Raw genomic sequence first — 56,682 nt, 5'->3', positions numbered from 1 at the left:
TCGGCCTGTTCCTCGGCGCGTTCGCCGTACGGTCGGCGCTGCGGCTGAGCCGCGTGCTGAGCCTCGTACGGCACGGGGAGCGGGCCGAGGGGCGGTGTGCGGAGCGCCGGGTCGTGGACCGGGGGGCGGACCGGGAGCGGAGCTATGCGACGGAGTACGTGTTCGCGTTCCGCACACTCGACGGCCGCGAGGTCGAGTTCGTCGACCATGCGCCGGGCCCCTTCGGCTTCGAGGTCGGGGCGCCGGTCCGGGTCTCGTACGATCCGGCGGACCCGGAGAAGCGCGCCACCGTCGCCGGACCCCGGGCCTGGGGTCCGGTAGTGATGCCGGCGGTGTTCGCGGTGGTCCTGGGCCTGTTCGCGGCGGGGCTGCTGGTCGGGTTCGCGGCGATGCGGGGCTGGCTCTGACAGCCGCCGTCCGGGCGGGCCGTCCGGGCTCACGTGGATGAGCCTGTTCCCCGGTTACTCCTCGTCGTCCTCGTCGAAGTCGCCCAGCACGTCGGAGAGGTGTTGCTCGACGGGGTTGCCCAGCTCGTCCTCGGTGCAGAACAGTCCGTGCACGGCGCCCATCGGATAGACGGCCTCCTCCATGTCCTCGCCCGGCATCGCCACGCAGGGGTCGTCGACGACCCCCGAAGGATCCGCCTCCCCGAACAGGGAGGGCAGTTCGGCGCCCTTCACGGCGAACGGCTCGAACTTCCACACCGCCCCCCGCGTGCGGCAGACCACTTCCCCGATGTACCAGCAGGCCCCTTGAAGGAATGCGTCGCGGCGCGCTCCGAGAGTCTCCGCGGCGCTGTCGTACCGGCTGCGGATGAGGGCCTCCAGCCCGTCCAGGGACCGGGGGGAGAAGTCCCATGTCCCGGGGACGCCGGTGGCCGCGGCCCAGTCCTCGAAGCTCCGGGCGCGTTCGGCCAGCCACGCCGGAAGGTCGGGGTGGGTCTGCGGGTCGATGCCGTGGTCCGTGCGGTCAGCCATGCCGCCCACTGTAGACATGCTTCCGGACCGTACGGGCGAACTGTCCGCCGTATCGCGCCAGTTGACACGCCGCGCCTCAACAACCCGTTGTATCGGCCGACGCATGAGGCTCTAGGGTGTGGGGCTGGACGGTGGCAAGCACGGGGGCCCGCACCGTCCAACTCCGTGTCCCATGAGCCCCCCACAGGGACAGACACTTGAGTACCTCCATACGATCACGCATACGATTCCGGCTGGCCGCCTGCTTCGCCACCGCTGCCGCAGCCGGACTCGTCGTCACCGGCCTGCCCGCCTTCCAGGGCACCGCCGACGCCGCACCGGGCAAGATCCGCTGCGATGAGAAGTTCCTCGGCCGCAAATACAACATGGACGAGGCCCGCGGCATCCAGGGCAAGAACACCCCCTACAGCCAGAACCCCGAAGACACCTGGGGCGACTACTTCTTCGACAACCCCTCCCATGCCTTCGACGGGATGCCCACGCCGAACCAGGCGAAGCTGGACGCCGCCGGCAAGACCGAGGACGACGTCCAGAAGTGGAAGAAGAAGTACGGCCGGACCGGTGACCCGCAGTACCGGGCGCTGGAGATCTACGCCCGCTACAACAAGCAGCTCGTCGGCGACGGCCCTCGGAAGATGACGGACTTCCGCCTCTGGCTCGATCAGAGGGTCATCGGCAACGAGGCCAACCAGCGCAAGGGCGACGGCTTCGAATCCCGCATCGTCAAGCAGTTCAAGCTCGTCGGACCGGACTGGATCTGCCAGAAGGAAGTGCCGGTCTTCGACAAGAACGGCAAGGCGGTCATCAACCCCAAGACCGGCGAGCAGGCGGTCCGCAAGTACGACGCCTACAACGCCAGGACCAAAGAGTTCGTCGAGTTCAAGTCCAACGGCAAGCACATCGCCGAACAGCTCCGCTGGGACAAGCACATCCTGCGCAACAAGGAGTACACCGACCACAAGCTCCGCCTGATCACCGGCGACGAGACCACGGGCAACACCAAGCGCCAGTACGCGACCCTGAACCGGCAGCTCCAGAGCGAACGCGGCACGAGCCTGCCCCAGGCCACCATCCGCGAGCAGCGCGCCAACGGCCACGCCCGCTGGACACCGAACAGGTACACCCGCTACGACAAGGTCTTCAACCCCGATCCGCGCCGCGTCGGCTCCTACGGCCCGCTGCACGACGACGTGTGGCGCTCGGCGAAGACCCCTGAGCAGGCACGCAAGCTCCAGCACCAGTACAACCAGGTCAACACCCGTGGCGGCTTCGGGCGGCCCGGAGGCATCGACTTCTCCACCCTGGAGCTTCAGTACGTCGGCAACCCGACCAAGGGCAAGGGTCTCGACTACTCCTTCAAGGCCGACATGGTCGAGGACGAGGACACGAACCCCGGCTGGGGCGGTGAGCAGCGCCTTCAGCTCTCCTCCGATGCGATGTTCGCCTGGCTGGCGCTGACCCCGGACAAGTTCTGGGTCAACCTCAACCCGGACCAGCCCGACAAGATCATGGACAAGACGTTCGGGAAGACCGACGCCGGACGTGTTCTGCTTCAGGCCGACCTGGAGATGAAGCACGACTACGCGCGTGACATGGACCCCCGCAGCGGCGTCGGCAAGCAGTACTGGGATGCCATGACGGCCGCGAACATCCCCTGCGGGCACCAGATCCGGCTGTGGATCGTCCCCAGGACCGCCAAGGTCCGCGCCGACGACAACGGGCTGTACATCCTGGATGCGCCGCTGAAGGTCAACGCCGAGCCGCAGAAGGTCGACTTCCCCAGCCCCAACGGCAAGTGCGACCTGACCGAGGCCCAGATCAACACCTCACAGCGCCTGGTCGAGCAGTACGTCATCCCCGACGTCGAGGAGAAGGTCAACAGCGGGAGCGCGTACGCCGACCTGCGCCGCGTCTACAACGCCCGCGTCGCGGCCGAGTACATCCGCACCCAGGACAAGGACCACGTCACCGACTTCCGGCCTCTCATCAACAGCAACAACGTGGCTCGGTGGCCACTGCGGGGCAAGGCCGGGACCTGGACCCCGAAGCAGACGTGGGACGAGTACATGAAGTCCTACACGCAGGGCGACTACAGCTACCCCTGCCAGGTCGACGGCCAGAACAAGACCTGCATCATGGGCGGCGTCGACTTCTCCAAGGCCCCGAAGCGCAACATCTCCAAGACGGAGTTCGCCGTCCAGCACCCCAGGACGGACACCACCACCAAGACGTCCAGGACCACCACGGTCACCTACCGCAACAGCAACACCGTCATGTTCGGCGGCTCCAGCTCCGGCCAGGTCTACAACGGCGGCGGGAACGAAACCCCGGGCCCGAAGCCGACCGGCACGGCCGAGCCCACCGGCAAGCCGACCCACCAGCCCACCACCCCGGCACCGGACCCGTCCGACAGCCGCACTCCCGCACCCACGGGCTCCCCGAAGGACCCGGACGGCAACCTCGCCCACACCGGCTCCGACACCCCCGTCGGTCTGATCGCCTCCGTCGCCGCGGCACTCGCCGTCGGCGGAGCGGGTCTGACCTGGTGGATGCGCCGCCGTAAGGCCGCCGCGAGCTAGGGTTTTTCGACGCTCACAGCGAAGGCCCCGCCCCCTCCATCCAGGAAGGGGTGGGGCCTTCCTCCTGACCGGCCCGGCAGTGCTGTGACGGCTGTCCGTTCAGGGGTGGTGGCCGGCAGTCCTGCGGCAGGACGTGCCGAGCACTACTGGAACGTGGCCCGGTCGAACGGGACCGTCAGCGGCTCCAGCGCTCCGGCCGCCAGCAGCTGCCTGTTCACCTCGGTGATCGTGTCGATTCCGGGCAGCTCCGTGCCACCGCGCGTGAGATCGACGACCAGGCCGCCGTCTGCCGTACGGGTGTAGGTCCCCGGCAGCCCCTCCGGTACGCGGTCCGCCCGGCCCGGCGACAGATACACCGACCGGCCGGCGCGCGGGGCGCCGGCCCGGAGCCCGAACTCCGTCTTCACCGCGCGGAACTCCTCCCTGCTGTACGCCTCGCCCCAGTCCGGGCCCCAGCAGGAGACGAGCGCCTCCAGAACGGCCGTGGAGCGGCGCACCAGTTCCGGCGCGTCGTCCGCGGCCGAGACGAGCCCCACCACGCACGAGTCGGGCGCCCGGTTCGCCGATCCTCCCGCGGTGACGGAGACGGTCACCTTCACCGTGTCCGGCTGTCCCGACCACACGGACGAGGTGTAGCCGATGTACGGGGCGTCCGAGTCCGGGTTGGTGAGCAGGAGGTACTCCGTCAGGGCGGGCACACCGAGCTCCACCGCCGGCGCGGTCGGGTCGCCCTCCGCCTCCGCCGGCCGCCAGGTCCCGCAGGCATCGGCATCGATGTCTCCGAGGGCACGGAGCAGGTGCCCCCAGCGCTCGGCGATTTCCTGCGGGTCCTCCTTCCGGACACCCCACAGCCCGTGGACCGTGACATTCAGCAACGGGGTCTCCTCTCACGCTGCCCGGTCAGGGCTTCACCGGGGTGTGCACCACAGTAATGTCGAGGCCCCTGTCGTCGAACATCTCCTGCGTGGCCCTGGCCACGTCCGGGTCCGACATGTGCCAGACCACGGGCTTTCCGCGCGCGGCGTCGAGCTGACGTGTCGCCTGCTGCACCCAGCGGTTGGTCGCCAGACTGGTGAGCTGGCCCGTCGCCTCGTCGTAGAACCGGGTTCCGCGGTAGCCCCACTTCGTCTCGATGTACGTCTGGTTCGCGGAGTCCCAGCCGTCGAACTCGACGGGCTTGCCGTCCATCTTGTCGAGCGGGACCTCGTACTCCTTGCCACGCTTCACGCCGGAGACCTGCTCCTGGTAGCGGGCGCCCATCTCCTGCGGGTACGCGTACGTGTCGGCGCTCTTCGACTTCCACTTGCCGTCGCCGAGGTCCTTGGTGCCCGCCCGCGGGTTCTTGAGCTGGTCGTACCAGGACGGCTTCTCCATCTTCGCGAGCCGCTTCCGCTCGGCCTCGCGCTTGGCGGCCTTGGCCGCCTTGTCGGCGTCGTCCGCGTCCTTCTTCGCCTGCTTGGCCGCCTCGACCTCTTCCGGTGAGGCCTCGCAGCCCTCGGCACGGAAGCCGGTGGGGAAGGTGGCGTATCCGGCGTAGGCGGTCCGTGTCACGCCGGATGTCGTCGTACGTGTCGTCGTGGCTGTCGTGCCCGCCGTCGTGCGTACGGAAGCCGTGGTGACCGTGGTGACACCCGGCCGGATTCCCGTACGGCCGAGGGGGCCCGCGCCGATCGGGCAGCCCTTGCTCTCGACCTTCTTCTCCAGGTCGTCGGCGTGCTGACGCGCCTCCTTCGCCGCCTTCTCCGCGCCGCCCACATCGCCGGCCTTGGCGAGCTTCTTGGCCTTGGAGGCGGCCTCCGAGACCTTCTGGGCCAGCTCACCGACCTTGCCGAGCTTCCCGAGCTTGCCCAGCTTTCCGACCTTGCCGATCAGCTTGGCTTCGCCGTAGCCGGGGATGAAGAGCGAGCCGATGTTCCAGAGACCGGTGCCGATCGCCTGGCCCTCGTTGCCGTTCTTCCACATGTCACGGACTTCGTCGCCGATGAACATGTCGTCGAGGACCTTCAGGCCCGTGCCGCCGGACGCCTTGGTCCAGTCCCAGACGGCGCCTAGGTAGTCACCCTTGGACCACTTGTCGCCCGCGCCCTTGGAGTCCTCGACCCACTTGTCGCCGAGGCTCTTGCCGTAGTCCATCAGGCCGTTCCACGCCTTGATGGGGTGAATGATCGTGTCGAAGGTGCCGGTGATATCGCCCCACAGGCCGTCGCCAACCAGGCCCTTGAAGAAGCCGCCGGTCTGGTGGGCGGCGCACGAGAAGAACGCTCCGACACCGGAGGTGCAGCTCTCGTCGTCCTTCTTGTCCTGGGTGCCGTCGTAGTCGCCGTAGTCGGCTTCCGGACCCTCGGTGGGGTCCATGTCGTCGCCGCCCTCGTCGACGTCGCCGTCCTGGGTGGTGGTGTCGGTGCCGCCCGAGCCGGTGGTCCCGCCGTTCCCGCCGGTGCTGTCGGATCCGCCCGAGGCGCCGGAGCCCTCGGTGGAGCCGCCCGCGCCGTCGGTTCCGCCCGACGCGTCGGAGCCTCCCGAGTCCGAGCCGCCGGAGTCCGAGCCCCCGGACCCGGCCGATCCCCCGGAGTCCGTGCCCCCGCCCGCGACCGCGCCGCCCGAGTCCGTGCCCCCGCCGGATGCCGTGCCCCCGCCGTCCGTCCCGCCCCCGGCCTCCACGTCGCCGCCGCCCGGCGCCGGGCACGCGCTGCCGGTCAGCTGGCAGATCGCGCTCCGGATCTCCCCGGTCAGCTGGGCGCCGATCCCCGTCGCCACGAGGCCGCCGATGAGGGCCACGACCACCAGGACCATGCCCAGGTACTCCATGGCGGTCTGGCCGCCGTCCCGGCGCCACTTGATCATCCGCGCGATGCTGAACGGCCGGTGCGGCTGCCGCTGCTCCAGGGGGAGTTCGAACCAGTCGCGGGAGGACGGACGGAACAGCAGTACAACGATCACGACCGGCATCACCAGCTGCGTCGCCCCGCGCCCGCCGCCCGCGCCCAGCGTCGCCAGCGCACCGAGGGTGAGCCAGACGTGGACGGCGAGGAGCCCGCGCCAGATCCAGATGCCGCCGGTACGCAGGTACAGCGAGAGGACGAAGGCGGAGACGCTCGGCAGTGCCGCGTACAGCAGCAGTCCGATCAGCTTTCCGTCGACCTCGTTGATCGACGACGCCACCGTGAGCACACCGATGCCGCCCAGGACCGCGAAGACGAACAGCGTCCGGACGAGAATCAGCACCGCCTGCAGCGGGCGCGGCAGCGACTGCCTGCCGGAACGGGTCAGGGAGACGCCGCCGCCGCCCGGAACTGCTATTCCGCCTGTGCCAGACACGACGAGTCCCCCAACTGGTCGGCAGGTGACCAGACTTGGGCCACTTCATTTATCCGACCACATCGCCCCGTCCAGGGCATGGGCCCCAGGGCCCAAACCCGGCCCCGAGCTCCCGACCTACCTGCTGGGCACTTCGCTCCCGAACAGCATCCACGGCGACTGTTCGAAGGACGTCGCACCGGACAGCTGCGGCTGCATGTCCGCGACCTCATGCCGCACGGCGAGTGTGTCGGGCCAACTGTCGAAGCACGTCGTACCGTTGACGATGACCGCCCGCCAGTCGGTCGCCGCCGACGCACCATCCCGATCGACCACGAAGCCGATGCAGAGCAGGGAAGCTCTGCCGATCGCCTCCCTGATCGCGCGTACGGCCAGTTCCCGCTCGTCCCGGGACAGCCGGCACAGCCCGAATTCGAGGGAGACGATGCCGTCCCGGGTGCGGCGGATGCGCACATGGATCTCCGCGCCGCGCTTCACCCAGAGCAGGAACCCGATCTCGTCGAGCCGTTGCAGGCTCGCCAGGAGCACGAGCTGCTCCCTGGTCACCCACGACTGGGTCATCGCCGGCTCGGGTCCCGGGGTGATGAGAGTGATGCGTCGGGTGGTGGGGTGGGTGATCCGCAGTCCGGCCGCATCGAGATCGCCGAGCAGCGACTCGGCATCGGGGCGGTTCCAGCCAAGGTGGTACGAGTAGAAGAATCCGTCACTCATCGACGCTTCACCTCATCGGTGTGGGGGCACCTCGCCAGTACGAATGGAGCGTGAAGTTCTCCGTGCGCGCGGGCATGCCGGACTGCCGCTTCGGGGCGGCGTCGTCACATGCCTCACGGTTGGTCGTGCACGAGCGTAATGAGCGCACCGGAGCAGGGCTTGGGCCCACGGACCCAAGTCGCCCCCCGGACGGAAAGCTGAGGTCCCGGGCGGACGACGGCGTTCCGGTCGGCAGGCCGGTGGTTCTCGCCAATGTGCCGACACCCGGAACACCACCTCGACCGGTACCTGACCGGCGGGCGACATCACCGGGCAGCAGGGCTACGACCACCGCACCCATGGGGCGCTGACCAGCTCGGCGAGCCGGCGGACGGGAAGCTCAAGGGCTGGGGCGCACCGCGCCATCGCCGACCTGCCGTCGCGGCCGGCAACCTTGCCCGGCCGCGCATCTGCCGGCCTCGTACCTCAGGACGCCTCACGCGACAACGCCGACGTAGCCGCCATCACCCGAATCGCAGGCAACCCGGAAGACATGGAGGTTCTGGACGCCTACTGCGCCACCGGCTGCCTACGCCGAGCCGCCGACCTTCTCCACCTGCATCAAGGCGGCGTCGCCGGCCGACTCGAACCGATCGCAATGACCCTGGGCATCGAACTGACCGAGCCCACCGCGCTGTTGGGGGCCAGGCTCGCCCTCACCGCGTGGCGGCCGCTCGACGACTGAGGCAGATGAGTCCGGGCTCTGGCTCCACGTGTGTCCGGAAATCACTCTACTCAGCAGAACTTACCTTCTCTTTACTGTTGTGCACACGTCACCCGGGACTTACCCGAACGACGCCTATGAACCCCTGTAACCCAAACCCCCCACGTGGTCTGAGACATCCCTAGTTTGCCTCGGCAAGGAGGACATGTCCCATGCGACGTACACGACGAAGAACCCTACGAGCGGGACTGGTGGCATTCCTGGCCATGTTGGCCCTGCTCGTCGGTGGCCTACCGGCCACGGCGAAGCCCGCCGACACGGCGCCCGCCGCACCCGAAGCCAAGCCGGCCGCGAAGGCGCAGGTACGCGACGCGGTCCAACACGACCTCTCTCCGAAGCTTCGTGACATCTCCGCGAAGCCTGGTGCCACCAAGCGCAGCAGCGGCAAGCCCTCCGTGCAGCCGGCCCATTCGCTGGAGCGCGCCGCCGTCAACCCGTCCGCGAAGGAGGGAAGCAGCCAGGTCCAGCGTGGCTTCACCTCCAGCCAGGTACCCGAGTTCAAGGCCAACTTCGAGGGCGTCGGCAACGTCGACGGGGTGCTTCCGCCGGACACCAACGGCGATGTCGGCCCCAACCACTACGTCCAGATGGTCAACCTCCACTACGCCGTGTTCGACAAGAGCGGCAACAAGTTGCTCGGGCCGCTGCCGGGCAATGCGGTCTTCGCCGGCTTCGGCGGACCGTGCGAGACCAGGAACGACGGCGACCCGGTGGTCCTCTACGACGAGACCGCCGATCGTTGGATGATCACCCAGTTCGCCCTGCCGGGCGGATCCGCCGGCAACCACCAGTGCATGGCGATCTCGCAGACCTCGGACCCGACCGGGGCCTTCTACCGGTACGACTTCCTCTACCACCAGACCCGGATGAACGACTACCCGAAGTACGGGATCTGGCCGGACGCCTACTACATGACCACCAACGAGTTCGCGCCGTCCTTCGTCGGCGCCGGAGCGGTGGCCTTCGAGCGGGAGAAGATGCTCGCCGGCGAGCCGGCCCGGATGGTGTACTTCCACCTCGGTCCGGACTTCGGCGGCCTGCTGCCCGCCGACGCAGAGGGGCAGGCGCCGCCGGCCGGGGCACCCAACCCGTTCTCCATGTTCGACGACGACGCGTGGGGCACCTCGCCCACCGACCGGCTGCTGATGTGGGACTTCCACGTCGACTGGACCAACCCGGCGAACTCCACCTTCGGCAACAACCTGGCGCCGAACCGGTCCCTGGAGACCGCACCGTTCGACTCGAACATGTGCAACGGTGCCCGGTCCTGCATCCCGCAGCAGGGCACCTCGGCGCGACTGGACGCGATCGCCGACCGGTTGATGTACCGGGCGGCCTACCGCAACTTCGGCGACCACGCCTCCATGGTGCTCAACCACACCGTGGATGTCGGCGGCGACCACGCCGGCGTACGGTGGTACGAACTGCGCAGCAACGCGCCCACCGATTGGGCTATCCATCAGCAGGGCACCTATGCGCCGGACGGTGAGAGCCGGTGGATGGCCAGCGCGGCCATGGACGTCACCGGCAACATGGCCATCGGCTACACGTCATCGGGCAGCACGTCCTTCCCGTCGATCCGGATGGCCGGGCGACTCTCCGGTGACCCGCTGGGCGAACTGGGGCAGAGCGAGCGGACCCTGATCGCCGGGACCGGCGCACAGACCCACTCGGCGGCCCGCTGGGGCGACTACAGCTCGATGTCGGTGGACCCGACGGACGGCTGTACGTTCTGGTTCACCTCCGAGTACCTGTCCCAGACCAGCTCCGCCAACTGGCAGACCCGTATCGGTGCGATGAAGTTCCCCAACTGCGTGAACGGCCCGCGCGGTGAGGTGAACGGCAAGGTCACCCAGTCCGGTGGCGGAGCGATCGCCGGTGCGACGGTACGCGTCGGCGGTAGCGGCACCGTCACCAACGACCAGGGCGAGTACAAGCTGACCCTGCCGGCCGGTCAGCACGAGGTGACCGCTTCGGCATTCGGCTACGCGTCGAAGTCCGAGACGGTGACCGTGCCCGACAGTGGCACGGTGACGGCGAACTTCGCGCTCGACCCGGTTCCGCTGCGCAAGGTCAGCGGCGTGGTGAAGGACAACTCCGGGCATGGCTGGCCGCTCTACGCGCGCATCGACGTGGCCGGCAAGCCAGGCGGCCCGGTCTTCACCGACCCGGCGACCGGCGCGTACAGCGTCGATCTGCCGCAGGGGGCCGAGTACGGCCTGACGGTCAAGGCGGTGTACCCGTCTTACCAGCAAGGCACGGCACAGGTCACCGTCAGTGAGAGCGACCTGGTGCGGAACTTCGACCTGGCGGTCGAGACCTCCTGCACCGCCACCGGGTACAAGATCGGTTACGGCGAACCGGTCGTCACCGAGCAGTTCGAGTCCGGGGACACGCCGGCCGGCTGGAGCGTGGTGAACACCACCCCCAACGGCGGCTGGAACTTCGCCGATCCGAGGAACCGGGGCAACCTCACCGGTGGCAGCGGCAAGTACGCCATCGCCGACAGCGACAACGCCGGTTCCGGCAAGCCGATGGACACCGCGCTGATCACCCCGGCGATGGACCTGTCCGGCGTACCGACACCGGTGCTGCGGTTCAACAGCGACTACCGGGCGCTCGGCGGGTTCGCCGACGTCGACGTGAGCGTTGACGACGGCACGACCTGGAAGAACGTGTCGCGCTGGACCAGCACCAGCCGGCGTGGTCCGGTGCTGGAGGAGATCCCGGTGCCACAGGCGGCCGGGAAGTCCGACGTGCGGATCCGGTTCCACTACCAGGCCACCTTCGCATGGTGGTGGGAGCTGGACAACATGTCGATCGTCAACCGGACCTGCGACCCGATCCCGGGTGGTCTGGTGGTCGGCCGGGTGCTGGACGGCAACACCGGCGCCGGGCTCAACGATGCGACAGTGATCAGTGAGGACAAGCCGGCGGAGAAGGCGGTGACCGGACCGACTCCGGACGACGCCAAACTCGGCGACGGCTTCTACTGGATGTTCTCGACCCTGACCGGAAAGCACCCGTTCACCGGGGCGAAGAACCAGTACAAATCGGTTACATCCACGGTGGATGTGGCGGCCGACACGGCCACGCGGGAGGACTTCACGCTCAAGGCGGGTCGGCTGACCGTCACCCCGCCATCGGTGGAGAGCAGCCTGACGCTGGGCCAGACCAAGACGGCGACGACAACAATCCGCAACGACGGCACCGCACCGGCCACGTTCGAGCTGTCCGAGCGGGCCGGCAACTTCGACAAGCTCGGTACGCGTGGCGCGCGCCTGCAGAACCTCCGGGTCAAGGGGGGCGGCGTATCGCCCGCCTGGCGGGGCGACAGCAAGCCCGGCGACGTCCTGGAGCCGACCCCGTACGCGCCGCCGTGGATCAACACGGCCAACTACCCGATCAAGGTCATGGACAACGCCGTGGCCGCCCACGACGGAAAGGTGTATTCGGTCGGCGGAACCGACGGCGCCGCCAACCTCGCCAACGGCTATGTGTACGACCCGGCGGCGAACACCTGGACGAAGATCGCCGACATGCCGGCGGCCCTGGAGAAGCCGGCAGCGACGTTCGTCGACGGCAAGCTCTACGTCTTCGGTGGCTGGAACACGGCGGGCAACACGTCGGCAAAGGTCTATGCCTACGACCCCGGTACCAACGCGTGGGAGACCCGGGCCAGCACCAACCCGGCCCCGCGTGCCGCGCCCGGCATCGGGGTGATCGACGGCCAGATCTATCTGGTCGGCGGCTGCGTGGACGGAAACTGCAGCAAGTCCAATGTGACCGTCCGGTACAACCCGGGGGCCGACACGTTCACCACGGTCGCCGCGTACCCGGTCGCGGTGGCGTGGCAGGGCTGCGGCGGGATCGACGGCACGCTCTACTGCGCCGGCGGCAACGGGCCGACGACGCTGAAGAGCACGTACGCCTACAACCCGGGCGCGAACACCTGGACCCAGATGGCCGACCTGCCGGTCGACTTCTGGGGGGTGTCCGCGGACACCGCGAACGGCCTGCTGCTGGTCTCCACCGGTGTCATCAACAACTCCACCACGGTCACCAACCAGGGCTGGGCGTACGACCCGGCGGCCAACTCCTGGTCGGCGCTGCCCAACGCCAACTTCGCCCGCTACCGGGCGGGTGCGGCGTGCGGCTTCGTCAAGGTCGGTGGCTCGACCGGCGGCTTCACCCCGACGCCTGACAGCGAACTGCTGCCCGGTTTCGACCAGTGCGCCACTGTCACCGACGTACCTTGGCTGTCCGCGTCCCCGACCTCGGCGACGCTGGAGCCCGGGCAGAGCATCACGGTGAACGTGAAGCTTGAGGCCTCCACGGCGGCGGGCGTGCAGCAGCCCGGCAAGTACACCGCCCAGCTCGGTATCAAGTCGGACACCCCGCCCGTGGCACCGATCGACGTGACGATGACCGTGCAGCCGCCCAAGGACTGGGGCAAGGCGACGGGCGTCATCACCGGCGTCGACTGCCGTGACAACAGCACCGCGCTGCGCGGGGCGACCGTCCAGATCAACGGCAAGAAGGGCTGGACCCACACCCTGAAGACCGATGCGGATGGCCGGTACTCCATCTGGGCTCCGAGGGACAACCCGGTCGAGATCATCGCGGCTCAGGACGGCTGGAAGCCGCAGTCCCGGCTGGTGAACCTCAAGGCGGCCGAGGCGGTGACCACGGACTTCGCCCTCCGCCCCACCACTTGCTGAGAGGAGTCTGATCCACGGGCCCGCGCCGTTCACCGGCGCGGGCCCTTCCCGTCTCCATCGAAAGCGGCCGCACGACGCCGAATCGCCCCTGCTACGCGACGTCGACACCAGCTCGGTCACACGCCGGCCGCCCGGTCGGTATTCCCCTCGGATTCGCACCGGTAATCACCACACCCCCATCAATACAGTGCGCTTATTCGGCATTACCGTGAGCGAATAGGGCGCCCTTTATATGACGCAGACCACGTGACCCGCGCCACTCTTATGACGATTTGAGGCATTTGCCGTGTGGGGTGGGCCACGTGACGGCCGTCACTCCGTAGCCGGATAGTAGACCCACGGGGACCCTGCCCGCAGCCTCGACGGCACTTCTCCCGGTCATTTCCGGCACCCAGTACGAATCCTTTTAGTAAAAGGGGGGCATTGACCCGGGATTTCCCCTCGATTAACAATTCTTGGCATCACCCCCCGACGGAAGAGGAATTACCGAATGCAGTTCACCGCGATGTCCACGAAGTTCGCCCGCATGACCAAGACCAAGAAGCTCTCGATGGGCATGCTCGCCGCCGGCGCCGCAGTCGTGGCCGGCACCGTCGCAGGCGCCCCGGCCGCCTCGGCCGCCACCCCCACCCAGTCCGGCGGCGGCAACGTCGACACCTGGATCAACGAGTCGCTCAAGGTCATGCGCGCGAAGGGCATCCCGGGAACCTACGACGGCATCAAGCGCAACCTGATGCGCGAGTCCTCCGGCAACCCCAACGCCATCAACAACTGGGACTCCAACGCCACCAAGGGCATCCCGTCCAAGGGCCTGCTCCAGGTCATCGACCCCACGTTCAACACGTACCACGTCAACGGCACCTCCAAGAACATCTACGACCCGGTCGCCAACATCACCGCCGCAGCCAACTACGCCGCCCACCGCTACGGCTCGATCGACAACGTCAACTCGGCCTACTGACCATCGGCCCACTGACACGACGTGCCGACCGCACAGCCGAACCCGGTCAGGACCTGCCCGGGCCCGGCCATACGAACCCGCCCCAGCCTGCCGAGTCGGACCTGGAACCGGTGATCCCGTGGCCGGCCGCGTAACGGGGCTCTACTGACCGATCGTGGCGAGCCTGGGAACGATGCGCGCGACGACCTGCTCGGCGAAGCTGACCGGGTGCCGGTCCGGCAGCACCTGGACCGCGCTGATGCCGAGCTCCGCGTACGCCTCGACGTCGGCGAGAAACGCATCGGTCTCGTCCAGGACCGGCCTGCTGAACATCAGGGTCTTCTCGATGGCGTCGTAGTCACGCCCCACCGCCGCACAGTGCTCCCGCAGGACGTCGAGCTTGTGGGCCACCTCGTCGACGTCGGTGGCGAACAGGTTGCACGCGTCCCCGTACCGGGCGACCAGCCGCAGCGTCTTCTTCTCGCCCCCGCCGCCGATCATGATCGGCGGCCGCTCCCCGATCGGCTCCGGCACGCAGAGTGTCTCGGCCAGCTTGTAGTGCCGCCCCTCGTACGGGCCGTCCTCCTCGCTCCACATCTGCAGGCAGATCTGGAGCGTCTCCTCCAGCCGCTCGAACCGCTCAGCCACCGGGACGACCGGCACCCCGAGCCCGCGCTGCTCCCGCTCGTACCAGGAGGCGCCGAGCCCGAGCACCGCCCGGCCGCCGGACAGCACATCGAGACTGGTGACGATCTTCGCGAGCAGGCCCGGGTAGCGGTACATCACGCCCGTGACCATCAGCCCGAGCGTCATCCGTTGGGTCAGCGCGGCCACGTACCCGAGGGTCGTGTATCCCTCCAGCATCGGCTCGTCGGCCGCGCTCTGCGGGGTCTCCATCTGGAAGTAGTGGTCCATCACCGTGAACGACGCGACTCCGCCCTGGTCGGCGATCCGCGCCGACTCGGCGAGCGTGGGTGCAATGAGCGCAGGGTCGGCCGGCTGCGAGTAGTTCCAGTAGTGCAGACCGAGCTTCACGTCCACTCCTCCACGCCGGACACCTTCGGCAACCCTGTGCAGTCCTCGTCATGTTAGGCGCATCCGGCCGTAACAGGCATGGCCTGTACGGCCGGACGGGTGCCGAGGCCAAGGTGATCGCCGACGACGGCCTTGCCGAACCGGGTGCGGCTCCATGGCGGCACGAGCGACTCCCGCGGCCTGCGGACCTCGGGGGCTCGACCCTCACCCGTTCGGGGCCGCCGACGGTGCGAATGGATCCCTCCGTATGCGTGCCCCTCGGGGTTGCACAGGCTGGAAGGTGCTGCAGCCGGTGATCCACGATGAGGGACGATGATCGTATCGGTGGTGTCGATGCCGGAAGGGGTCGTTGCCCGTACACACGTGTCGGAGGCACGTGAGCGTCTCGCGGCATCCCGTTTTCTGCTCGTGGACATCGAGCTGCCCGAGGAGACATCGCCCGACGAGGAGCCGGTCGCCCATCAGCTCGGTCTGGAGGCCGAGGACTTGACGTGGCTCGGCAAAGAAGGCGAATCCGTGCGGGCCGAGTTCCTCGGAGACAGCGCCGCATTCGTCGTGCCCCTCGTCGAAGAAGGCCAGGTCGCTCATGTCCATGTCTTCGTGACCGAGCGGTACCTGGTCACAGTGCACCGAGGACCGATCGGAGCAATCAAGACCTTTGTCGCCCGGTTGCCGCGCGAGAGGCCCGCCGACACTGTGGCCACGCTGTTCCTGTTGCTGCAAGAGGCCCTGGAGACCTATCGCCGGTCCGCTGTGCAGGCTCTGCTGGAGGTGGAGGACCTCGAGGACGACATGTTCCAGCAACGCCGTCCTCAGCAGGTCTACCGTCTGGCACGACTGCGACGGCGCGCGGCCCTCCTGCACCACTCGCTCCTGCCGTACCTGGAGGCGACGGACGAGACCTTGACCCGAAGGATGATGAGCGGCAGTTTCCCCGAGTCGCGGGAGAGGCTCGCTCGCTCGTACCAACGCGCCGCCAAGTCGGTGCTCACGGACATCGCGTCTCTCCAGGATGCCTCCCGGCGAGCCTTCGTCAGCTACTCCTCCCTCGTGTCCGGCGAGCAGAACGGCGTGATCAACCGGCTGGCCATCGTGTCGACGATCTTCCTCCCGCTGACGTTCCTCACCGGATTCTTCGGCATGAACTTCACCTACATGACCGACGAACTGGAAAGCCGGGCTGTTTTCTGGCTGCTCGCTGTGGGGGTGCAAGTGATCGTCCTGCTCATCGCCCTCTACGTGCTGCACCGCACCCGCCTCTGGCGGAAGCTGCATGACGACAATGGTTCCGATGACCGATGACGCGGCGCACCCGCGTCGGCACCGGACGACAGTTCAAGAACTCCAGCCGGGAGAGAAGATCCGTCCGGCGCGACCGGCTCTTCGAAGTCCGCTTCCGGCCGGCCGACGCCGCGTAGGAGGCCACGGGCTTCCCGTCCGTGGTCCCTGCGGTGCTCGTTCTCCCGCCCCTCGCACCTGGTCAGCGCGGCAGCGCCACCCAGGACTTGGTACCCGCGTGCGGCGGCATCGCGTCGCAGACGTCCCATTCCCCGCCCCAGTCATCCACCACCGCAGCCAGCAGCCACAGCGCCTGCCGACGCCGTGCCTCGCAGAGCGTGACGGCATCCGGATCGCAGTGGCGCGGGTGCTGGTCCCAGACGACGATCCGGAGCGCGTTGTCGCGGTGCCGCGCGGAGACGTACAGCGCCTGGCCCGGGGTCATGGTGGAGGTGACGCCGACCAGTTCGCTCACCACGAGCGCGGCCGGCCAGATATAGGGGGCGAGCGCGTACGCGTGCAGCGAGGCCGTGATCGCGTCGCGTCCGATCGCCGCGCTCCGCGGATCACCGGGAAGAGTGAGACTGAGCGCGAGCCCACGCTCGGAGCGGCGCCTCGGGTACGCGGTCGGGCTCGGGTCGGGTGCGGGCTCCTCGGTGGCTACCGGGCAGAGCGCGGCGCGCGGAGATTGCGGCATGACTGACTCCCCTTGTACGGGTGGCGAGTTGGCGGTCTCTCTATCGCGTCGATGCGCACAGGTGGCTCGTGCGCTGCGGAATGAGCGGTGGCTTGTCTCCCTGGCGCGGGCCGCCCCTCCCTGGGCAGGAGATTGCGGGCAGGACCGCGCGACGCACTTCCGACTCATCGCAACGTGAGCAGTGCGTTACTCAATGTAGCGCCTGAAGGGCAAAATAACCCTGCTCGCATGGAAACTGGACCCTTTCGTGGCCGGGTCGCACGCACAGGCGGCAGACTGCCGGTGACCGCATGCGGAAAGGAACGGCATGGCAGCAAGGACGTCGCCTACCGAACGCCAGAAGCGGCTTGGGGCCGAACTGCGGAGAATGCGCACGTCGGCCGACGTATCGGCCGAGTTCGCGGCCGGTCTGCTCGGTGTGGACCGCGGAAAGATCTCGAACATCGAGTCCGGAGCACGCCCCATCAGCCCGGACCGCCTGCGTACGTTGGCCTGCAATTGCGCCTGCACGGACGACAAGTACGTCGACGCGCTCGTCGAAATGTCTCAGCCGCGAAGCCGCGGATGGTGGGAGAGATACCGGGGATCGCTACCTCAAGGGCTTCTTGATATCGCAGAATTGGAGGCGCACGCTCTCCGCATGCGGGCTGCGTACTCCATGCACATCCCGGGCCTGCTCCAGACCTCCGACCACGCCCTGGCCGTGTTCCGCGTGGTGATCCCTCAGCTGCCGGAACGCGAGATCGCACTGCGTCTGGCCCATCGCGTGGAGCGCCAGGAGGTCCTGGACGGCGACCCTCCACCGCCGTACACCGGCATCGTTCATGAGGCCGCGCTCCGCATGCAGTTCGGCGGCCGAGGGGTGGCCCGCGCCCAGCTCCAGCATCTGCTGAAGAAGTCCGAACAGCCGAACGTGACGCTGCTGGTCATCCCGTTCGAGGCAGGCGCGTTCCCCGGAGCGGGTCAGACGGTCCTGTACGCGGAGGGACCGGTATCCCAGCTCGACACCGTGCAGATCGACAACTCACACGGGCCCGTCTTCGTCCACTCGGAAGCGCAGTTGGCCAAGTACCGGGCCCACCTGGACTGGATGGAGGGAATCGCGCTGCCGCCGAGCGAGTCGCGGGACTTCATCCACAACATCGCACGCCAACTCTGAAGGGATCACGGATGCCGGACGTCAACTGGGAAGACGCGTTCTGCGGCGAGGGGAACTCCTGCTACCGGCTCGGAACCGATGAGCAGGGCAACAGCTACATCACCATCGCGGGTGCGGAGGAGCACTTCCTCACCGACAGCCGCGAAGCACTCCAGCAGATGATCCGCGACATCAAGGCCGGCGCCGCCGACCACCTGCTGTAACAGCACGGGGCCCGGTACCGCGAGGTAGTCGCGGTACCGGGCCCCGTGCGTACGCGGCTGGGTCAGGAAGCGCTACCGCGCGGGAAGGACACCTCCACGCGCCGGTTCTTCTTCCGGCCCTCTTCCGTGCTGTTGTCGGCGATCGGGTACTGCTCGCCGTAACCGCGGATCTCGAAGGTGATCGACGATCCGAGCGAGTCGACCAGCACTCCGTGCACCGCGTCGGCACGCTGCTTGGACAGCACGTCGCCGTGTGCGGAGGACCCGAGATTGTCGGTGAAGCCGAAGACGCGCACCTTGGTGGCGTTCTGCTTCTTGATCTCGGCTGCGACGGCTGCGATGCGGGACTTGGCTGCGGCGCTCAGCTTCGCGCTGTCCTTGCCGAAGAGGACTTCCGCCTGGAGCGCGAACTTGATGCTGGCGTTGCTGTCCTCGCGGCGCTCCTCGCCGCCCTGGTCCTCGACGACCTGGATGATGTCGAGGACCTTCGCCGGGGCGAGTGTGGCCCCCTCGGCCATCTTGAGGTCGGGGTCGTTGCTGTCCACCTTGACGGGTGGCACCGACGACGCCTCGGTGCCGGGCGGCACGCTGGGACCGTCGTCTGCGACAGCCTGCGAGGCCCCCAGGACGGTGACGCTTGCCATCAGCAACGTGGCTGCGATGACGTGCCCCGCGAGGCGCGGTGGCCTGCGACGTGTACCTCCGTGGTTCATGTCGACCCTCACTCGGAGATCTTCAGTGAGGTGGTGGCGAAGGTCGGGAGCATGAAGTCGACCTCGGTCGTGCTGCTGGGCGGCGCGGGGAACTGCATGAAAACGGAGGTTGACTTACGCGGCTGAAGCGGCAGGATGCCTGTCGTGCACAGGCATCGGTTATCGGTGTCCCGAAGAACGTAGTAGCGCTTCTTCCCGACCTTGTCGATCAGTGCAGCACCAGCGACCGAGTTGGGGTTCTGCGGAGCAACTCCTGCCTCCGTACCAGCCCAGCCCGAGGTGGGCTGGTTCCTATCACTCTCATTCTTGATCTCGCCTTGCACTGTGATAAATCCACCCGAGTCGCGCTTCACCTGATTGATGACGAGCGTGACTCCGTCCTGCCCCCTGGCCTCGGCGAGCTTCACATTCGGGTCCACGTTGTCTCCCGCGGCGGTGTCCTCCTGCTTCGCCCCCTTGTCCCCTTCGGAGGACTTGGAAGGCGAGGAGGACGACTCAGAACCCGTGTCCTTCGTCTTTCCACCGCCGTCGTCAGCACCGCACCCGGTGACGGCCAGGGCCAATGCCGCTGTCAGTGAGACAGCTGCCACAACCCTTCGGGACTTGGTGGTGCGCCGAATGCTCATGGGTTCTGATTCCTTTAGTCGTCGTTCGCTGTCAGTCGTCGATCAGGTGCACGTCGTAGAGAATCTTGCTCACCTGGGACCAGGGCGGTGGGCTGCCAGGCGCGATTTCGACGACCCCGCCGCCACCGCACTTGAAGATGTACAAGTCCTGGACTCCGTCATCATTGAAGTCCAATGCCTTCCAAGAGCAGCGGAACTCGATCTCGGCAGTCGCCTTGGCCGTCGCGACCTTCTTCTTCGAGCCGGGAAGCACAGACGAGTCCACCGCCTTGAGTCCCTGGACCTCGACCTTGATGCGGTCTCGGTAGCCACCAGGAATCGGCCAGCAGCGCTTGAGATCCGCCTCGTTGGCTGCGGCATAGCCCTGAGCGGCAGTGCACCCGCCAACGGGGTGCGCGCGGAGGTACAGGTCCAGCGTGTTCCCTGGAAGCGACGCGAGGAACGGCGCCTCGAACTCCTCACGAGCCTGCTGGGCGGCGGCGAGTGCGGCGGCGTCCGCCGCACCCTGGGCCCCATTGCGCAAGGCTGCAGCCTTGCCGACAGCGAAGAACGCCAACGCGAGAAAGAGCAGGCCCGCCACCATCACTACATAAATGGGGAAGGCCTGCCCTGAATCGCGGCGTTGACGACCAATCATCAGCCCGCGGTGATGGAGTTCACCAGGCCGGAGATCCGGCTCGAGATCGCACCACCGATACCCGTAGCCACGATCGCACCGATGATCGCCACGACCACCAGGATGATGCCCAGGTACTCGAAGGCCGTCTGGCCGCGGTCCTTGGCCTCGTAACGCTTCTGGATCTTGCTGACGGCGGTGTTGGCCCAGCCGTTGACGCGGACGGCGGTCTTCAGGGTGATGTTCGACATGGTGTTCCCCTCCGGGTTCGGCCGACCGACAGCCGGCCGACTCGCACGTTTCTCTGGGGCCACCCGCGGTACCGGCTTCCTCCTGGCCGGTCCCGCTGGCGACATGAGAAACATACGGCGGCACACCCTGCCCACCAGAGGGTCCCAGGGCCCATTCCCGGGCCCAAAAAGGGAGTTGGGTCCCGAGGCCCGCACTGCTGTCCGGTGTCCTGCCCTTCACCTCAGCCACGGCCACCAGTCCCCCGCGCGCCGGGCCCACCCGTCGGGGCCGTGCCGAGCCAGCGGGCGATCGCCTCGCTGCGGCTGCCGCTGTGGAGCTTGGTGAAGATGCGGTTGATGTGGTTCTTGACCGTCTTCTCGCTGATGAAGCAGGTGGCGGCGATCTGCTGATTGCTCATGCCGGACGCGATCAGCTCCATGACCTCCACCTCCCGCGAACTCAGCCCGTACTGCTCCCTGTTGGGTGCCGCTCCCGGCGTCCCTCTCAGTGAAGACTGTGCCACAATCGGTTGCAGATGCGAAAGACCCTGAGCGGTTCGGGCCGGTTGCGGCGCAGGTGGGACCATTTCGGGCCCCGAACCATGTGCATGCGCACCGTCCTGCTGCGCCACGCCCGCCGGGGGTCCGTCGTATCCGGGCCTCGGGTAGGGGACGCCCGTGGTCAGCGCCGTCCCCAGCCCCTCCGGAAGGGGTTGCCCCTGTGGTGCCGTCCCCTGTCGCATATGGGCCAGGAGCGCGTTCGCCGCGGTCGCGGTGAAGTGGGCGCGGCCGCTCTTGGTGTCCCGGACCGCCTGCACCAGTTGGTCCGCCGTGAACTCGCCGTGCACCAGATAGCCACCGGCGCCCAGCCGCAGCGCCTCGTGGACGATCTCGCTCTCGCGGCTGTAGGTCAGCATCATGACGGGGGCGACCCGCACGAGGTGCGGCAGCGCGGAGATGCCGTCGACGCCCGGCATGCGGACGTCGAGCAGGACGACGTCCGGGCGGTGCTGCACGGCCATGTCGTAGGCCTGACGGCCGTCCACGGCCTCCGCCACGACTTCGATGTCCTCACGGCCGGAGAGCAGCACGCCCAGGCCGGCCCGGACCACGGGGTTGTCGTCGGCGACGACGACCCGCAGGGGGCTGGGGAGAGCCAGGGGCGGGGCCGCGGGGAAGGGAGGTGTGACCTCGGATGCCGCGGGCTGCTGGGGGACGGGGAAACCGGAGGAGCTGAGCTCCGAGGTGAGCGGGGTGATGTGCGAGGACGTGTGCTGGGAGGTGTGGTTCTGTGCCGCCCAGTTCTGGCCCGACGCGCGGGAGACATCGTCCGGCATTCTGCGACCTCCTCTCAGGATCTATGGGGGGTGAGGGTGGGGTGGAGCGAGTCAGTTCACTTGCTGTGTTTCCGGACCGGCGGCGAGAGCGGCCACCGGGAGTTCCAGGCGTACTTCGGTGCCCTTGGCCGCCTTGCCCTTGCCGATGCGGATGCGGGCGCCGATGGACGCGGCGCGTTCGACCATGCCGACGAGACCGAAGTGACCGGCGCGCCTGAGGTCGTCGAGCGTCGTGCCCGGGGGCAGGCCGCGTCCGTCGTCGTACACGCTGACGCGCAGGACATCGCCCTTCACGCCTGCGAGCACGACGAGATAGGTGGGGTGGGCATGGCGATGGGCGTTCTCCATCGCTTCGGAGGCGACCGTGAGCAGCTGGCGGGCGACCACCTGCGGCACGGCCGGGACCGGGGCCTCGTTGAGCATCCGGAAGGTGGCCGTGAGTCCGTGGCGGCGGGTGAAGTCGTCCGCGCGGGCGCGGAGCTCGCTGACCACGTCCACTCCCCCGTCGAGTCCGGACTCGCGGCGCAGGTCGGAGAGTAGTTCCCGCGATTCCGCCGCCGCCCGGCGGGCGGAGCGTGCGACCAGTTCTGCCTGGTGCTTGACGGTGAGCGGATCCATCCGGTCGGAGGAGCTGGCCAGACCGTCGGCGGCCAGCGCCAGACCGTGCAGGGTCTTGGCCACCGAGTCGTGCATCTCCCGGGCGAGCCTGGTGCGCTCGCCCTCCACTGCCTCGTTCACCGCGAGCCGTGCCCGGGTCTCGGTGAGCGCCTGGCTGGCCGTGCCGAAGCGGAGGAGCAGATTGCGCAGGGTGACCCCGACGGCGCCCGCGATGATGCAGAAGCCGGGGAGGAGGAGTGCCGTCGCGTCGGCGGAATCCAGCTTCGGGTCGGTGGCGTACACGCCGAAGACGATCACCGTCTGGAGCGCCGCGAAAACCGCCGCGCCCCGCCAGCCATAGACGAGTCCGGCCAGCAGCGGGGTGCAGACGGTGACATACGCGAGGGTGGACTCGGGTGTGGCGGTGACCAGCAGCAGGGCACCGAACAGCGCGTCTATGCCGAGCAGCCAGGGGTGGCGGAGCAGGACGGGGCCGAAGCGCTCCCAGTCCCGGAACAGGACGTACGAGCCCATGAAGGTGGCGAGGATCGCCGAGCCGATCAGCCAGGTGGCCGGTCCCGGCTCCGTGTGCGCGATCGCGAACGGCGTGGCCATGCCGATCATGGCGAGCCGGAACCCGAAGACCTGCCGGCACATCGCCTGGAGCGCGTTCAGCTGGATCGCGAACGCCGGGCGCGGGCCGGGGTCGGCAATCGCCTGGCGTACGTCCGACGTCAGTCCCGTCTGCGCGCTGCCGAGTGGGAACGACATGTGCCTGTCACCTCCTCCGTGGGTCGTGGTCATCGGCTCCGCCGTCCATGTCATCCGCCCGTGAGGAAGCTGAAGTCGACGTTGGCTCCGTAGACGAAACCGACCGTCAGCAGCACGAGCGTCCCGGGGAGCAGGAACGTGGTGACCGCGAAGGTCGCCTTGGGTACGGCCCTGGCCGCCTTCCTGCGGGCGTTCTGGGCGTCCGTACGTCGCATGTCGTTGGCGATCTGGATCAGCGTCTCGACGATCGGCGCACCGAGCTCCTCACCCTGCTGGAGCGTGGTCACGAACATCGCGACCTGTTCCGAGTCGTTGCGCTTGCGCAGCTGCTCGAACGCCTCGCGGCGGCTCACACCCATGTCCATCTGGCGCAGGGTGATGCGGAGTTCGTCGGCCCAGGGACCCTCGTACTTCTCTGCGACACGGCCGAGCGCCTGGCGGAAGCCGAGGCCCGCGGAAACGACGACGGCGAGGACGTCGAGGAAGTCGGGGAGCGTCCGGTCGATGTGGTCCCTGCGGACGCGGACCGCCGCCAGGATGCCGACCTCGGACCAGAACAGGCCGAAGGCGATCAGCACAAGGGCGAGGAAGAGCTGGCCGCGCATCAGCATCGTGAGCGCACCGAACGCGCCGAGGGCGCCGTAGACGAAGCGGCGGGCGGCGTAGCGGTCGATGGTCAGACCGCCCGGATTGCCCGCCATGTCGATCTGGCGGCGCTTCTTGTTGACCGCCTTGGGGCCCATCATCCGCAGCACCATGGGGGCCCAGCGCATGCCCATCCGGTCGATGCCGGAACCCACCGCGGTGGTGCGGGTGGCGCCTACCTCCAGGGCAATCGCGAGGTCACCGGGCAGTTTGGCGTCGGCCCGGTACATACGGATACCGGCAATGGCTCCGAACACTGCGAGCCCTACGATGCCTGCGAGGAGCAGGTCCATGTTCCCCCCGCCCATCAGACGTCGATCCGGGACAGGCGGCGGATCACGATGAATCCGATCGCGTACAGGGCGATGGAGATGACCACGGCGACCTGGCCTATGAAGGCTCCGGTCATGCGGTCGAGCGCACCGGGCATCACCGCATTCATCAGGAGCATGGCGCCGAGTCCGAAGACGGGGACGGCGTAGGCGGTGACAGTGACCTGGGAGAGCTGGGTCTTGACCTCGCGCCGGGTCTCCTTGCGCTCCTCCAGCGTCTCGGTGAGGTTGCGCAGGGAGCTGACGACCGTACCGCCGGCCCGGTTGGACAGCACAAGGGTCGTCACGAGGACGACGAGCTCGCGCGACGGCAGCCGGTCGGTCAGTTCGCTCAGCGCATCGTCGAGGGATTCACCGACGGCGAGGCGGCGGGCGACCCGGGCCAGTTCCTCGCCCGCCGGGTCCTCCATCTCATCCGCCGCCATGCTGATGGACGTGCGGAGCGCGAGCCCTGCCTGGGTGGCGTTGGCGAGGATGCGGGCGAGTTCGGGGAGCTGGTTGATGAAGCGTTCGGTGCGCTTGGTCCGCTGCCAGTTCAGGAAGGCGTTGGTGCCCCAGAGGCCGACGAGCGCCGCGACCGGACCGAAGAAGCTGGCGAGGATCGACGAGGCGATCATCCACAGTGCGGCCATCGCGGCGAGCGCGTAGACGAAGAATTCGCCCGGCGTGATCTCGAGTCCGGTGGCCGCCAGTTTCAGTTCGAGCTTGCGGCCCAGTCCGGTCTTGCGCAGCCTGCGGTCGACGCCCCGGAAGCGACGGTGGCGCCCTGCCTCGGGGATCTGGCCGGTGTGCGACAGCCGGTCGACCAGCGCTTCCTGGTCGGCCTTCCCGCCGGAGTAGGCGTGCAGGCCCATGACGCCCGTCACGCCGCAGAGCAGCGTGACGCCGATCGTGAGAAGAGGAAGATTTGTCATGGCACAGGTACCTAGTTGGCCTCTCGGGTGGCGAGCTGTTCGGCGGACGCGGCGACTCCGAAGGCCTGCGGGATGGGCTGGCTGGCCATGTAGAGACGGTCGGCGATCTTGCGTGGGATCGGGAGGTACTGGAACTCGCCGTAGATCCGCCCGTCGGCGGCCATCGGCTGTGCGTTGAACCGGGCGACGGTCACGATGCGGTAGGGGTCGCGGCCGTGCGAGTCGAGGACGGCGATCTCGGTGACCTTGCGGGAGCCGTCGGCGTGCCGGGTGAGCTGGACGATGACATCGACGGCGCTGTTGATCTGGTCGTGCAGGGCCTCGAACGGGATCTTGATCTCGGACATCGACGCCAGGGTCTGCAGACGCATGAGCGCGTCCTCGGCGTTGTTGGCGTGGACGGTGGCGAGTGAGCCGTCGTGACCGGTCGACATCGCCTGGAGCATGTCGAGCGATTCGCCGCCACGGACCTCACCGACGACGATCCGGTCGGGGCGCATACGCAGGGAGTTGCGGACCAGGTCACGGATGGTGATCTGGCCCTTCCCCTCGACGTTCGCCGGGCGGGACTCCAGTCGGATCACATGGCTCTGCTGGAGCTGGAGCTCGGCGGAGTCCTCGATGGTGACGATTCGCTCCCTGTCCGGGATGAGCCCGGAGAGAGCGTTGAGCAGCGTCGTCTTTCCCGTGCCGGTGGCCCCGGAGACGATGACGTTGAGCTTGGCCTGGACGAGCCCGGAGAGCAGGATCAGCATCTGCTCGTCGAGCGAGCCGATGTTGATCATCTCCTGGAGCGTGAAGGCCCGCGGGAAGCGTCGGATGGTGAGCGTCGCGCCGGACAGCGAGAGCGGCGGAATGATCACATTGACACGCTCGCCGCTGGGCAGGCGGGCGTCGACCATCGGATTCGACTCGTCCACCCGGCGGTTGACGGTCGACACGATGCGCTCGATGGTCTGCATCAACTGCTCGTGCGAACCGAAGCGCATCGGGAGCTGCTCCACCTTGCCGCTGCGCTCGACGAAGATCTGGTCCGGTCCGTTCACCATGATTTCGGTGATGGACGCGTCCTCGAGGAGCGGTTCCAGGATGCCGAGGCCGAGAGCCTCGTCGACGACCCGGCGGATCAGTTGCGTGCGTTCGACGGTCGAGAGGACCGGTCCCTCACGGCTGATGATGTGGCTGAGGACGCGCTCCAGCCGAGCCCGCCGGTCGGCCGCGGCGAGCGAGGACATCTCCGCCAGGTCGATCTCTTCGAGCAGCTTGGCGCGGTAGGTGGCGACCATGTGGCCGTCCTCCCTCGCCCCGCTGTGCTTCTCGGGGGCGGTGACGCGTGCCCGCAGACTCATGTCCGTAACTCCTCGTTCTGGCTTACCGGTGGGGCCTCAGCCGTACGTGCGGCGCGCTGTGGGGTCAGGTGCGGGGCATCGTGGAGCTCCGTTCGGCCCAGCCCCAGATGTCGACGCCGGGAATGATGCGCGGCACCTTGACGCGGACGGTGCAGGTGACCTTGTCGAAGGAGGCCTTCGGCCTGAAGCGGGCCCTGTTCGCGGTCCAGTCGCTCATCGCGTCCCTGCCCGCCCCTTCGCAGTCGGACCCGCTGGCGGACATGCTGGACAGGCGGGCTCCCGCACGGGCGCCGGTGCCCGCCTGGTTGGCGGCGTACGCGGCCAGACCCGTCTGGATCGCGAGGAGGCCGACCAGGAGCAGCAGCGGGATGAAGCCCATGTATTCGATGGCGACCTGGCCCCGGTCGCGGCGGCGGGCGGTGCGTGCGGGTGTGTGCGTGCGTGTGTTCATCGCTCAGCCCTCCAGCGGTGCGGCGGCGTTGCCGGTGACGTGGAAGGGCCAGTTCAGGACGCCTGGCACCAGGACCGGCACCTTGAGCTTGACCTCGGCCTTGTACATGTCGGACGAGGAGCGGCACGTCGTCCTGGACTTCTCCCGCCATGCCTTCGGAAGGTGCTCGGTGGCGACCTGCCTGCATGCCTGTGCGCGCAGACCGCCGGAGATGGCGCCCTTGTGGGCGGCCTCGTCCGCCGAGTTCCCCGCCAGGGAGAACGTGTAGCCGATCAGCGCGCACTGCCACAGCGCGATCATCAGCAGGATGATCAGCGGTGTGACGCCCAGGAACTCGATGGCGGTCTGACCGCGGTCACGGTCCCGCCCCGTCACGCGGCAGCCGTCGTGCTCACGGTCGGCTGTGCGGTAACGCCGTCCCCGTATTCCCTGTGTTTCCCGTATCTCCGGGCCGTTCATCTCGGTGGTCGCCATGGCTCAACGTGCCTCCTCGGTCGTCGCACGGCCCCCGGTGTCGCCGTCGCGCCGTCTGCGCGGGCGTCCGATCGAGCCTCGGTCGTTCTTGAACTTGCCGCGCTTGTCCGCGTTTTCGGGGACCTTCACGATCCCCAGTTCTCCGGCCAGGCCCCACAGCGCCTGCTTCACCGTGCTCTTGGCATCGAGTTCATGCATCCGCCCCGCGTCGACGGCGCCCTGGAGCTCCTTGAAGTTCGCGGGGACGGCCGTGCTCGCCATCCGGGTCCCGGTGATCTTCTCGATCAGCGGGGGCTGGATCTCGGTGTTGCGGATGAACCGGTTGACGAGGGTCAGCGTCTCCTCCGCCTTGCGGATCTGCAGCCGGTCCCACATCCGTACGGTGCGCTTCGCGCCGCGCACCGCGATCACGTCCGGAGTGGTGACCAGCAGCGCCATGTCCGCCATTTCGATGGCCGCCGCGTTCGCACCCTGGAGCTGGCTGCCGCAGTCGATGACCACGACCTCGTACCGCGACCGCAGGGCGCTGACGATCTGGCGGGCCGACCGGTCGCTGACCTCCTCCCCGCGTTCGCCCTCGCCGGGCGCCAGCAGCAGGGCGAGGCCGGAGCTGTGGCTGAACACGGCGTCGGACAGGACGCGGGGCGAGATGTCGGTGATCGCCGCCAGGTCGACGATGGAGCGCCGGAACTGCACATCGAGGTACGAGGCGATGTCACCGGCCTGGAGGTCCATGTCGACGAGAGCGACCGTACGGCCCGACGCCTGGGAGGCCAGGGCGAGCTGGACCGCTGTGACGGTGGCGCCCACCCCGCCCTTGGCGCCGCTGACCGTGACGACCGTGCCGCCGGGGCCGGTGAAGACATCGCCTCCGGTGCCCAGGTGGCGACGTACTCCGACCGACCACTGGGCGGCGGACTGGACCCGGTTGACCAGCTCCTCGTAACTCAGCGGGAGGGTGACCAGGCCGCGGGCGCCGGACTCCATTGCCGCGGCGAACAGGCCGGGGCTGGCGTCGGCGGTGATCAGCACGACCCCGATGGCGGGGAAGCGCAGCGAGACCTCCCGGATCAGTTCCAGAGCCGGCACCGGGCCGATCCGCTCATGGACCAGCACGACCTCGGGCAGTTCGTCGAGCGACTCGCCCGCGAGCCGGGCGAGGGTGTCGATCAGCTGCGTCGAGTCGCCGACGGGAGCCCCTGGCTCGGCGTCGGGGAGCTGGCTGAGCAGGGTGGTGACGGATCTGGCCGCGTCGGGGTCGCCGACCGCCGGGAGGATCCTCGTGGTCATTCGATCCTCACTTGTCCTTGTCGAGCGTGTAGGTGCGGTCGCCCGGGCGGATGGTGCTGTCGCTGCCGGAGGCGAGGAGCGCAAGGCGTACGTGCTCCGCGAAGGACTCGGCGTAGGCGACGCGCTGGGTGTCGAGCGTGTTGAGCGCGAAGGTGATCGGGACGGCCTCGGTGCCCATGTTCGACTTGGCGTCCCGGCCCGGCTCCAGGGCGGTCAGCTTGCCGACGTCCAGGACCTTGGCGTTGGAGACGATGACCTTCGACTGGGACGGCGCGCCGTCCTGCTCCCCGGCGAAGGTGGCATAGATGTTGACCGTCGCACCGGCGGTGATCTTGCCCGCGACACCGGTCGCGGCGTCGATCATGATGGCGATCTCCTGCTCACCGGGCTGCAGTTCGGGGCGCTTCTGCATCATGTCCGACTGGAGCAGCGAGCCCTTGCGCAGCTGGGTGACGGCGATCTTGCCGTTGACCTCGGAGAGGTCGGTCACGGCGTTGGTCGAGAGCCAGCGCTTCGGCATCGTGATCTTTTTGAACTGTCCGGTGGACAGCGCCGTATAGGGGGCGACGTCGGCCTTCAACTGGTAGGCGGAGACCTCTGGTCCGACCTTCGAGTTGACGTCGCTGATCACCGAGAGCACCCCGGCGAAGGCGCCGAAGGCGCACAGGACCGACAGGAGCAGGAGTATCACGCCGCGGCGCTGGCGGGAGTTCATGGGCCGGACAACCTCGTTCGTATGGATGCGTGGGGCAGCTGACAGAAGGATGTGCGGTGACTCGGTTTATGTCTGAATCTGCGTCTGTATCTGCGCGTAGACCTGTCTATGGGCCTTGTGCGCAGCTTGACGGGAATTGCGGATGACAGGGAGCGGGGCTCAGGAGCGGTGGTCGAGGAGCGGGGCTCAGGAGCGGCGGTCGAGGAGCGGTGGTCGGGGAGCTATGCGCAGGAGCAGTGGGTCGGGGAGCGGGAAGCATTTATATGCGACTGTGGAGGAATCCGGGGGCGCTAGGAGCCCGGTGGTGCAGGTGCCCCCTGGCTGAGGACACCGTTGGAAGGCATTCGGTTCTCGGGAGCGTGAAGCGGTGACGTACAGAATCCGCAACGGTCCCCGATGAGCTCCATTCCGCACCAGTGGCAGATCTCCCGCCTTACGGAGGCGACGAGTTGGTACAGCACGGAGATGTCCGGAAGATAAGCCGCAAATTCCACCAGCTTTCCGGTCCCCCACCAGCCGGGGGAATCGGAAGGCAGGGCGGTCTCATGAATGGCCTGGACCTTCCATGCAGGGGCCAAGGTCTGTTGCACCCACTCGGACTGCGACTGCCCCTTGGCGACCAGCAGATCCGTCGCGAATTCGGGGCCGTCCAGAGGTTTGACGGTCGGACCGACCTTGATGAGCTGCGGGTTCGGGCCCGCAAGCACGGCGAACTGGGACCCCGGGACCCAGGACTTGGCGTGCGTCTTCAGGCTGACCGGAACCCGGTCCAGCTTGGTGACGGAGTTCAGCAGGGCGCCGGCGTGGATGTAGTGGGGCAGCAGCCGAGCGGCGGATGCCACCACCCCCGGGCTGAAGTCACAGATCGACAACTGACGCAGCTGACGCACCAGTACGGCGATGCCCAACGGCGGCAGATCCACCTTGAGCAGGGCGATCCGGTCACTCTCCAGGACCGATCTGACGGAGTGCATCCTGCGCTCATGGGCGATCGGCAGGTTGGCCGAGTAGATGGCGACGACATACCCGTGCTGCTCCAGCAGCACATGCATGTCGCCGATCGCCTGGTCCATGGTCTGGTCTTCCGGAGCCCGGAGTAGAGCGGCTGTCGGTGTCTGCTGGTCGGTCGGCGGCAGCACGAGATCAGCACTGGTCACTGTTATTGCGGTCGGCACGCTGGTTCCCCGTTCGGCTCCGGCCGTTGCCGTCACGACAACGGCCGCAATCGCTCCTGCTCCGTGCTTCTGCGTCAGCACTTTATCCACGTCTTACCAGCCAGAGAACACTTTTCGGAGGCCAGTACGACAAGGTGCGCGCGGTGCGGGGGCGACCCGCCCGCAACGCACCGGTGCGAAATCGGACCAAACCGAGACTCGTTAACTTCCGTACCACTGCGGAGGGTTACTTGAATCGGTTCCGATTCCCGATGTTCAGAATTCGTATCCGCACGTCAGAATGGATCTCCGCCGATCGACGGCAGGCTCCGAGTCGGGGCTCGGTCACTGTCCGACGATCTCCGCCCGCCCACCCGCGAGAGCGCTCGAACCGCGCGCGAAAAGATCACCGGAAAGCGTCAACGGAGGCCGCCTCCGGACGACTTCGACCGACGCCGGTACGGACCACTGAACCTCGCGATTGCGTCGCGCCCACCACAGCCGCGAAGCCCGTCACTCACAGCCGTTGCCGTCAGAGGTCTTGACAACTCGATTGGTCTGGACCAGCTTATCGCCCAGCGGTGGTCACCTTTCCTCGTCCCACCTCCGCGACACCCCTGTGTCCCACCCCCGACACTCGCCGGCACCCCCAGGCACCACTCCAGGCACCCCCAGCAATCCCCCCTGGCATCCCCCACTCCCCCACGGAGGCAGCAAGTGGAACGTTCACCCGGCACCCGGCACGGAAGAGGTCACACCCGCCCGCTCCTCGGCGCGGGCATGGCCGTTGTCGCCGCCGGCGCGCTGACCGTCGCCGGCCTCGTCGGCACCGCCCAGGCCGCCGACGTCAACGTCGCCAAGAACGCGGGCTTCGAGTCCGGACTCGCCAACTGGACCTGTTCGGGCGGCAGCGGCACCACCGTCTCCTCCCCCGTGCACGGCGGCGCCGCGGCCCTGAAGGCGACCCCGGCCGGCCAGGACAACGCCCGGTGCACACAGACCGTGGCCGTGAAACCGAACTCCACGTACGCGCTCAGCGGCTGGGTGCAGGGCGGATACGCGTACATCGGCGTGACCGGAACCGGAACGACCGACGTGTCGACCTGGTCCCCCGACTCCAGCAGCTGGACCAAGCTCTCCACCAGCTTCACGACCGGCCCGAGCACCACCTCGGTGACCGTGTACCTCCACGGCTGGTACGGGCAGGCCGCCTACCTCGCCGACGACATCTCCGTCACCGGCCCCGACGGCGGCGGCGGCACCGACCCCGCGCCGACGATCCCGGCCGCTCCCGCCGGTCTCACCGTCGGCACGACCACGTCCTCCTCCATCGCCCTGTCCTGGAACGCGGTGTCCGGCGCGACGGGCTACTCGGTCTACAAGGACGGTACGAAGGTCACCACGTCCACCGGGACATCGGCGACGGTCACGGGGCTGGCCGCCGACACGGCGTACCAGTTCGCGGTGACCGCCACCAACGCGGCCGGTGAGTCCGTCAAGTCCTCGACGGTCAGCGGACGCACGGCCACCTCCGGCGGCGGCAACCCCGGCACCTCGGTCCCCAAGCACGCGGTGACCGGCTACTGGCAGAACTTCAACAACGGCGCGACCGTGCAGAAGCTCAGCGACGTGCCCGCCAACTACGACATCATCGCGGTCTCCTTCGCCGACGCCACGACCACACCGGGCGCCGTCACCTTCAACCTGGACACGGCAGGCCTGAACGGCTACACCGTCGACCAGTTCAAGGCCGACATCAAGGCCAAGCAGGCGGCCGGAAAGAACGTCATCATCTCGGTCGGCGGCGAGAAGGGATCCGTCTCCGTCAACAGCGACGCGTCCGCCACCAATTTCGCCAACTCCGTCTACGCGCTGATCCAGGAGTACGGCTTCAACGGCGTCGACATCGACCTGGAGAACGGCCTCAACTCCACCTACATGACGAAGGCGCTGCGCTCGCTCTCGCAGAAGGCCGGATCCGGTCTCGTCATCACGATGGCCCCGCAGACCATCGACATGCAGTCGGCCTCGGGCGAGTACTTCAAGACGGCACTCGGCGTCAAGGACATCCTGACCGTCGTCAACATGCAGTACTACAACAGCGGTTCGATGCTCGGCTGCGACGGCAAGGTCTACTCGCAGGGCTCGGTCGACTTCCTCACCGCACTCGCGTGCATCCAGCTGGAGGGTGGCCTCGACCCGTCGCAGGTCGGCCTCGGCGTCCCCGCCTCCACGAGCGGCGCGGGCAGCGGCTATGTCTCCCCGTCCATCGTGAACGCGGCCCTGGACTGCCTCGCCTCGGGCACCAACTGCGGCACCTTCAAGCCCGCGAAGACCTACCCCGGTATCCGCGGAGCCATGACCTGGTCCACCAACTGGGACGCCAAGTCGGGCAACGCCTGGTCGAACGCGGTGGCCCCGCACGTCCACGGCCTGCCGTAACCCGTCACCCCGGTGTTCCCCTGCACCAGCCCTTGACCAGCAGCGCCGCCGCTCCCCCGGTGGCGCTGCTGCATGGTCGACGGCGGAAGCCGGACGGTGGCGCAGGGGCGACGCCGCCCGACGCGCCGCACGGAGAAGCGCGGGATGCCCGGTCCGGCATCCCGCGCCCCTGCGCCACCGGCGTCAGATCACCAGGCTCAGCAGCGCCGCCACCACGAACCCCGCCACCGAGAGGACCGTCTCCAGGACCGTCCAGGACTTCAGGGTGTCGCGCTCGGTGATGCCGAAGTACTTCGACACCATCCAGAAACCGCCGTCGTTGACGTGCGAGGCGAAGATCGAACCCGCCGAGATCGCCATGATGATCAGTGCCAGATGCGGCTGGGACATGTTCTGGCCCTCGACCAGCGGCACGACGATGCCCGCGGTCGTGACGATCGCGACCGTCGCCGAACCCTGGGCGACCCGCAGCACGACGGAGATCAGCCAGGCCAGCAGGATGACCGGGAGGCCGACGTCGTTGAACGTGTCGGCAAGGGCGTCCGCGATGCCGCTGCCCTTCAGAACGGCTCCGAAGATCCCGCCCGCACCGACGACCAGCAGGATGTTGCCGACCGGCTTCAGCGACGAGGTGGACACCGCTTCGAGGGACTTGCGGGACCAGCCGCGCCGGATGCCCAGCAGGTAGTACGCGAGGACCAGCGCGATCGTCAGGGCGACGAACGGGTTGCCGAAGAACTCGATGATCGAGCGGACGGTGGACGGGTCCAGGGCGATCGAGGAGAACGTCGCGGCGAGGATCAGCACCAGCGGGGTGCAGATGATCGTGAGTACGGTGGAGAGCGCGACCGGCTCCTCGCGCGGGGAGACACCGGCAGCCCGCTGCTCGGCGACCACCGCCGCCTTCGACTCCTCCGCCGCCTCGACCATGTCCTGCGGGACCGCGACGAAGATCCGCCGGCCGATCCAGGCGGCGTAGGCCCAAGCGGCGAGGACGGACGGGACGCCGACGACGGCACCCATCAGGATGACCCAGCCCAGCGAGACGTGGAACAGGCCGGCGGCGGCCACCGGGCCCGGGTGCGGCGGCAGGAACGCGTGCGTCATCGACAGTCCCGCCAGCAGCGGCATCGCATACAGCAGGATCGATTTTCCGGACCGCTTGGCAGCCGCGTACACGATCGGCGCGAGGACGAAGATGCCGACGTCGAAGAAGACCGGGATACCGAAGATGAGGCCGGTCAGGCCCATGGCGAGCGGGGCGCGCTTCTCGCCGAAGAGATTCAGCAGGCGGGCGCTCAACACCTCTGCTCCGCCGGAGACTTCGAGGATCGCGCCCAGCATCGTGCCGAGCCCGATGATGATCGCGACATGGCCGAGGATGCCGCCCATGCCGGACTCGATGACGGACACGGCAGCGGACTTCTGCACCGTACCGAAGAGCTCGGTGACGGAGAGGCCGGCGCCCAGGCCGACGGCTATGGAGACGGCGAGCAGCGCGACGAACGGCTGCAGCCTGACCTTGATGATCAGAAAGAGGAGGAGGGCGATTCCGAGGGCGGCGACGGTCAGCAGACCGGCGGTGCCGTCGATCAGGAGGAGGAGTCCACCGGTGTGGGGTGGCGTCTCGACCGGCTGTGGGGTGGCGGCGAGCAGCATGGGGCAACTCCGTTGCGAACGGGCTTTTCGAGCAGGGCGGGGCGCGGCACGGCGCCCCCGCGGTGCGGGGCGCCGTGCCGTACGGCGTGGTGGTGCGGTGGGGCAAGCGGATCAGCCGGGGATCGCTCAGCTCAGGACGGCGAGCGCGTCGATCTCGATCAGCAGGCCCTTGGGGAGGCCGACGTACACCGTCGTACGGGCGGCAGGGGCCTCCTTGAGGTTCTGCTCGCCGAAGTAGGCGTTGTAGATCTCGTTCATCTCCGCGAAGTGGTCCACGTCCGTGAGATAGACGCGCATCATCATCACGTCGTCCCAGCTCGCGCCGCCCTCCTCCAGGATCGCCTTGACGTTGGCGAACGTCTGGAGGGTCTGCTCGCGCAGCGTCGGGCCGGCCGGGGTGGGGGCCTGACCCTCGACGGCGGGCAGGAAGCCGACCTGGCCGGCGACCTGGAGGATGTTCCCCTTCTTCACGCCGTGCGAGAACTTGGCGGGCGGCGTGGTGTGGGTGCTGGGGGTGAGGGCGGTCTTCTCGGTCATCGCGGTTCAGGCTTTCTTGGGTTGGGTGTGCCGGAGTACTCCCGGCTGATGGTGTCGGCGGTGCGGCGCACCAGCGGGAGCAGGGTGAGGAGTTCCTCGGCCGTGACCACCACATTGGGTGCGGAGACCGACATGGCGGCGACGACACGGCCGTCCGCGCCGCGGATCGGGGCCCCGATGCAGTTGATGGACTCCTCGTGGCCGCCGAGGTCGGTGGCCCAGCCCTGTTCGCGGACGACGGCGAGTTCCTTGAGGAAGGCACCGGCGTTCGGGACCGAACGGGACGTGTACATGGGGTAGTCGAGCTTCTCGGCGATCGCCCGCCGTTCGGACTCGGACAGATCCGCGAGCAGCAGCTTGGCGACGGCGGCGACGGTGATCGCGACGGGCTTGCCGATCCGCGAGTACATCCGGACCGGGTAGCGGCTCTCGACCTTGTCGATGTAGAGGACTTCCTCCTCCTCGTACACCGCGAGATGGACGGTGTGCCCGCACTGCGCGTTGAGCTCGACGAGGTGGGGGTGGGCGATCTCGCGTACGTCGAGGTTCTCGACGGCCTCCTGCGCGAGGGCGAAGAGGCGGGCTCCGAGGCGGTAGCGCTGGTCCTGCTGACGGTAGACGAAACCGTGTTCGTGCAGCGTACGGAGCAGGCGGAGCGCGGTGGACTTGTGGACGCCCAGGCGGTCGGCGACCTGGCCGAGGTCGGCGGGACCCTCGGCGAGGAGCGGAAGGATGCTCAGTGCGCGGTCGACGGTCTGGCTCATGTCGGGTGGACCTCCTGCGGGGCCGGGCTCCGGTCGATGCCGGCGCGGTCGGCTGCCGTCCAGCCGGGACCGAGACGAAGTCTCCCCCAGGCGGCGTCGTCGAGAGCGACGAGTTCGTCGGCGTGGGCACGGGCCGGCGGGTCGGTGAGGTCGCCGGGGACGGTGAGGACCGCGGCGGCCATGAGGTGGCCGTGGCGGACACGGTCGCGGACGGAGAGCTCGCGCAGGGTGGCGGAGAGGAAACCGGCGGCGAAGGCGTCGCCCGCGCCGACGGCGGCGACGACGTCCACGCGGAGCGCGGGGACACTCGTGACGGTGTCGGAGGTCGCAGGCGCAGACCCCGGGGCGCCGGTCCTGGGTTCGGGGCGGCGCGCGGAGAAGACCGTCGCCCCCTCCGACCCCTGCTTGACCACGAGCACCGCCGGCTCCGGCAGCGCCTCACGGATGGCGTCGGCGCCCCGCAGCCCCCAGGCCTCCTCCGCCTCGTCCTCACCGACGAAGACGAGATCGGCGCGGCGCGCGAGGTCGAGCAGCACGCCCGGTCCCTCGTCGCCGGCGCGCCACAGGTGCGGGCGGTGGTTCACGTCGAAGGAGATCAACGGGCGGTCGGGGCGGGGCCCGGTGAGGGAGCGGAGCAGGGACAGGCAGTCCGCGGAGAGGGCCGCCGTGATACCGGTCAGGTGCAGGATGCGCGCGTCGAGCAGGTCCTCGTACGGAACGTTCTCCGGGGACATCGCGGAGGCCGCCGACCCTGCCCGGTAGTACGCGACCTCATGGGTACCCGTCGCCCGGTCCGCCGCCGTACGGAAGTAGATGCCGGTGGGGCGGCCGGGGTCGCGCCGGACTGCCGACGTGTCGACCCCGTAGGCCGCGATCGCGTCGACGAGGTGGTCGCCGAACCCGTCCGCACCGACCCGGCCGACCCACTTCGCGCGGTGTCCCGCCGCCGCGAGAGCGCAGGCGACGTTGGACTCGGCGCCTCCGATCGCACGGCCGAAGGACGGGACGTCGGCGAGGCGGCCGGGCTGTGAGGGCAGGAACGTCACCATGGATTCACCGAGGCAGACGACATCGGCGGTGGCGGCTGCACGTCCCACGGCTACGGGTCCGGACACTCTGGGCTCCTCGCTGGTCAGTGCTCCGCACCGGCTCTCACCATTGACCCGGCGTCGGCTCGGATGTTAGACAGCGTCAAGCGATATGCGCAATGGGTGTTGCACATGGTGCAACGAACAGATTTCGAGGAGGGTCCATGGCCGCCGCCGACGAGGACGTCGCGACAGCTCCCCACACGCTTGGCGAACTCGCCGCCGAGCGCGTCGACCACCGCTTCAAGGCGCTCCCGCCCGACGCCGACGGACTCACGGTCGCCGCCCTCGCGGCCGAGCGCCGCAACCTCTTCACCGGCGGCTTCACGACGCCCGTCCTCGCCCTTTCCGCCGAGTCCGTCGCGCACAACCTGGCGCTGCTGGAGACGTACGCCGAACGTCACGGGCTCGCGTTCGCGCCGCACGGCAAGACGTCCATGGCGCCGCAGCTCTTCGCCCGGCAGCTGGAGCACGGCGCGTGGGGCATCACCGCCGCAGTTCCGCACCAGGTCCGGGTGTACCGCGCGTACGGGATCGAACGGATCTTCCTCGCCAACGAGCTCGTCGACGCGGTCGCACTGCGCTGGCTCGCCGGCGAGCTGGACTCCGACCCCGACTTCCACTTCATCTGTTACGTCGACTCGGTGCGCGGCGTCGAGCTGATGGACGAAGCGCTGCGCGCCGCGGGTGCGGTACGTCCGGTGGACGTGGTCGTGGAACTCGGCGCCGGTGAGGGGGCCCGCACGGGTGCCCGTACCGAGGCCGACTGCGCGGCGGTCGCCGACGCGGTGGCCGCGGCGGGGACGCTGCGTCTGGTCGGGGTCGCCGGTTACGAGGGCGAGGTGCCGGACGCGTCCGCGGAGCGGGTACGGGACTGGCTGCACCGGCTCGTCCGGGTGGCCGCCGACTTCGACAAGGCGGACCGGTTCGCCGCACTGGCCGGCGACGACCGGATCGTGATCAGCGCGGGTGGCAGCGCCTGGTTCGACGCGGTCGCGGACGTCTTCGCGGAGATCCCGGACCTCACGCGCCCGGTCTGCAAGCTGCTGCGCTCGGGGGCGTACGTCTCGCACGACGACGGGCACTATCGGCACCTCACCCCGTTCAATCGGGTCCCGGAGGAAGGCGCCCTGCAGCCCGCGTTCCGCCTCTGGGCGCAGGTCGTCTCGCGGCCGTCCGACGAGCAGGCGTTCGTGAACGCGGGGAAGCGGGACGCGGCATACGACCTCGATCTTCCGCAGGCACAGGTCGTGCGGTCCGGGCGGGACGGTTCGGTGCGGGCTGCCACCGGCATCACCGTCACCGGACTGTCCGACCAGCACGGGTGGTTGCGCACCGAGGCCGGGGCGGAGCTGGAGGTCGGGGACTGGGTCGGCATGGGGCTGTCGCACCCGTGCACGTCGTTCGACAAGTGGCAGTTGATTCCGCTCGTCGAGGCGGACGGCACGGTCACGGACTACATCCGCACCTTCTTCTGATCCCTGCGGGCGTCGTCCTCCATCGCCGGACGTCGCGGGGAGGGGAAAGAACACCGGCACTGAAAGGCCTGCACACCATGGATCTCGTCATCCGCGACGCCACCGTCATCGACGGCACCGGCACCCCCTCCTACCGCGCCGACATAGGCATCACCGGCGGCCGGATCGCCGAGATCCGCAAGAAGGGCGAGGGGCGCGGCCCCCGCCCCACCGCCCGCCGCACCCTCGACGCCGACGGCCTCGCCCTCTCCCCCGGCTTCGTCGACATGCACGCCCACAGCGACCTCGCGCTTCTCCGCGATCCGGATCACAGCGCGAAGGCCGCCCAGGGCGTCACCCTCGAAGTGCTCGGCCAGGACGGACTGTCGTACGCCCCGGTCGACACCCGCACCCTCGCCGAGGTGCGCAAGGCGATCACCGGCTGGAACGGCGACGGCGGTGACATCGACTTCGACTGGCGCACGGTCGGCGAGTACCTGGACCGTCTCGACCGCAACTTCGGCGGCGAGGGCATCGCGGTCAACGCCGCGTACCTCATCCCGCAGGGCACCGTTCGGATGTACGCCGTCGGCTGGGACGACCGCCCCGCCACCGACGCCGAGCTGGCCCGGATGAAGGAGCTCGTCGCGCAGGGGATGGCGGACGGCGCGGTCGGCATGTCGTCCGGGCTGACGTACACCCCCGGCATGTATGCCGACGACGCCGAACTCACCGAGCTGTGCCGGGTGGTGGCCCGGTACGACGGCTACTACTGCCCCCACCACCGCTCGTACGGCGCGGGCGCGCTCGGTGCGTACGAGGAGATGGTCCAGCTCACCCGTAACGCCGGCTGCGCCCTCCATCTCGCGCACGCCACCATGAACTTCGGCGTGAACAAGGGCAAGGCGCCGGACCTGCTGGCCCTCCTCGACGACGCTCTCGCCGCGGGCGCGGACATCTCCCTCGACACGTACCCGTACACCCCCGGCTGCACCACGCTCGTGGCCATGCTGCCCAGTTGGGCGAGCGAGGGGGGTCCGGAGGCCGTCCTGGCACGGCTCGCGGACGACGCGACGGCGGAAACCGTCCGCCACCACCTGGAGGTCCTCGGCTCGGACGGCTGCCACGGCGTGCCGATCGAGTGGGACACCATCGAGATCTCCGGCGTGAGCGTGCCCGCGCTCGCCGACCATGTCGGCCGTACGGTGGCCGAGTCCGCGCGGCTGCGGGGCGAGGCCCCCTGGGTGACCGCCCGGCGGCTGCTCCTCGACGACCGGCTCGGTTCGACGATCCTGCAGCATGTCGGCCACGAGGAGAACGTCCGGCAGATCATGCGTCACCGCGTCCACACCGGCGGCAGCGACGGCATCCTCCAGGGCGACAAGCCGCACCCGCGCGCGTACGGCACGTTCCCTCACTATCTCGGCCGGTACGTACGGGAGTTGGGCATCCTTTCGCTGGAGGAGTGCGTCGCCCATCTCACCTCCCGCCCGGCGGCCCGGCTGCGGCTGCCCGACCGGGGCCACGTCCGCGAGGGCTACCGCGCCGACCTGGTCCTCTTCGATCCGGCGACGGTGGCGGCGGGCTCGACCTTCGAGACGCCTCGCACCCTGCCGGTGGGCATCCCGCACGTCCTGATCGACGGGCGCTTCGTCATCGAGGACGGCAGGCGGACCTCGGTGCTGGCGGGACGGGCGGTCCGGTCGTCCCGGTCGGTACGCGGCTCACGGTGAACCCTCCTCCGCCCGCTCCTTCGCCCAGGCCAGATCCTCCTCGGTCGGGGCGTCGTCCTGGGTCAGCCTGCGCCGCCAGTAACCACTGAACTCCACCGCCGACCTGGGCATCCCGCGCTCCTCGACCAGGTGGCGGCGCAGCGTCCGTACGGTCCCCGACTCCCCCGCGAGCCATGCGGCCCCCGCCCTCGCCTCGCCCGGCAGCTCCGCCGCGCGGACCACGTCCGTCAGTTCCTCCCCCGCGTGCACCCAGCGCACGGTCACCTCGGCGGCGGAGGAGAGCCGCTGCTCCTCCCCCGCGTCGACGACCGCCACGTACGCCACCGCGCGCATCCCGGCCGGCAGTGCTTCGAGCAGCGTGCCGATCGCGGGGAGCGCTGTCGCGTCCCCGGCCAGCAGCAGCCAGTCGGAGGCGGGCAGCGGCCGGGCGTACGCCGAGGACGGGCCGACCATGCCGAGTACGTCCCCGGGCCGCGCGGTCCGCCCCCAGCGGGTGGCCGGTCCGGTGTCGCCGTGGAGCACGAAGTCGACGGTCATCTCGTTGCGCTCACGGTCGTACGCCCGGACGGTGAAGCTCCGCATCCACGGCCGGTCGGCCTCCGGGATCGCGAGGTACGCCTCGTACCACCGCATCCCGTACGTGTCGTCGGCGTCCTGTTCCGGCAGCACGGGCGCGCCCTTCCCCTTCGGGAAGCAGAGCTTCATCTGCTGGTCCGGCCTGTCCTCGATCAGGTCGGCCAGCGCATCTCCGGTAAAGGTGACGCGCGCCGTCCGCGGCGTGATCCGCTCCACGCCCACAACCTGGACGTACGACACCGGAAGCGACTGACTCATCGGAGCGGACACCTTCTTTCTCCCTGATACCTTATGCCGTAAAGAATCGCCTGGGCGAAGTTACTTTATGGCGTAAGGAGTCGCAAGTGGTGGTCTATGCGGGACAGGGCGACGCCCGCCGTTCGATCGCCCTGCTGTGGCGCACGGAGAGCGCTCCGGCACCGGGTGGAAAAGGGCCGGGAAAAACGGGATCGGCCCGGTCGGGGCCCAAGCCCGGACTGACCGTGGACGCGATCGTGAGCGCCGCCGTCGCCGTCGCCGACGAGGACGGCATGACTGCGCTCTCGATGCGCGCGGTGGGCGAGCGGCTGGGCCGGACGGCCATGGCCCTCTACACGTACGTCCCCGGCAGGAGCGAGCTCCTGGACCTGATGTACGACGCGGTGCATGCCGAACTCCCGTCCGACTACCCGGACACGGAGAACTGGCGCGCTTCCCTCACGCGCTGGGCGGAGGACACCCTCGCCTTCCACCTCCGCCACCCGTGGGTGCTCCAGGTCTCCCAGGCCCGGCCTGTGCTGGGCCCGCACGAGTACACCGCTCTCAACACCCTCGTACGCCTCCTGTACGGGACCGGGCTCGACGCGCATCTCCTGCGACGGCTGATCGGCACGCTGTTCCACTTCGTCCGCGGCTCGGCGCAGACGGTCGCCGAGTCCCGGCAGGCCGCGGCGGTGACCGGCCAGTCCGACGAGGAGTGGTGGTTCGCCCGCTCGGCGCTGCTCGGCGAGGTGGCCCCGGACTTCGCGGACCGCTTCCCGGACGTCGGCCGCCTGGAGAGCGAGAGCGCACCCGAGCCGCCACCGGCCGACGACACGGTGCCCTACCTGGAGCGTCAGGCGCGCGAGACGTTCACCACCGGGCTCGGCGTGCTGCTGGACGGGATCGAGGCGGCGGTGCGACGCACCGGCGCGCCGTGAGACCTGTGGGGTCTCACGGCGCGCGGGGACGGGTGCGCCACGGCCGAGCGGTCGAGCGGCCCGGCTACCAGCGGTACCAGCGGCTCCGGCCCGCACCGCTCCCGGGCCGGACGATGAACCCGAGCAGCCACACGGCCAGCACAATGATGGCGACCCACCACAACACCTTCAGCGCGAATCCGGCACCGAAAAGAAGCAGGGCGAGCAGGAGAACGAGAAGAAGGGGAACCATGGGATATCAACCTCCAGCCCGTCGAGTGCCCCGCATTTCGTCGCCCACACACGTGGGTGCCGTGCGGGCGGGCCCGCCGCGCCTTTCTGGCCCCGTTATTCCCGCTTCCCGCCCCGGGGCAACCGGGTGACATGAAGACTTCCGCAATTCTGCGCCGGGGCCGGGGAAAAGCGGGCCCGGGCGCACCGTGACCCGGTGCAGAGGTCAGGGCGTCAGCCGGCCGGCTGGCGTTCCAGGGTGTCGGTGGCCGATCCGGTGCGCTGCATGCGGTGCCAGCGCAGCGGGGATCCCAGGAGTGCAGTCACCACCGACTGGACAACGACCAGGTACATCAGCTGGCGGTAGACGAAGATCTGGAGCGGGAGCGTCCAGAGCGGTTCGAACTTCTCGCGGTCCAGGCGAAGGGCATACACCGCGCTGAAGACCTGAATCGCCGTGAAGCCGAGCCACACCACCAGCGCCTGCCCCGCGCCCTGGAAGAGAAGCCCGTACAGAGCGAAGACGTCCACCAGGGGGGCGAGCAGCGGGAGCACGGTCTGGAAGACCAGCAGGTATATCAGTCCGCGCCGGCCGAGCTTGCCCGACTGTCCGCGTTCGAAGACGGCCCTGCGGTGCTTCCAGATGGCCTGGAGCGTGCCGTAGCACCAGCGGTAGCGCTGCTTCCACAGCTGCTTGACGGTGGCGGGCGCCTCGGTCCAGGCGATGGCCTTCTCCTCGTACACGACGCGCCAGCCGTCGCGGCAGAGCGCCATGGTGAGGTCGGTGTCCTCGGCGAGGGTGTCCTCGCTGACCCCGCCGACGCCGACGAGTGCGTCGCGGCGGAACGCGCCGATGGCACCCGGCACGGTCGGCATGCACTCCATGATGTCGAACATCCGGCGGTCGAGATTGAAGCCGATGACGTATTCGAGGTGCTGCCAGCGACCCAGCACGCCCTGCCGGTTACCGACTTTGGTGTTGCCGCTGACCGCGCCCACCCGGGGGTCGGCGAGCGGCTGGATGAGATGCTGCACGGCATCCGGCTCGAAGACGGTGTCGCCGTCGATCATGACGACGATGTCGAAGTGGGCCCAGGCGAGACCGGTGTTGAGGGCTGCCGCCTTGCCGCTGTTGGGCTGACGGACCACCATCACCCGCTTGTCCTCGACCTGCATCGCTTCGGCGATCTCGAAGGTCCGGTCGCTGGAGCCGTCGTCGACCACGATGACCTGGATGTACTCATGGGTGGAGGCGAGGAGCGAGCGGATGGTCGCCTCGATGCCCGCCTCCTCGTTGTAGGCGGGGACGATCACGGAGACCGGATCGGTGAGCGGGGGGTGGCGCGGGGCGCCACGTCTGCGGGACCGCTTGACGCGGACGCGCTTCACGTGGATGCGGGCGACGGTGAAGAGCATCACCAGACGCAGCACAGTGATCACACCGGCGATCGCGAGCAGCCAGGTCATGGCGTCGGCGAAGCCGCGCGCGGCCTGCTGGGCGCCGACCACGGCGGCGCCCCGCCAGCGGGCGGGCGCGGAGACCTCGTAGGTGGCGCCGGCCATGCCGATGCCGTGGCCCACGCTGGTGAACGTCAGGTCGTGGGCGCCGCCGGCCGTCAGGAGCTGCTCGGTCTCGCTGACCGCGGCGGGCGAGCCGACGAACTGCCGTACCGCGCCGCGCTGCGATGACCGGTTCGGGCCGTCGGCGGCCACCACGACGTAGCCGTCGATGAGTGCCCGGCGCGCGGCCTCCCACTGGGAGCCGCAGAGGGTGCCGGTGGTGGTGGTGTGCGGGAGGCGCAGCAGATGGGTACCGATGCCGGCCGCACCGGCCAGGGTGTTCTGGGAGAGCGACAGCTCAAGGTTGGTGCGGGGCTTGGAGAGTCCGGCGAGATTGGCGTCGGTGTAGGTGTGCGAGCCGATCTCGTGGCCCTCGCGCTTGATCCGGCGGACGAGATCCGGGTGCGCGGCGGCCTGCGTACCGGTGAGGAAGAAAGTGGCCTTGGCGTCGTGGCTCTTCAGCAGGTCGAGCAGGCGTGGGGTCCAGGCGGGGTCGGGTCCGCCGTCGTAGGTGAGGGCGACGGTGTCACCGGGCATCTCGGTGGTTTCGACACCGCCGGTCTTGGGGCTCTGGCGGATGACGGGACCACCGCTGAAGCTCACCGTGGGTTCGGTGGCGCAGGTGGTGGTGGAGGGTGTGGCCGTCGGGGCTATCTCGTGGCGTCCGTACCCGCTGAAGATCAGCGCGGTGGCGGCGACGGCCAGGGTCAGGCTGAGCAGGAACCAGTGGGCTCGAGGGTCGCGGCTCAAGGCGTGCCGGGTCACTTGGGTCCTTTGGTCGAGCCGGGTGCGGCGGTGCTGCGACTGGAGCCGTTGCCGTTGCCGTTGCCCCGGGAGGCGGACGGGGCCGTCGTCGCGGGGGCGGGGGCGGCCGATGTCGCGGGGGCGGAGGTGGCCGACTGCGCGGGCGCGGTGGTCGCTTTCCTGGGTGTGCTGGAAGCGTCCTCGGCGGGCGAGGCAGCGGCCGAGGTGTCGGCGGCCGGCACCGTGGAGGACTTCTTTGTGCTGGTGGGGGCGGGAGGCTCCGCTGACTCCTCGGCGTGGACGGGCGCCTTGCCGCCGTCGCCCGGGCTCCAGGGCAGGGCGCCGCCCGAGGGAACCGCGCCGAACAGGCCGGCCACGATAACCGCGACAAATCCGACGCAGATCACGCCGACAAGGGTGGCCACGTACCGCATGAGGCGACCCCTGCGGCCGGACGTGTCGACGAATACAGCATGGTCCCGATGAGTCACGGGGGCGGAGTCTATGGAGCGCGACTCTCGATGAAAAGCTTCCCCCGATACCAGGGCATAGCCAGCTGACCGGCGGAGACCGGTTGATATCACCCCGCCCGGCCGGCAGTGGCCGTGTCCGGGGCCGCCGCGTTGCCGTCCGTGTCGCAAAGGCCGAGCGCGGTGTCGTGCTGCACATCCACCGGAACGGCACGGACATCCTGACCGGCGACATCAACCCGTGCTGCCGCCGACGACCGAGGGGCCGGCTGCATCGCCTCGGGTGAGGCGAACTCGCTTCGCCGGATCAGGCGTCGGGCCTCGTTCAAAGAAGGACTGGGCTCGAACCGGTGCAACCCGGGCGGGGCGCGAACCGCCCGGGCGACGCGCGGACGCTTTCCGGCTACGGCTTGGGCAGGGTGCACCCCGTCCGGTTGAGGTCGATCTGGCTGCCGGCGCCGATGCACGGCACGATGCCGTACGTCTCCTGGGCGTAGTTGATGCCCTGGCGGACCGTCACGTTGCCGCTCTCGTCGACCTCGCACGGATTGTTGTCCGTGCACTGCTGTCCGTCCTCGTTACCGGTGTTGTTGACGGCGACGACCTTGCCGGTCGCGTTGTCGATCACCGGGGAGCCGGACGTACCGCCGATGGTCTGGCAGGCGGAGGTGTAGCGGACCGAGTCCTTCCATGTCCACGCGCCCTCCTTCAGGCGGTAGACGAAGCCGTCGACGTTGCAGCTGTACGTGCGCTTCCAGTAGCCGGATACGACCGTGATCGCGGCGCCCTGGACCGGCTGCGCGGCGTTGAGCTCCAGCGCCTTGATGCCGTAGGTGTTCTCGATCTGGGCGTAGGTACGGGTGAGTTGGTACAGCGATACGTCGGTGTCGGTCATCGTCCCGTACGCGATCTTGCTGGCGCGCAAGGTGCCGACTCCGCTGCCCGCGGAGTTCAGCAGGGTGAAGCTGCGGGTGGACCGCCGGCCGAGGACGACCTCGCCCGGACCGGGGAAGCCGGTCTCCATGCAGTGCCCGTTGGAGAGCACGAGCGCCGGGTCGCTCGGGAGCGAGGCAGCCGTGCGGACCACGGAGCCGGAGCAGTTGCTGAGCGCGACCGTACCGGCGAAGTCGACCGCCTTGGCCGTGATCCGCTCGACCCGTGTCGTCTTCTGCGGCGCGGCCGCGTCGTGGCTTGTGGCCGCGACAGCGGGTGCCGTTCCCGCCCCGAGGAGCAGAACAGCGAAAAGCGCGCCGAGGAGAGGCTTCTTCATGTGGGGGTCCCCTCTATGACCTCTGTGACCGAAGTTCCTTCGGTTTTGTCATGCGCATTGTTAGGGGTGCGCGGGTCCGGGGCAAGACCCCCTTTCCGGCCTCGGGACAGTGCTTAGAGGGGCTCACGAAATGGGCGCCCGGCTCGCGACGCCTGGCACGCACGCTCGCTGCGTTGCCGAAATGCCCTAGTAGCTCCTTCCCCGAGCTCTCGGCTTCGTTCGAGCAGGGGAGACCCCGTCCGAGGACCTTCCAGCGCCTTGCGATCGCACGCACCAGACGCCGCGAGCTGATCGGACTCCCATTTCGTGAGCCCCTCTTAGGCTGTGCGCATGGTGCAGAGCAAGGCGGAGGACGTGGACGGATATCTGGCCGAGGTGCCGGAGGAGCGCCGGGACGCCCTGCGCCGACTGCGGTTGATGTGCCGCCAGGAACTCGAGGGTTTCGGCGAGATCATGGCCTACGGAATGCCCGCCTACGAACGGGACGGGGTCACCGAGATCGCCTTCGCGAGCCAGAAGAACTACGTCTCCTTCTACCTGCTGCGCACCGATGTCCGCGCGGCATTCGAGGAGCGGCTGGCCGGACAGGACATGGGCAAGGGCTGCCTGCGCTTCCGCAAGCCGGAGAACATCGACTTCGACCTGGTGCGCGACCTGTTGAGGGCCACCGCGGCCCGGCCTGGCACGGTCTGCTGACGGGGTGGCCCCTCAACCGTGCGCCGGTTGGGGCGCCGCCGCGCGGCCCCGGCAGGACCCCGCGGGGGCCGGCCCCGCCCGCCGGCGGCAGGAACGCAGAGGTGCCGGCCGTCCTGGCGGTGGTCCCTCTCTCAGCGGGCCGGCGCGGGTGCCTGTGCCGCTGCCCGGAACTCGGCCGGTGCGCCGAAGCGGGCCAGGCAGTGCCAGACCATCTTCAGCGACTGCGTCTCGTAACGGCCCGTCCGCGCCGCGTCCCCGATGATCCGCGGATCGAGCACGCCGTCCTGCGCAATCTCCGCGCCGGGTCCACGAACTCCTGTCCCCGGTAGTCCGCGTGGTGGCGCAACTCGTCGACGGACAGCCGGAATCCGCCGTGCCATTCCGTGGCACACGGCAGTCGGCGGGCGGCTTCCTCCACGGCGGTGCCGCGGTGGCTCGGGTCGAGAACCAGGGCCTCCATATGGCGGTCGAGCACCACCGGGCCGTGCACCTGTGCCTCGATGTAGTCGTTGAGCGCGTCCTGACTGTCGGCCTCAGCCAGTTCGATGAGCCGCATACGGTCCGCGACGCCGAAATCCGTGGGTTCGGCGGCACTGTCCGGGTAGCAGAACGTGGCGCGCGAAAGCGCCTCGGCGGTCAGCCGGAAGTGCGCCGAGCCGAAGCGTGGCGCCGCCCCGACCTCCTTGCGCCGGAAGTTCAACGCGCCGTACACCGGCCGCTGTTCACCGGGCACCCCGTCGTAGGCACCGCCGAAGATCCGGCTCTCCCAGCGCCCTCGGTCGCCGCCGGGGTGCGCCGTCAGCCCGCCGTTGCTGGTACCCGTGACGAATTGCGAGTGGTAGGCGCCGGCCTCGGCCAGCTTGGCCAGGATCGGGCGGTCACCCGCCATCCGGTCGGGGTGGAAGTTCAGTGTGAGCGCCACGGCCCGGTCCAGCGGCTGCCCCGAAGAGAGAGAAGCGACATGTCTCAGGGCGCGGGCCGAGGCGGATGCGGGATCAGCTGTCACCGGCGCAGTCTGCCGGAACGCGGCCCGCCGTCGCATCTGGATTGCGTGTGCCCGGCACGCCCTCGGGGCCGCCCGGACCGCCTTCGGGGGCACCCTGGCCGAGCACGTGCTCCCGTCCCCACGCGCCGAGCGGCCCGAGCGCCTCGTTGAGCGCGTACCCGAGCGGGGTCAGCGAGTACTCGACGCGGGGCGGCACCTCGGCATGCACCGTGCGATGCACGATGCCGTCGTCCTCCAACTCCCGCAGATGCGAGGTGAGCACCTTCTCGGTGATCCCCGGCACCAGTCTGCGCAGCTCACCGAAGCGGCACACCTGCTCGTTCAGCGCCCAGAGGATCAGCACCTTCCACTTCCCGCCGATGACATCCATCGCCGCGTCGATCCCGCAGACGTACGCCCCCGGCCTGCGTACGGTCCCCATGGCCCGCCCCTCCCACCTGGTCACTCACCTCGCGGTAACCACCCACTCCGAAGTGGGTACTTGATCACTCCGAGGCCTGCGACCAGCCTAATCCCCATGACCGACAACACCCCCGGCAAGCAGCCGCTCACCCTCCTCGGGCTCGGTGCCATGGGCACCGCGCTCGCCCGGACCTGGCTCGCCGCCGGGCATCCCCTGACCGTCTGGAACCGGAGCCCCGCCCGTGCCGACGCACTCGCCGCCGAGGGGGCGAGCGCGGCCGGGACGGCGGCGGAGGCGGTGGCCGCGAACCGCCTCGTCGTCCTCTGCCTGCTGGACGACGCCTCCGTCGGGCAGACCCTGGCCGGCGCCGACCTCGCCGGCAAGGACCTGATCAACCTCACCACTTCCACTCCGGGGCAGGCGCGCGCCCTCGCCGCGTGGGCCCAGGAGCGCGGCGCCCGGTTCCTGGACGGCGGGGTCATGGCGGTCCCGCCGATGATCGGCGCCGCGGGCTCCGGCGGCTACATCTTCTACAGCGGGTCCCGCGCCCTGTTCGACGCGCACCGGGAGACGCTCGTGGTGCCGGCCGGCACCACCTATGTCGGCGAGGATCCCGGCTTCGCAGCCCTGCACGACGTGGCGTTGCTGAGCGCGATGACGGGGATGTTCGCGGGGGTCGCGCACGCCTTCGCGCTGATCCGCAAGGAGAACATCGAACCTCGGGCGCTCGCCCCGCTGCTGGCCGACTGGCTCACCGCCATGGCGCCCGCGGTGCACACGACCGCCGCTCAGCTGGACAGCGGCGACTACAGCGCGGGCGTGGTCTCCAACCTCGCCATGCAGGTCGCGGGCAGTGCGACGCTCCTGCGCACGGCCGGGGAACAGGGTGTCAGCGCCGAACTCCTGACTCCGTACCTGGCGCTGATGGAGCTGCGCCTCGCGGAAGCGGAGCGGGGCAACGAGGAGGGCACCACGGGCGTCATCGACCTGCTGGTGCGCTGAGCGCCACCGGCAGTGCGGGCCCAGGCGTCCACGCCCTACCGGTCACGCGGGTCCGCCGCCTCCGTTGCGTACGGTCGGACCATGACGACCGACCGCACTCTCGACCTCGACGCGTACTTCGCCCGTATCGGCTGGACCGGGGAGCGCCTCCCCACCGTGGAGGTGCTGCGTTCCGTCCACCGCGCCCATGCGCTGGGCATCCCGTTCGAGAATCTGGACCCCGTGCTCGGCCGTGCGCCCTCGCTCGCGCTCGCGGATCTGCAGGCGAAGCTCGTACGCAGTGAGCGCGGCGGGTACTGCTACGAGCACAACACCCTCTTCGCCGCCGTGCTCGCCGAGCTCGGATTCACGGTGACGCTGCTCTGCGCGCGTGTGGTGCTGGGGGCCGCGCCCGGGGACGTACGGCCGCGCACCCACATGCTCATGCTGGCCGAGGTGCCGGGCGAGCCGACCCCGTATCTCGCCGATGTCGGCTTCGGCGCGAGCAGCTCGCTGCTGGAGCCGATCGCGCTGGTGGCGGACGCCGAACTGCACGACGCACCCCGCCGTCACCGGCTCGTCCACGCACCGCACGGCGGCCCGCTGCCGCTGTGGAAGCTGCAGACTCGGTCCGCGGGCGGGGAGTGGGAGGACCAGTACGCGTTCACGCTGGAGCCGTTCGAGGCGCCGGACTACGAGGTCATCAACTGGCACATCGCGACCAATCCGCGCTCCCCGTTCCAGCACCTGGTGTACGTCCAGCGCACCACTGCGGACGGCCACGTGGCCCTGTCCGGCCGGACGCTCACGGAGACGGCGCCCGACGGCACGCGGAAGGAACGGGAGCTGGCGGACGGCGACGAGGTGCTGCGGGTCCTGGCGGACGACTTCGGCATCCGGCTCCCGGACGGCACGCGCCTGCCCGAATGACGGCGACGCCCCATTCGCGTGGCGCATCTCACCCGTCCAGGCCCGTCACACACCCATTCCAAGCCGCTCCGCCGCCCCCGGCCAGGGTTCCCACGGTCGGGGACGGCGGGTGCATGGCGATGGAAGACCGGGTGGGCGGACCGGGTTCCCCGGGCGGGTCAACCCGCGGGCAAACCTCGCGCACCCTGTGAAACACCACCGTATCCTCGCTGACATGCAGGTCATCCAGTCCACGAAGCTCGCCAATGTCTGTTACGAGATCCGCGGCCCCGTGCTCGAGGAGGCGATGCGGCTGGAAGCAGCCGGTCACCGCATCCTCAAGCTGAACACCGGCAACCCCGCCGCGTTCGGGTTCGAGTGCCCGCCCGAGATCCTCGAAGACATACTGCGCAACCTCTCCGGTGCGCACGGTTACGGCGATGCGAAGGGGCTGCTGTCCGCGCGCCGCGGGGTGATGCAGCACTACCAGACCAAGGGGATCCCGCTCGACGTCGAGGACATCTACCTGGGCAACGGCGTCTCCGAGCTGATCCAGATGTCGATGCAGGCGCTGCTCGACGACGGCGACGAGGTGCTCGTACCCGCACCGGACTATCCGCTGTGGACCGCCTCCGTGTCGCTGGCCGGCGGCACGGCCGTCCACTACCGGTGCGACGAGCAGGCGGACTGGATGCCGGACCTCGCCGACATCGAGCGGAAGATCACGGACCGCACCAAGGCGATCGTGATCATCAACCCGAACAATCCGACGGGTGCGGTCTACGACGACGAGATGCTGCGCGGGCTGACGGAGATCGCCCGCCGTCACAACCTGGTGGTCTGCTCCGACGAGATCTACGACCGGATCCTGTACGACGGAGCGACACACACCCCGACGGCGGCCATCGCGCCCGATCTGCTGGTGCTCACGTTCAACGGGCTCTCCAAGAACTACCGGGTGGCCGGTTACCGGTCCGGGTGGCTGGCGGTCTGCGGCCCGAAGGGGCACGCCGCCTCGTACATCGAAGGGCTGACGATCCTCGCCAATATGCGGCTCTGCGCCAATATGCCGTCGCAGCACGCGGTGGCCACGGCGCTCGGCGGGCGGCAGTCGATCGACGACCTGGTGCTGCCGGGCGGGCGGATCCTGGAGCAGCGGGATGTCGCGTACGACCTGCTGACGCAGATCCCGGGCGTCACCTGCGTGAAGCCGAAGGGGGCGCTGTATCTCTTCCCGCGGCTCGACCCCGCGGTCTACAAGATCAAGGACGACCGCCAGATGGTCCTCGACCTGCTGCGGGCCGAGAAGATCATGGTCGTGCAGGGTACGGGGTTCAACTGGCCGGAGCCCGATCACTTCCGGATCGTGACGCTGCCGTCGGCCAAGGACCTGACGGACGCGGTGACCAGGATCGGCGCGTTCCTGGACGGGTACGGACAGCCCTGAGGCAGCCAGATCCCGACACCACTCAACTTTAGACTCAATCCAATGTAGGATGGTCTCCTGACCGTGAGCAGGAGGCCGTCCCCATGTACGAACCGATCCGCACCAAGTCGGTCCACTCGATGGCCGACACGGCGCAGTACCCCCACCGCACCCGCGAGGAGGAGCTGGACATCCAGCTCGCCGGGCATCTGGCCGCCCTGCTCGCCGTCACCGACGAGCTGGGGCTCGGCCGGCAGGGCGATCGCATTGCCGAGCAGGTGGCCCGGCTGCGCGGGGCGCCACCGGCGCGGCATGCCGCGCTGACCCGGGCCGACCCCGCCGCATTGCACCACCGGGCGCTCGCCCTCGCCGGCCGTGCGCTCGTCGTCGCCGCGTCCCGCGCGGACACCGCCGCCGCGATTCTCACCGCCGAGCGCATGGACGCACACACCGCCGCCCTGCGCGACGCCGAGCTGATCGGCACCCCCTGACGGCCCCGGTCCGCGGGCCGGGGAGGCGCGCGGACCGGGTGCCCTTCCCGTGCCGCACCAGGCCGCCCCGAGCGGCCGCCGGCTCGTCCCGCGGACACCGGCCTGCAACGCGAAGACTCTCCCGGCCGGGCCCGCGGTGGCGCCGACCGCCGGTCAGGCGTTCACGAGTTCTCTCGAACCCAGCTTCTGCCGGGCGAACTCGAGGTTGCCGACCACGCGGTCGTGGTGCTCGGGGGGCACCTTGCCGCTCTCGAGGAGGCGTTGGCTGCAGCGCTCCGACTCCTCATAGTTTCCGGTCCAGTAAGCGGCCACGGCGAGTTCGTCGAGCGAGCACCAGTCGTACCACTCGAACTCGACGAACAGAATGTCTTCCGGGTAAGGGATCTGCGCCGCTTGCTTCGCGAACATGTGCGCAAGTGGCCAACGCCGGCCGTTCATGCGGCAGTAGCGCGCGAGTTCACCGATTGCTTCGGCACGAGAAGGACGGCTTTCGTGCGCGCGGAGGTAGCGGCTGATCACCTCGGCCGGCGGCCTACCGATCTCCACCGCAAGCCGTGCGGCGTAGAGGTGGGAACAGAAGACTTCCTCCGCGAAGCCGCCCATGCCTGCCCGGCGGTCGTAGACGGCGAGTGACTTCTTCGGCTCTCCGGCATCGCGCCAGCTCTGGGCGAGGTAGAAGACGTAGCGGGAGTTGTCGGGTTCCTTGATCAGGCCTTGCTGAAGGACCTTGGCGTCGCGCAGGTACTTCTTCCGCTGCCCTTCTCCCCTCAGGCGTGCGCCGCCTCCCACCGAGAGGATGTTGGCACCTTCGAATGTCCCGAGGGTGTACGGCGTTCCGCAGTCGATGTACTCGTGCAGGACGCCGACGTAGCGCCAGGGCAACCGGGTTGAGACCAGAGCGGGGCGCCAGTGGGTGAGGGGTCCGTCGTGCAGTGCGACTCGGTAGGCGTCGTGGGTCAACTCCGGCATGCGAAAGCCGGGCTCCACCTCCATCTCGTCGTCGGCGTCGATGAACAGCAGATAGTCCGCTTCGGCGCGCGCCAGGTCGATCGCCTCGCTGCGGCTCCCGTCGTACCCCTTCCATGGACTTTCGTGCAGGGCGCCGGGCAGGTCGCTGAAGACGTCACGGATGACGTCCTGGGTGCCGTCGGTCGAGCCCGTGTCCAGGATGACCCACGTGTCGATCAAAGGGCGCACGGATTCGAGGCAGCGTCTGATGACCGGGGCCTCGTTCTTGACGATCATGTTCAGGCAGACCGTTGATTTCACGGGTCACCTCCAACTCGGTGAGACAGAAGACCGACGACACGACGTCAGCTCGGACGCTTGAGCAGTACGAAGCCCTGTTCACTGCTCACGGTGAGATACCCCTGTGCCCGCGCAAGGCCCAGGGCCTCCTGCTCCTGAAAGACGTTCAGCGGCCACCGCTGATTGAACGGCACCCTGGTGTCCACCATGATCCACTGAGGATCTGGGCGGCTCTCGGGCCAGCCGTAGAGGCTGGCACTCGTACGGTTCGTGAGCTGGGGCACGAGTTGATTGGACGCCTGGACCGTGGCACCGTCAGGGATCCGGTCCATCAGACGGTGGGCGACAGCGATGCGGGGATCGTCCCGCCAGGTGGCCGGCTGGACCAGCTGCCAGAACGGGAAATGCGGTAGAAGAAGCACGGTGATCGCCGCGGAACCCGCGAGATAGCGACGCAGACTGCCGACGGACGAGCGTCGGCCGATCAGGGCATCGATGAACGCCGCGAAGACGATCGTCATCAGCACGAGCGAATGATGGGAGTCGGCGCCCCAGTGAGTCGAAAGGTTCGAGGCGAAGCGCCAGAGCAGGGTCGGCAGCGCGATCCAGATGAGCGGGGACCGCAGGGCCAGGAACAGGGTCGGGGCCAGCATGAGCAGCAGGGTCGTGGTCTTGGCCAACGGGGTGATGAGGCCGACCGTGCTCCTGTACAGCAGGTCTCCCGGTCCGCCCGCACCGCCTCCCGATCCTTCGAGGAAGTAGAAGTACCCATTGTTTCCAGCGGGATTGAGGGAAGGCAGGATCACCAGCATCGCCAGCACTGTTCCTGCGAGACCGACTGCAGCCGTGATGAACCCCAGCTTGCGCTCGCCGCGCCGAGCGACGAGGAGACCGATCACGGCCACCGTGAGCCCGAGATCTTCCTTCACCAGGAGCAACGGCAGAGCCCAATAGACCGCGGGCCGCAGCCGGTCGGTTCCGAGAGCGGTCAGTGAAAAGGCGAGGAGAGGAGCGGCGAAAGCCACCTCGTGAAAATCGATGGCGATCGCACTCGCGACACCCCAGGACAGGCCGTAGCCGACGCCGATGACCACTGCGGCGGCGGAGCCCAGCGCTCGGCGGGCCCAGACAGCCAAGGGCATGACGCTCACGGCAACCAGCGCCGCCTGCACCACGAGCAGGGCCATCGCCGAAGGCCACAGCCGGTAGACGGGTGCCACCAGGGCCAGAATGGGAGAGAAGTGGTCCCCCAGGATGGGAAAGTCCGGCCCCTTGATTTCGGAGACGGGCAGGTGCCCATGCGCGTAGGAGCGGACGGCCTGCTCGAAGATTCCCAGGTCGAAGCTGTGGGTGAGCATGCGCTGATGGATACGCAAGGACAACGTCGCGTATGTGAAGAACAGTGTTCCCGCCAGGGCCCAGATCCACCATGGGATGCCGGAGCGGCTCCCCCCAGACGGCTCGACCACCGGCCCTTCATCCACAGTCGATTTATGTTGCACCGGGAGCGTGGCACTGTCAGTGAGTGGGGCATGCATGACTTATCCCTTCCGGAAAGCTGACCCTGAGGGCCTCAAGATGCCAGCAGCCTTCACGGCCTGGCTCTGAGCCGCCATGTGCGCGCGCAGAATACTCCGAACAGCGGCACATCTGGGGCGTGGTGGAGTCACCCGCGCTTCTCGCGAGGGGCATTGACCGATGCCTGTCGCACCGTTACCGACTTGATGACGACAGCCTTTTTCGGCCTTCCGTCGGAGGATCCGTCCTGCGTCCCGTTCCTGGCGATCTCCTTCAGTACATCCAATCCGCTCAGGACTTTCCCAAAGGGAGTCCAGTCGGACGGCATGGAAACAGCAGGATCGGCATAACTGATGAAGAACTGACTTCCGTTCCTGCCGGGAGCCGCCTTGGACATCGCCACGGTTCCGGCGGAATATTTGGCTCCGTCCAGATTTTCATCCTGGAAGAAATATCCCGGATCGGCCGCACCTTCCCCTTTGGGGTCACCGCAGTCCAATACGAAAATCCCTCGGGTCGTGACGCGGTGACACGGGCTGCCGTCGTAGTACCCCTTCCGCGCCAGGAAGGAGAAGGAGTTGGTGGCGCAGGGCGCCTTGTCGGTCAGGGCCTCAAAGGTGACGGTTCCCCGGTTGGTCACGAGTTCTGCCGTGTATGGCCGAGCCGCGGCCAAGGCGTCGAAAGCGGGAATTCCCACTGGCTTTGCACCATTGGTGAGGTTGTATGAGCACGCGACCGGCGGCTTCGCATCGACGCTGTTTCCCGTCAGGGAGACCGCCGCCCATGTCAGTCCTGAACACGTCGCGGTTACGGCGAGTGCGACCGTCGCCACCTTGACCACACGCTTCCTGGCCCTGGCGAAGAAATTCATCTTTCCTTGAAAATCTCTGACGGACATTCGAGCCTCGATTTGGCGAGTGGGAGCTGATGAAGCATGCAGAGCGTATCCATCCATCTACGTGTCGGCTGCACCGACACACACTCGGAACTGAAACCGCTATGGGGCTGCATGGCCCAACACTTCGGGGCTCATCCTCTTTCGGCCCCCTTCCCCACTCTGCCGATCGCCTGAACGTCTGGTGTGTCTCGCGCACTTTCTTGCACATGCACCTGAATGTTGCGTCAGAGGCGTTGCATGCCTCGTCGAGACCACTCCATTCGGTTCCCCAAGGAGCAAATTCATGAGTCCTGAGACCAGGACCCCCTCGCGTCTGGGCCCGGTGCCCCGCGGTCGCAGGTGGCTGGCCGGCGGTGCGATGGCAACGCTGAGCCTCGTCATGCTGGGCTTTTCCAGCCCTACGGTGGCAGCGGCCCAGAACGCCTTCTCTCCGGGCGAGATGAACCGGTCTGTGCTTATGGGCGGCGACAAGTGTGAGCGCCAGAAGAACAAGCACGACAGGGACAAGTGCTGCGATAACCACAAGAACAAGCACGACAGGGACAAGTGCAAGGAGAAGGGCAAGCGCGGACCCACCGGTCCCACCGGGCCGACGGGTCCGCGCGGCGCCACGGGACCGACCGGACCCACGGGACCGACCGGCGCCACGGGCGAGAACGGCGAGAACGGCGCCACCGGAGCCACCGGACCGACCGGACCCACAGGACCGACCGGACCCACGGGCGAAAACGGCGAGAACGGCGCCACCGGAGCCACCGGACCGACCGGACCCACAGGACCGACCGGACCCACGGGCGAAAACGGCGAGAACGGCGCCACCGGA

The 56,682-nt window shown here is 68.7% G+C and carries 50 protein-coding genes and 2 pseudogenes (1 of these 52 running past the window's edge); 18 read left to right on the top strand and 34 right to left on the bottom strand.

Going from position 1 to position 56,682, the window contains the following annotated elements:
- Positions 1-407: the 3' portion of a DUF3592 domain-containing protein gene (locus ACFU8W_RS15480; RefSeq protein ID WP_384036652.1), read on the top strand. The gene continues 43 nt to the left of window position 1, outside the view; 407 of the gene's 450 nt are visible here — the last part of the coding sequence; the start codon falls outside the window, past its left edge; the stop codon is at positions 405-407.
- Between the two features lie 54 nt (positions 408-461).
- On the opposite strand, the gene ACFU8W_RS15475 is transcribed toward ACFU8W_RS15480, so the two are convergent.
- Positions 462-977: a hypothetical protein gene (locus tag ACFU8W_RS15475; protein WP_384036649.1), complete on the bottom strand. Its 516-nt coding sequence runs from the start codon at positions 975-977 to the stop codon at positions 462-464.
- 197 nt (positions 978-1,174) lie between these two features.
- Between ACFU8W_RS15475 and ACFU8W_RS15470 the strand changes: the two genes are divergently transcribed.
- The gene (locus tag ACFU8W_RS15470; protein ID WP_384036645.1) at positions 1,175-3,556 is read left to right on the top strand and encodes a PT domain-containing protein; all 2,382 of its coding nucleotides are present in this window, start codon (positions 1,175-1,177) and stop codon (positions 3,554-3,556) included.
- A 143-nt stretch (positions 3,557-3,699) separates the two neighbouring features.
- Here the strand turns inward: ACFU8W_RS15470 and ACFU8W_RS15465 are convergent, their stop codons facing one another.
- The 3 genes from ACFU8W_RS15465 to ACFU8W_RS15455 all read right to left on the bottom strand — a co-directional run bounded on the left by ACFU8W_RS15465 (position 3,700) and on the right by ACFU8W_RS15455 (position 7,585).
- Positions 3,700-4,431, bottom strand: coding sequence for an Imm52 family immunity protein (locus tag ACFU8W_RS15465; RefSeq protein ID WP_384036642.1), 732 nt, complete (start codon positions 4,429-4,431; stop codon positions 3,700-3,702).
- Between the two features lie 25 nt (positions 4,432-4,456).
- The gene (locus tag ACFU8W_RS15460) at positions 4,457-6,874 is read right to left on the bottom strand and encodes a Tox-REase-5 domain-containing protein (RefSeq protein ID WP_384036639.1); all 2,418 of its coding nucleotides are present in this window, start codon (positions 6,872-6,874) and stop codon (positions 4,457-4,459) included.
- A 117-nt stretch (positions 6,875-6,991) separates the two neighbouring features.
- Entirely contained in the window at positions 6,992-7,585 is a 594-nt protein-coding gene (locus tag ACFU8W_RS15455) for a hypothetical protein (RefSeq protein ID WP_384036637.1), read from the bottom strand.
- A gap of 532 nt (positions 7,586-8,117) precedes the next feature.
- On the opposite strand from ACFU8W_RS15455, the gene ACFU8W_RS15450 reads away from it, so the two are divergent.
- From ACFU8W_RS15450 to ACFU8W_RS15440, 3 genes are all read left to right on the top strand, one after another.
- Complete coding sequence (locus ACFU8W_RS15450; protein ID WP_384036634.1) at positions 8,118-8,309, top strand: helix-turn-helix domain-containing protein; 192 nt, start codon at positions 8,118-8,120, stop codon at positions 8,307-8,309.
- 191 nt (positions 8,310-8,500) lie between these two features.
- The gene (locus ACFU8W_RS15445; RefSeq protein ID WP_384036632.1) at positions 8,501-13,069 is read left to right on the top strand and encodes a carboxypeptidase regulatory-like domain-containing protein; all 4,569 of its coding nucleotides are present in this window, start codon (positions 8,501-8,503) and stop codon (positions 13,067-13,069) included.
- 505 nt (positions 13,070-13,574) lie between these two features.
- A complete protein-coding gene (locus ACFU8W_RS15440; RefSeq protein WP_384037130.1) occupies positions 13,575-14,030 on the top strand; it encodes a transglycosylase SLT domain-containing protein in 456 nt (151 codons plus the stop codon).
- Between the two features lie 141 nt (positions 14,031-14,171).
- Here ACFU8W_RS15440 and ACFU8W_RS15435 read toward each other — a convergent pair whose 3' ends face one another.
- Entirely contained in the window at positions 14,172-15,044 is an 873-nt protein-coding gene (locus tag ACFU8W_RS15435; protein ID WP_384036629.1) for an LLM class F420-dependent oxidoreductase, read from the bottom strand.
- A 312-nt stretch (positions 15,045-15,356) separates the two neighbouring features.
- On the opposite strand from ACFU8W_RS15435, the gene ACFU8W_RS15430 reads away from it, so the two are divergent.
- Positions 15,357-16,346 (top strand): CorA family divalent cation transporter, encoded by a 990-nt coding sequence (locus ACFU8W_RS15430; protein ID WP_384036626.1) that lies wholly within the window; start codon positions 15,357-15,359, stop codon positions 16,344-16,346.
- A 178-nt stretch (positions 16,347-16,524) separates the two neighbouring features.
- Here ACFU8W_RS15430 and ACFU8W_RS15425 read toward each other — a convergent pair whose 3' ends face one another.
- The gene (locus tag ACFU8W_RS15425; RefSeq protein WP_384036623.1) at positions 16,525-17,019 is read right to left on the bottom strand and encodes an ATP-binding protein; all 495 of its coding nucleotides are present in this window, start codon (positions 17,017-17,019) and stop codon (positions 16,525-16,527) included.
- A 307-nt stretch (positions 17,020-17,326) separates the two neighbouring features.
- Between ACFU8W_RS15425 and ACFU8W_RS15420 the strand changes: the two genes are divergently transcribed.
- Together ACFU8W_RS15420 and ACFU8W_RS15415 are read left to right on the top strand one after the other, a co-directional pair.
- On the top strand, positions 17,327-18,178 hold the full coding sequence (locus tag ACFU8W_RS15420) for a helix-turn-helix domain-containing protein (RefSeq protein ID WP_384036621.1): 852 nt from the start codon (positions 17,327-17,329) through the stop codon (positions 18,176-18,178).
- An 11-nt stretch (positions 18,179-18,189) separates the two neighbouring features.
- Entirely contained in the window at positions 18,190-18,381 is a 192-nt protein-coding gene (locus ACFU8W_RS15415; protein ID WP_266982075.1) for a hypothetical protein, read from the top strand.
- A 62-nt stretch (positions 18,382-18,443) separates the two neighbouring features.
- On the opposite strand, the gene ACFU8W_RS15410 is transcribed toward ACFU8W_RS15415, so the two are convergent.
- The 14 genes from ACFU8W_RS15410 to ACFU8W_RS15345 all read right to left on the bottom strand — a co-directional run bounded on the left by ACFU8W_RS15410 (position 18,444) and on the right by ACFU8W_RS15345 (position 30,616).
- Positions 18,444-19,025 (bottom strand): OmpA family protein, encoded by a 582-nt coding sequence (locus ACFU8W_RS15410; protein ID WP_384036613.1) that lies wholly within the window; start codon positions 19,023-19,025, stop codon positions 18,444-18,446.
- A 77-nt stretch (positions 19,026-19,102) separates the two neighbouring features.
- A complete protein-coding gene (locus ACFU8W_RS15405) occupies positions 19,103-19,720 on the bottom strand; it encodes a hypothetical protein (RefSeq protein ID WP_384036610.1) in 618 nt (205 codons plus the stop codon).
- A 31-nt stretch (positions 19,721-19,751) separates the two neighbouring features.
- Positions 19,752-20,357 carry a pilus assembly protein TadG-related protein gene (locus ACFU8W_RS15400; RefSeq protein WP_384036607.1) on the bottom strand — a complete coding sequence of 202 codons (606 nt, stop codon included), beginning with the start codon at positions 20,355-20,357 and terminating at the stop codon, positions 19,752-19,754.
- A complete protein-coding gene (locus tag ACFU8W_RS15395) occupies positions 20,357-20,587 on the bottom strand; it encodes a hypothetical protein (protein WP_384036604.1) in 231 nt (76 codons plus the stop codon). The genes ACFU8W_RS15400 and ACFU8W_RS15395 overlap by 1 nt, the downstream gene beginning before the upstream one ends.
- A gap of 221 nt (positions 20,588-20,808) precedes the next feature.
- Positions 20,809-21,903, bottom strand: a complete 1,095-nt coding sequence (locus tag ACFU8W_RS15390; protein ID WP_384036602.1) for a response regulator — start codon at positions 21,901-21,903, stop codon at positions 20,809-20,811.
- 51 nt (positions 21,904-21,954) lie between these two features.
- Positions 21,955-23,271 carry a sensor histidine kinase gene (locus ACFU8W_RS15385; protein WP_384036600.1) on the bottom strand — a complete coding sequence of 439 codons (1,317 nt, stop codon included), beginning with the start codon at positions 23,269-23,271 and terminating at the stop codon, positions 21,955-21,957.
- A 50-nt stretch (positions 23,272-23,321) separates the two neighbouring features.
- Positions 23,322-24,209, bottom strand: a complete 888-nt coding sequence (locus ACFU8W_RS15380; protein ID WP_384037127.1) for a DUF5936 domain-containing protein — start codon at positions 24,207-24,209, stop codon at positions 23,322-23,324.
- 14 nt (positions 24,210-24,223) lie between these two features.
- Positions 24,224-25,162: a type II secretion system F family protein gene (locus tag ACFU8W_RS15375; protein ID WP_384036597.1), complete on the bottom strand. Its 939-nt coding sequence runs from the start codon at positions 25,160-25,162 to the stop codon at positions 24,224-24,226.
- A gap of 11 nt (positions 25,163-25,173) precedes the next feature.
- On the bottom strand, positions 25,174-26,511 hold the full coding sequence (locus ACFU8W_RS15370) for a CpaF family protein (RefSeq protein WP_037688583.1): 1,338 nt from the start codon (positions 26,509-26,511) through the stop codon (positions 25,174-25,176).
- A gap of 64 nt (positions 26,512-26,575) precedes the next feature.
- Complete coding sequence (locus ACFU8W_RS15365; protein WP_384036595.1) at positions 26,576-26,962, bottom strand: TadE/TadG family type IV pilus assembly protein; 387 nt, start codon at positions 26,960-26,962, stop codon at positions 26,576-26,578.
- 3 nt (positions 26,963-26,965) lie between these two features.
- Positions 26,966-27,436 (bottom strand): TadE family protein, encoded by a 471-nt coding sequence (locus ACFU8W_RS15360; RefSeq protein WP_345515252.1) that lies wholly within the window; start codon positions 27,434-27,436, stop codon positions 26,966-26,968.
- A gap of 3 nt (positions 27,437-27,439) precedes the next feature.
- Positions 27,440-28,726, bottom strand: coding sequence for a CpaE family protein (locus tag ACFU8W_RS15355; RefSeq protein ID WP_384036592.1), 1,287 nt, complete (start codon positions 28,724-28,726; stop codon positions 27,440-27,442).
- Between the two features lie 7 nt (positions 28,727-28,733).
- Positions 28,734-29,441: a Flp pilus assembly protein CpaB gene (gene cpaB, locus ACFU8W_RS15350; RefSeq protein WP_345515250.1), complete on the bottom strand. Its 708-nt coding sequence runs from the start codon at positions 29,439-29,441 to the stop codon at positions 28,734-28,736.
- A gap of 290 nt (positions 29,442-29,731) precedes the next feature.
- Positions 29,732-30,616, bottom strand: coding sequence for a hypothetical protein (locus ACFU8W_RS15345; protein ID WP_384036590.1), 885 nt, complete (start codon positions 30,614-30,616; stop codon positions 29,732-29,734).
- A gap of 696 nt (positions 30,617-31,312) precedes the next feature.
- On the opposite strand from ACFU8W_RS15345, the gene ACFU8W_RS15340 reads away from it, so the two are divergent.
- Complete coding sequence (locus ACFU8W_RS15340; protein WP_384036587.1) at positions 31,313-33,037, top strand: chitinase; 1,725 nt, start codon at positions 31,313-31,315, stop codon at positions 33,035-33,037.
- Positions 33,038-33,220: 183 nt separating this feature from the next.
- On the opposite strand, the gene ACFU8W_RS15335 is transcribed toward ACFU8W_RS15340, so the two are convergent.
- From ACFU8W_RS15335 to ACFU8W_RS15320, 4 genes are all read right to left on the bottom strand, one after another.
- A complete protein-coding gene (locus tag ACFU8W_RS15335; RefSeq protein WP_384036585.1) occupies positions 33,221-34,696 on the bottom strand; it encodes a GntP family permease in 1,476 nt (491 codons plus the stop codon).
- 126 nt (positions 34,697-34,822) lie between these two features.
- Positions 34,823-35,233, bottom strand: coding sequence for a RidA family protein (locus tag ACFU8W_RS15330; protein WP_277328058.1), 411 nt, complete (start codon positions 35,231-35,233; stop codon positions 34,823-34,825).
- A complete protein-coding gene (locus ACFU8W_RS15325) occupies positions 35,230-35,997 on the bottom strand; it encodes an IclR family transcriptional regulator (RefSeq protein WP_345515246.1) in 768 nt (255 codons plus the stop codon). Before ACFU8W_RS15325 ends, ACFU8W_RS15330 begins: the two co-directional genes overlap by 4 nt.
- On the bottom strand, positions 35,994-37,112 hold the full coding sequence (locus tag ACFU8W_RS15320) for a sugar kinase (protein WP_384036581.1): 1,119 nt from the start codon (positions 37,110-37,112) through the stop codon (positions 35,994-35,996). The genes ACFU8W_RS15325 and ACFU8W_RS15320 overlap by 4 nt, the downstream gene beginning before the upstream one ends.
- Before the next feature lie 137 nt (positions 37,113-37,249).
- Between ACFU8W_RS15320 and ACFU8W_RS15315 the strand changes: the two genes are divergently transcribed.
- The gene (locus ACFU8W_RS15315) at positions 37,250-38,563 is read left to right on the top strand and encodes an alanine racemase (protein ID WP_384036578.1); all 1,314 of its coding nucleotides are present in this window, start codon (positions 37,250-37,252) and stop codon (positions 38,561-38,563) included.
- A gap of 77 nt (positions 38,564-38,640) precedes the next feature.
- Positions 38,641-40,275, top strand: a complete 1,635-nt coding sequence (locus ACFU8W_RS15310) for an amidohydrolase family protein (protein ID WP_384036575.1) — start codon at positions 38,641-38,643, stop codon at positions 40,273-40,275.
- Here ACFU8W_RS15310 and ACFU8W_RS15305 read toward each other — a convergent pair.
- Complete coding sequence (locus ACFU8W_RS15305; RefSeq protein WP_384036572.1) at positions 40,267-41,109, bottom strand: siderophore-interacting protein; 843 nt, start codon at positions 41,107-41,109, stop codon at positions 40,267-40,269. The genes ACFU8W_RS15310 and ACFU8W_RS15305 overlap by 9 nt on opposite strands.
- A gap of 86 nt (positions 41,110-41,195) precedes the next feature.
- On the opposite strand from ACFU8W_RS15305, the gene ACFU8W_RS15300 reads away from it, so the two are divergent.
- Positions 41,196-42,029 (top strand): TetR/AcrR family transcriptional regulator, encoded by an 834-nt coding sequence (locus ACFU8W_RS15300; RefSeq protein WP_384036570.1) that lies wholly within the window; start codon positions 41,196-41,198, stop codon positions 42,027-42,029.
- Between the two features lie 64 nt (positions 42,030-42,093).
- Here the strand turns inward: ACFU8W_RS15300 and ACFU8W_RS15295 are convergent, their stop codons facing one another.
- The 4 genes from ACFU8W_RS15295 to ACFU8W_RS15280 all read right to left on the bottom strand — a co-directional run bounded on the left by ACFU8W_RS15295 (position 42,094) and on the right by ACFU8W_RS15280 (position 46,283).
- Complete coding sequence (locus ACFU8W_RS15295; protein WP_384036567.1) at positions 42,094-42,261, bottom strand: hydrophobic protein; 168 nt, start codon at positions 42,259-42,261, stop codon at positions 42,094-42,096.
- A gap of 212 nt (positions 42,262-42,473) precedes the next feature.
- The gene (locus tag ACFU8W_RS15290) at positions 42,474-44,564 is read right to left on the bottom strand and encodes a bifunctional polysaccharide deacetylase/glycosyltransferase family 2 protein (protein ID WP_384036564.1); all 2,091 of its coding nucleotides are present in this window, start codon (positions 44,562-44,564) and stop codon (positions 42,474-42,476) included.
- Positions 44,561-45,034, bottom strand: a complete 474-nt coding sequence (locus ACFU8W_RS15285; RefSeq protein ID WP_384036561.1) for a hypothetical protein — start codon at positions 45,032-45,034, stop codon at positions 44,561-44,563. Before ACFU8W_RS15285 ends, ACFU8W_RS15290 begins: the two co-directional genes overlap by 4 nt.
- A 382-nt stretch (positions 45,035-45,416) precedes the next feature.
- Positions 45,417-46,283, bottom strand: coding sequence for a serine protease (locus tag ACFU8W_RS15280; protein ID WP_384036558.1), 867 nt, complete (start codon positions 46,281-46,283; stop codon positions 45,417-45,419).
- Positions 46,284-46,613: 330 nt separating this feature from the next.
- Here ACFU8W_RS15280 and ACFU8W_RS15275 point away from each other — a divergent pair, with 330 nt between their 5' ends.
- Complete coding sequence (locus ACFU8W_RS15275; RefSeq protein WP_384036555.1) at positions 46,614-46,979, top strand: iron chaperone; 366 nt, start codon at positions 46,614-46,616, stop codon at positions 46,977-46,979.
- 131 nt (positions 46,980-47,110) lie between these two features.
- Here the strand turns inward: ACFU8W_RS15275 and ACFU8W_RS15270 are convergent.
- Positions 47,111-47,949 (bottom strand): annotated as a pseudogene (locus ACFU8W_RS15270) (DUF3626 domain-containing protein).
- A gap of 25 nt (positions 47,950-47,974) precedes the next feature.
- On the bottom strand, positions 47,975-48,406 hold the full coding sequence (locus ACFU8W_RS15265; protein WP_384036552.1) for a winged helix-turn-helix transcriptional regulator: 432 nt from the start codon (positions 48,404-48,406) through the stop codon (positions 47,975-47,977).
- 96 nt (positions 48,407-48,502) lie between these two features.
- Between ACFU8W_RS15265 and ACFU8W_RS15260 the strand changes: the two genes are divergently transcribed.
- The 4 genes from ACFU8W_RS15260 (at position 48,503) to ACFU8W_RS15245 (ending at position 52,195) form a co-directional block, all read left to right on the top strand.
- A complete protein-coding gene (locus tag ACFU8W_RS15260; protein WP_384036549.1) occupies positions 48,503-49,390 on the top strand; it encodes an NAD(P)-dependent oxidoreductase in 888 nt (295 codons plus the stop codon).
- A gap of 81 nt (positions 49,391-49,471) precedes the next feature.
- Entirely contained in the window at positions 49,472-50,299 is an 828-nt protein-coding gene (locus ACFU8W_RS15255; protein ID WP_384036546.1) for an arylamine N-acetyltransferase, read from the top strand.
- Positions 50,300-50,513: 214 nt separating this feature from the next.
- A complete protein-coding gene (locus ACFU8W_RS15250; protein WP_345515228.1) occupies positions 50,514-51,725 on the top strand; it encodes a pyridoxal phosphate-dependent aminotransferase in 1,212 nt (403 codons plus the stop codon).
- A gap of 83 nt (positions 51,726-51,808) precedes the next feature.
- Entirely contained in the window at positions 51,809-52,195 is a 387-nt protein-coding gene (locus tag ACFU8W_RS15245) for a hypothetical protein (RefSeq protein WP_384036543.1), read from the top strand.
- A gap of 153 nt (positions 52,196-52,348) precedes the next feature.
- Here the strand turns inward: ACFU8W_RS15245 and ACFU8W_RS15240 are convergent, their stop codons facing one another.
- The 3 genes from ACFU8W_RS15240 to ACFU8W_RS15230 all read right to left on the bottom strand — a co-directional run bounded on the left by ACFU8W_RS15240 (position 52,349) and on the right by ACFU8W_RS15230 (position 55,832).
- Positions 52,349-53,464, bottom strand: coding sequence for a glycosyltransferase (locus ACFU8W_RS15240; protein WP_384036540.1), 1,116 nt, complete (start codon positions 53,462-53,464; stop codon positions 52,349-52,351).
- Positions 53,465-53,508: 44 nt separating this feature from the next.
- The gene (locus ACFU8W_RS15235; RefSeq protein ID WP_384036538.1) at positions 53,509-54,801 is read right to left on the bottom strand and encodes a DUF2079 domain-containing protein; all 1,293 of its coding nucleotides are present in this window, start codon (positions 54,799-54,801) and stop codon (positions 53,509-53,511) included.
- Positions 54,802-55,109: 308 nt separating this feature from the next.
- A complete protein-coding gene (locus tag ACFU8W_RS15230; RefSeq protein ID WP_384036535.1) occupies positions 55,110-55,832 on the bottom strand; it encodes a peptidylprolyl isomerase in 723 nt (240 codons plus the stop codon).
- A gap of 310 nt (positions 55,833-56,142) precedes the next feature.
- On the opposite strand from ACFU8W_RS15230, the pseudogene ACFU8W_RS15225 reads away from it, so the two are divergent.
- A pseudogene (locus ACFU8W_RS15225) lies at positions 56,143-56,682 on the top strand (hypothetical protein); the annotation flags it as partial.

This window comes from Streptomyces sp. NPDC057565 (assembly GCF_042801455.1).
Lineage (GTDB): Bacteria > Actinomycetota > Actinomycetes > Streptomycetales > Streptomycetaceae > Streptomyces > Streptomyces yanii.
This window is presented reverse-complemented; position numbering and strand designations above follow the sequence as displayed.

What these genes read in the sequence shown, in the direction of transcription:
- ACFU8W_RS15475 (WP_384036649.1), bottom strand. Translation starts at nt 977, where the DNA reads ATGGCTGACCGCACGGACCACGGCATCGACCCGCAGACCCACCCCGAC.
- ACFU8W_RS15455 (WP_384036637.1), bottom strand. Translation starts at nt 7,585, where the DNA reads ATGAGTGACGGATTCTTCTACTCGTACCACCTTGGCTGGAACCGCCCC.
- ACFU8W_RS15450 (WP_384036634.1), top strand. Translation starts at nt 8,118, where the DNA reads ATGGAGGTTCTGGACGCCTACTGCGCCACCGGCTGCCTACGCCGAGCC.
- ACFU8W_RS15445 (WP_384036632.1), top strand. Translation starts at nt 8,501, where the DNA reads ATGCGACGTACACGACGAAGAACCCTACGAGCGGGACTGGTGGCATTC.
- ACFU8W_RS15440 (WP_384037130.1), top strand. Translation starts at nt 13,575, where the DNA reads ATGTCCACGAAGTTCGCCCGCATGACCAAGACCAAGAAGCTCTCGATG.
- ACFU8W_RS15430 (WP_384036626.1), top strand. Translation starts at nt 15,357, where the DNA reads ATGATCGTATCGGTGGTGTCGATGCCGGAAGGGGTCGTTGCCCGTACA.
- ACFU8W_RS15425 (WP_384036623.1), bottom strand. Translation starts at nt 17,019, where the DNA reads ATGCCGCAATCTCCGCGCGCCGCGCTCTGCCCGGTAGCCACCGAGGAG.
- ACFU8W_RS15420 (WP_384036621.1), top strand. Translation starts at nt 17,327, where the DNA reads ATGGCAGCAAGGACGTCGCCTACCGAACGCCAGAAGCGGCTTGGGGCC.
- ACFU8W_RS15415 (WP_266982075.1), top strand. Translation starts at nt 18,190, where the DNA reads ATGCCGGACGTCAACTGGGAAGACGCGTTCTGCGGCGAGGGGAACTCC.
- ACFU8W_RS15410 (WP_384036613.1), bottom strand. Translation starts at nt 19,025, where the DNA reads ATGGCAAGCGTCACCGTCCTGGGGGCCTCGCAGGCTGTCGCAGACGAC.
- ACFU8W_RS15405 (WP_384036610.1), bottom strand. Translation starts at nt 19,720, where the DNA reads ATGAGCATTCGGCGCACCACCAAGTCCCGAAGGGTTGTGGCAGCTGTC.
- ACFU8W_RS15400 (WP_384036607.1), bottom strand. Translation starts at nt 20,357, where the DNA reads ATGATTGGTCGTCAACGCCGCGATTCAGGGCAGGCCTTCCCCATTTAT.
- ACFU8W_RS15395 (WP_384036604.1), bottom strand. Translation starts at nt 20,587, where the DNA reads ATGTCGAACATCACCCTGAAGACCGCCGTCCGCGTCAACGGCTGGGCC.
- ACFU8W_RS15390 (WP_384036602.1), bottom strand. Translation starts at nt 21,903, where the DNA reads ATGCCGGACGATGTCTCCCGCGCGTCGGGCCAGAACTGGGCGGCACAG.
- ACFU8W_RS15385 (WP_384036600.1), bottom strand. Translation starts at nt 23,271, where the DNA reads ATGTCGTTCCCACTCGGCAGCGCGCAGACGGGACTGACGTCGGACGTA.
- ACFU8W_RS15380 (WP_384037127.1), bottom strand. Translation starts at nt 24,209, where the DNA reads ATGGACCTGCTCCTCGCAGGCATCGTAGGGCTCGCAGTGTTCGGAGCC.
- ACFU8W_RS15375 (WP_384036597.1), bottom strand. Translation starts at nt 25,162, where the DNA reads ATGACAAATCTTCCTCTTCTCACGATCGGCGTCACGCTGCTCTGCGGC.
- ACFU8W_RS15370 (WP_037688583.1), bottom strand. Translation starts at nt 26,511, where the DNA reads ATGAGTCTGCGGGCACGCGTCACCGCCCCCGAGAAGCACAGCGGGGCG.
- ACFU8W_RS15365 (WP_384036595.1), bottom strand. Translation starts at nt 26,962, where the DNA reads ATGAACACACGCACGCACACACCCGCACGCACCGCCCGCCGCCGCGAC.
- ACFU8W_RS15360 (WP_345515252.1), bottom strand. Translation starts at nt 27,436, where the DNA reads ATGGCGACCACCGAGATGAACGGCCCGGAGATACGGGAAACACAGGGA.
- ACFU8W_RS15355 (WP_384036592.1), bottom strand. Translation starts at nt 28,726, where the DNA reads ATGACCACGAGGATCCTCCCGGCGGTCGGCGACCCCGACGCGGCCAGA.
- cpaB (WP_345515250.1), bottom strand. Translation starts at nt 29,441, where the DNA reads ATGAACTCCCGCCAGCGCCGCGGCGTGATACTCCTGCTCCTGTCGGTC.
- ACFU8W_RS15335 (WP_384036585.1), bottom strand. Translation starts at nt 34,696, where the DNA reads ATGCTGCTCGCCGCCACCCCACAGCCGGTCGAGACGCCACCCCACACC.
- ACFU8W_RS15330 (WP_277328058.1), bottom strand. Translation starts at nt 35,233, where the DNA reads ATGACCGAGAAGACCGCCCTCACCCCCAGCACCCACACCACGCCGCCC.
- ACFU8W_RS15325 (WP_345515246.1), bottom strand. Translation starts at nt 35,997, where the DNA reads ATGAGCCAGACCGTCGACCGCGCACTGAGCATCCTTCCGCTCCTCGCC.
- ACFU8W_RS15315 (WP_384036578.1), top strand. Translation starts at nt 37,250, where the DNA reads ATGGCCGCCGCCGACGAGGACGTCGCGACAGCTCCCCACACGCTTGGC.
- ACFU8W_RS15310 (WP_384036575.1), top strand. Translation starts at nt 38,641, where the DNA reads ATGGATCTCGTCATCCGCGACGCCACCGTCATCGACGGCACCGGCACC.
- ACFU8W_RS15305 (WP_384036572.1), bottom strand. Translation starts at nt 41,109, where the DNA reads ATGAGTCAGTCGCTTCCGGTGTCGTACGTCCAGGTTGTGGGCGTGGAG.
- ACFU8W_RS15295 (WP_384036567.1), bottom strand. Translation starts at nt 42,261, where the DNA reads ATGGTTCCCCTTCTTCTCGTTCTCCTGCTCGCCCTGCTTCTTTTCGGT.
- ACFU8W_RS15280 (WP_384036558.1), bottom strand. Translation starts at nt 46,283, where the DNA reads ATGAAGAAGCCTCTCCTCGGCGCGCTTTTCGCTGTTCTGCTCCTCGGG.
- ACFU8W_RS15275 (WP_384036555.1), top strand. Translation starts at nt 46,614, where the DNA reads ATGGTGCAGAGCAAGGCGGAGGACGTGGACGGATATCTGGCCGAGGTG.
- ACFU8W_RS15265 (WP_384036552.1), bottom strand. Translation starts at nt 48,406, where the DNA reads ATGGGGACCGTACGCAGGCCGGGGGCGTACGTCTGCGGGATCGACGCG.
- ACFU8W_RS15260 (WP_384036549.1), top strand. Translation starts at nt 48,503, where the DNA reads ATGACCGACAACACCCCCGGCAAGCAGCCGCTCACCCTCCTCGGGCTC.
- ACFU8W_RS15255 (WP_384036546.1), top strand. Translation starts at nt 49,472, where the DNA reads ATGACGACCGACCGCACTCTCGACCTCGACGCGTACTTCGCCCGTATC.
- ACFU8W_RS15250 (WP_345515228.1), top strand. Translation starts at nt 50,514, where the DNA reads ATGCAGGTCATCCAGTCCACGAAGCTCGCCAATGTCTGTTACGAGATC.
- ACFU8W_RS15245 (WP_384036543.1), top strand. Translation starts at nt 51,809, where the DNA reads ATGTACGAACCGATCCGCACCAAGTCGGTCCACTCGATGGCCGACACG.
- ACFU8W_RS15235 (WP_384036538.1), bottom strand. Translation starts at nt 54,801, where the DNA reads ATGCTCACCCACAGCTTCGACCTGGGAATCTTCGAGCAGGCCGTCCGC.
- ACFU8W_RS15230 (WP_384036535.1), bottom strand. Translation starts at nt 55,832, where the DNA reads ATGAATTTCTTCGCCAGGGCCAGGAAGCGTGTGGTCAAGGTGGCGACG.